The 57,671-nt window shown below is 46.6% G+C and carries 40 protein-coding genes (1 of these 40 running past the window's edge); 12 read left to right on the forward strand and 28 right to left on the reverse strand.

Translation table 11 applies throughout. The features are described 5' to 3' along the window. Positions 1 to 34 precede the first annotated feature (34 nt). Both H5T88_06125 and H5T88_06130 read right to left on the reverse strand, forming a co-directional pair. Complete coding sequence (locus tag H5T88_06125; GenBank protein ID MBC7329921.1) at positions 35 to 754, reverse strand: DUF1559 domain-containing protein; 720 nt, start codon at positions 752 to 754, stop codon at positions 35 to 37. Positions 755 to 838: 84 nt separating this feature from the next. Further along, a complete protein-coding gene (locus H5T88_06130; protein ID MBC7329922.1) occupies positions 839 to 1,597 on the reverse strand; it encodes a DUF1559 domain-containing protein in 759 nt (252 codons plus the stop codon). 315 nt (positions 1,598 to 1,912) lie between these two features. Between H5T88_06130 and H5T88_06135 the strand changes: the two genes are divergently transcribed. Continuing rightward, positions 1,913 to 3,982: a glycosyl hydrolase gene (locus tag H5T88_06135; protein MBC7329923.1), complete on the forward strand. Its 2,070-nt coding sequence runs from the start codon at positions 1,913 to 1,915 to the stop codon at positions 3,980 to 3,982. A gap of 76 nt (positions 3,983 to 4,058) precedes the next feature. Here the strand turns inward: H5T88_06135 and aroA are convergent, their stop codons facing one another. From aroA to H5T88_06165, 6 genes are all read right to left on the reverse strand, one after another. Further along, positions 4,059 to 5,339: a 3-phosphoshikimate 1-carboxyvinyltransferase gene (gene aroA, locus H5T88_06140; protein ID MBC7329924.1), complete on the reverse strand. Its 1,281-nt coding sequence runs from the start codon at positions 5,337 to 5,339 to the stop codon at positions 4,059 to 4,061. Further along, on the reverse strand, positions 5,323 to 6,189 hold the full coding sequence (locus tag H5T88_06145; GenBank protein MBC7329925.1) for a prephenate dehydrogenase/arogenate dehydrogenase family protein: 867 nt from the start codon (positions 6,187 to 6,189) through the stop codon (positions 5,323 to 5,325). The genes aroA and H5T88_06145 overlap by 17 nt, the downstream gene beginning before the upstream one ends. Position 6,190: 1 nt before the next feature. After that, positions 6,191 to 7,213, reverse strand: coding sequence for a 3-deoxy-7-phosphoheptulonate synthase (gene aroF, locus H5T88_06150; GenBank protein ID MBC7329926.1), 1,023 nt, complete (start codon positions 7,211 to 7,213; stop codon positions 6,191 to 6,193). After that, positions 7,213 to 8,301, reverse strand: a complete 1,089-nt coding sequence (locus H5T88_06155; GenBank protein MBC7329927.1) for a histidinol-phosphate transaminase — start codon at positions 8,299 to 8,301, stop codon at positions 7,213 to 7,215. The genes aroF and H5T88_06155 overlap by 1 nt, the downstream gene beginning before the upstream one ends. Positions 8,302 to 8,343: 42 nt before the next feature. Continuing rightward, positions 8,344 to 8,829, reverse strand: a complete 486-nt coding sequence (locus H5T88_06160) for a hypothetical protein (GenBank protein ID MBC7329928.1) — start codon at positions 8,827 to 8,829, stop codon at positions 8,344 to 8,346. Positions 8,830 to 9,190: 361 nt separating this feature from the next. Further along, positions 9,191 to 13,084: a hypothetical protein gene (locus H5T88_06165; protein ID MBC7329929.1), complete on the reverse strand. Its 3,894-nt coding sequence runs from the start codon at positions 13,082 to 13,084 to the stop codon at positions 9,191 to 9,193. Positions 13,085 to 13,290: 206 nt separating this feature from the next. Between H5T88_06165 and H5T88_06170 the strand changes: the two genes are divergently transcribed. Further along, a complete protein-coding gene (locus H5T88_06170; protein MBC7329930.1) occupies positions 13,291 to 14,613 on the forward strand; it encodes an HD domain-containing protein in 1,323 nt (440 codons plus the stop codon). Between the two features lie 133 nt (positions 14,614 to 14,746). Here the strand turns inward: H5T88_06170 and nifU are convergent, their stop codons facing one another. The 4 genes from nifU to H5T88_06190 are packed head-to-tail and all read right to left on the reverse strand — an operon-like array spanning position 14,747 to position 17,618. After that, positions 14,747 to 15,124, reverse strand: a complete 378-nt coding sequence (nifU, locus tag H5T88_06175; protein MBC7329931.1) for a Fe-S cluster assembly scaffold protein NifU — start codon at positions 15,122 to 15,124, stop codon at positions 14,747 to 14,749. 11 nt (positions 15,125 to 15,135) lie between these two features. Continuing rightward, complete coding sequence (nadA, locus tag H5T88_06180) at positions 15,136 to 16,035, reverse strand: quinolinate synthase NadA (GenBank protein ID MBC7329932.1); 900 nt, start codon at positions 16,033 to 16,035, stop codon at positions 15,136 to 15,138. Positions 16,036 to 16,040: 5 nt separating this feature from the next. Next, positions 16,041 to 17,192, reverse strand: coding sequence for a cysteine desulfurase NifS (nifS, locus tag H5T88_06185; GenBank protein ID MBC7329933.1), 1,152 nt, complete (start codon positions 17,190 to 17,192; stop codon positions 16,041 to 16,043). 3 nt (positions 17,193 to 17,195) lie between these two features. Then, positions 17,196 to 17,618 (reverse strand): Rrf2 family transcriptional regulator, encoded by a 423-nt coding sequence (locus tag H5T88_06190; GenBank protein ID MBC7329934.1) that lies wholly within the window; start codon positions 17,616 to 17,618, stop codon positions 17,196 to 17,198. A gap of 156 nt (positions 17,619 to 17,774) precedes the next feature. On the opposite strand from H5T88_06190, the gene H5T88_06195 reads away from it, so the two are divergent. Beyond that, positions 17,775 to 18,887 carry an alanine racemase gene (locus H5T88_06195; protein ID MBC7329935.1) on the forward strand — a complete coding sequence of 371 codons (1,113 nt, stop codon included), beginning with the start codon at positions 17,775 to 17,777 and terminating at the stop codon, positions 18,885 to 18,887. A 603-nt stretch (positions 18,888 to 19,490) separates the two neighbouring features. Here the strand turns inward: H5T88_06195 and H5T88_06200 are convergent. From H5T88_06200 to H5T88_06245, 10 genes are all read right to left on the reverse strand, one after another. Beyond that, on the reverse strand, positions 19,491 to 20,039 hold the full coding sequence (locus H5T88_06200) for a flavin reductase family protein (protein MBC7329936.1): 549 nt from the start codon (positions 20,037 to 20,039) through the stop codon (positions 19,491 to 19,493). Next, positions 20,036 to 22,009, reverse strand: coding sequence for a DNA topoisomerase (ATP-hydrolyzing) subunit B (gene gyrB, locus H5T88_06205; protein ID MBC7329937.1), 1,974 nt, complete (start codon positions 22,007 to 22,009; stop codon positions 20,036 to 20,038). The genes H5T88_06200 and gyrB overlap by 4 nt, the downstream gene beginning before the upstream one ends. A gap of 238 nt (positions 22,010 to 22,247) precedes the next feature. After that, positions 22,248 to 24,317, reverse strand: coding sequence for a hypothetical protein (locus H5T88_06210; GenBank protein ID MBC7329938.1), 2,070 nt, complete (start codon positions 24,315 to 24,317; stop codon positions 22,248 to 22,250). A gap of 19 nt (positions 24,318 to 24,336) precedes the next feature. Further along, positions 24,337 to 26,250, reverse strand: a complete 1,914-nt coding sequence (locus H5T88_06215; GenBank protein MBC7329939.1) for a hypothetical protein — start codon at positions 26,248 to 26,250, stop codon at positions 24,337 to 24,339. Between the two features lie 32 nt (positions 26,251 to 26,282). Then, entirely contained in the window at positions 26,283 to 26,837 is a 555-nt protein-coding gene (locus H5T88_06220) for a prepilin-type N-terminal cleavage/methylation domain-containing protein (protein ID MBC7329940.1), read from the reverse strand. After that, complete coding sequence (locus tag H5T88_06225) at positions 26,834 to 27,847, reverse strand: LacI family DNA-binding transcriptional regulator (protein MBC7329941.1); 1,014 nt, start codon at positions 27,845 to 27,847, stop codon at positions 26,834 to 26,836. Before H5T88_06225 ends, H5T88_06220 begins: the two co-directional genes overlap by 4 nt. 304 nt (positions 27,848 to 28,151) lie before the next feature. Next, positions 28,152 to 31,439 carry a beta-mannosidase gene (locus H5T88_06230; GenBank protein MBC7329942.1) on the reverse strand — a complete coding sequence of 1,096 codons (3,288 nt, stop codon included), beginning with the start codon at positions 31,437 to 31,439 and terminating at the stop codon, positions 28,152 to 28,154. Beyond that, positions 31,436 to 33,097: a hypothetical protein gene (locus H5T88_06235; GenBank protein MBC7329943.1), complete on the reverse strand. Its 1,662-nt coding sequence runs from the start codon at positions 33,095 to 33,097 to the stop codon at positions 31,436 to 31,438. The genes H5T88_06230 and H5T88_06235 overlap by 4 nt, the downstream gene beginning before the upstream one ends. Before the next feature lie 96 nt (positions 33,098 to 33,193). Further along, positions 33,194 to 36,466, reverse strand: coding sequence for a glycoside hydrolase family 92 protein (locus H5T88_06240; protein MBC7329944.1), 3,273 nt, complete (start codon positions 36,464 to 36,466; stop codon positions 33,194 to 33,196). A gap of 20 nt (positions 36,467 to 36,486) precedes the next feature. After that, a complete protein-coding gene (locus H5T88_06245) occupies positions 36,487 to 38,424 on the reverse strand; it encodes a hypothetical protein (protein ID MBC7329945.1) in 1,938 nt (645 codons plus the stop codon). A gap of 577 nt (positions 38,425 to 39,001) precedes the next feature. Between H5T88_06245 and larC the strand changes: the two genes are divergently transcribed. Continuing rightward, positions 39,002 to 40,171, forward strand: a complete 1,170-nt coding sequence (gene larC, locus H5T88_06250; protein MBC7329946.1) for a nickel pincer cofactor biosynthesis protein LarC — start codon at positions 39,002 to 39,004, stop codon at positions 40,169 to 40,171. Positions 40,172 to 40,177: 6 nt separating this feature from the next. On the opposite strand, the gene H5T88_06255 is transcribed toward larC, so the two are convergent. The 3 genes from H5T88_06255 to H5T88_06265 are packed head-to-tail and all read right to left on the reverse strand — an operon-like array spanning position 40,178 to position 42,425. Continuing rightward, positions 40,178 to 40,525, reverse strand: coding sequence for a hypothetical protein (locus tag H5T88_06255; GenBank protein ID MBC7329947.1), 348 nt, complete (start codon positions 40,523 to 40,525; stop codon positions 40,178 to 40,180). Between the two features lie 59 nt (positions 40,526 to 40,584). Continuing rightward, positions 40,585 to 41,547: a tRNA (adenosine(37)-N6)-dimethylallyltransferase MiaA gene (gene miaA / locus H5T88_06260; GenBank protein ID MBC7329948.1), complete on the reverse strand. Its 963-nt coding sequence runs from the start codon at positions 41,545 to 41,547 to the stop codon at positions 40,585 to 40,587. Beyond that, a complete protein-coding gene (locus tag H5T88_06265) occupies positions 41,520 to 42,425 on the reverse strand; it encodes a DUF4349 domain-containing protein (GenBank protein ID MBC7329949.1) in 906 nt (301 codons plus the stop codon). Before H5T88_06265 ends, miaA begins: the two co-directional genes overlap by 28 nt. 147 nt (positions 42,426 to 42,572) lie before the next feature. Here H5T88_06265 and H5T88_06270 point away from each other — a divergent pair, with 147 nt between their 5' ends. From H5T88_06270 to tilS, 3 genes are read left to right on the forward strand one after another with little or no spacing between them, the layout of a single operon-like run. Then, entirely contained in the window at positions 42,573 to 43,451 is an 879-nt protein-coding gene (locus H5T88_06270; GenBank protein MBC7329950.1) for a phosphoribosylaminoimidazolesuccinocarboxamide synthase, read from the forward strand. Then, entirely contained in the window at positions 43,451 to 44,641 is a 1,191-nt protein-coding gene (locus H5T88_06275; GenBank protein MBC7329951.1) for a cofactor-independent phosphoglycerate mutase, read from the forward strand. Before H5T88_06270 ends, H5T88_06275 begins: the two co-directional genes overlap by 1 nt. Before the next feature lie 23 nt (positions 44,642 to 44,664). Then, positions 44,665 to 46,002, forward strand: coding sequence for a tRNA lysidine(34) synthetase TilS (gene tilS, locus H5T88_06280; protein ID MBC7329952.1), 1,338 nt, complete (start codon positions 44,665 to 44,667; stop codon positions 46,000 to 46,002). On the opposite strand, the gene nikR is transcribed toward tilS, so the two are convergent. Further along, the gene (nikR, locus tag H5T88_06285) at positions 45,999 to 46,421 is read right to left on the reverse strand and encodes a nickel-responsive transcriptional regulator NikR (protein ID MBC7329953.1); all 423 of its coding nucleotides are present in this window, start codon (positions 46,419 to 46,421) and stop codon (positions 45,999 to 46,001) included. The genes tilS and nikR overlap by 4 nt on opposite strands. 244 nt (positions 46,422 to 46,665) lie before the next feature. Here nikR and H5T88_06290 point away from each other — a divergent pair, with 244 nt between their 5' ends. From H5T88_06290 to H5T88_06300, 3 genes are all read left to right on the forward strand, one after another. Continuing rightward, entirely contained in the window at positions 46,666 to 49,803 is a 3,138-nt protein-coding gene (locus tag H5T88_06290; protein ID MBC7329954.1) for a hypothetical protein, read from the forward strand. Continuing rightward, positions 49,800 to 51,902: a glycosyl hydrolase gene (locus H5T88_06295; GenBank protein MBC7329955.1), complete on the forward strand. Its 2,103-nt coding sequence runs from the start codon at positions 49,800 to 49,802 to the stop codon at positions 51,900 to 51,902. The genes H5T88_06290 and H5T88_06295 overlap by 4 nt, the downstream gene beginning before the upstream one ends. Positions 51,903 to 52,128: 226 nt before the next feature. Beyond that, positions 52,129 to 54,048, forward strand: a complete 1,920-nt coding sequence (locus H5T88_06300; protein MBC7329956.1) for a hypothetical protein — start codon at positions 52,129 to 52,131, stop codon at positions 54,046 to 54,048. Between the two features lie 323 nt (positions 54,049 to 54,371). Here H5T88_06300 and H5T88_06305 read toward each other — a convergent pair whose 3' ends face one another. Beyond that, positions 54,372 to 54,554, reverse strand: a complete 183-nt coding sequence (locus tag H5T88_06305; GenBank protein MBC7329957.1) for a hypothetical protein — start codon at positions 54,552 to 54,554, stop codon at positions 54,372 to 54,374. An 18-nt stretch (positions 54,555 to 54,572) separates the two neighbouring features. Continuing rightward, the gene (locus H5T88_06310) at positions 54,573 to 55,031 is read right to left on the reverse strand and encodes an NUDIX hydrolase (GenBank protein MBC7329958.1); all 459 of its coding nucleotides are present in this window, start codon (positions 55,029 to 55,031) and stop codon (positions 54,573 to 54,575) included. A 154-nt stretch (positions 55,032 to 55,185) separates the two neighbouring features. Here H5T88_06310 and H5T88_06315 point away from each other — a divergent pair, with 154 nt between their 5' ends. Together H5T88_06315 and H5T88_06320 are read left to right on the forward strand one after the other, a co-directional pair. After that, on the forward strand, positions 55,186 to 56,823 hold the full coding sequence (locus H5T88_06315; GenBank protein MBC7329959.1) for a molybdopterin-dependent oxidoreductase: 1,638 nt from the start codon (positions 55,186 to 55,188) through the stop codon (positions 56,821 to 56,823). 3 nt (positions 56,824 to 56,826) lie between these two features. Beyond that, positions 56,827 to 57,671: the 5' portion of a 4Fe-4S dicluster domain-containing protein gene (locus H5T88_06320; GenBank protein MBC7329960.1), read on the forward strand. Its footprint extends 253 nt past the window's final position; 845 of the gene's 1,098 nt are visible here — the first part of the coding sequence; it begins with the start codon at positions 56,827 to 56,829; its stop codon lies off the right edge, out of view.

A 57,671-nucleotide genomic window follows, 5' to 3' on the forward strand; every position in this document is an offset into this window, starting at 1 on the left:
CGGGAAGGCTACGCCTTCCCGCCCCCCATCTCCTTTACGGCAGCTCGTAGTTGTCGTTGCAGGTCAAATCGTAGGGCGTGCAGGGACCTTGATCCTGATTCCACATATTGATTGGTGATGTCGTCTGCTGAGGCTTCAACCACTTCACATGTCCATCAGCGAAGATGAATACCTTTCCATCGGCGTGCCAACAGCTCTCCTTGCGGAAAACCCAGTTGCACCAAGTGCCAGCGTCAGCGCAAGCGATATGAGGCTCATGAATTATTATAAGGTTAGCTGGAGCTTTAAGGTCTGCCATCTTCTTTGGTGCTCCACAGAAGGAGGAACCATTGTAATTGTAATGGAACTTGACGCCAGGGGGAACGGGTATAGCCGTTGGGACTACGGAACCATAACAGCAATCGTTCGTTTCCTCACCCTGACTTGCATAATCACCAGACGGCTGGGAAGGACAAGTCCATATTTGCCAGTTTTTGAGGTAAGGCTGAATCATCAATCGCCAAGTCATATAAGGTGCTTCTTGAGGTGCCCAGCATGGTCTTCCCTTACCCCATCTATCCATTGGATATGTCTCGTCCCAATCTTGGCAATACATCATCAGCGCTAGCCCTATCTGCTTAGCATTGGACATACAAGCCGCCTTTCTTGCTTGCTCTCTTGCTCGGCTGAAGACGGGGAAGAGGATGGCGGCCAGAATGGCGATGATAGCTATGACGACCAATAGCTCAATGAGCGTGAAGCCCTTCCTTTTCATCTTTTCACCTCCTTTCCTTTCAGATTTTTAGCGGCATACTGTCTTGAAAGGGATGGGAAGGCACTGCCTTCCCATCCCTTTCCTTTACCATTCCCAATCGTAATATCTAAGCTTTCCGCCTCCCGTAATCGTCCTTATCTGGTTCCAATTCAACCACTTAGCGTGTCCATCAGCGAATACGATATGGGAACCTCCCATATGGTAGGTGTGGTTATCAGGGTCAGGTGGAACGGCTGCTGGGTCAGCTGGCGGGCAGCCACAGCCCCACCAATCCTTGAAGGCGATTCTGCGGAGAAACGCCCTGGCGGGGTCCTGTGTCCACACGAAATGGTAATCTCCCAGGTATTGGCAAGGGGAATCGGCGATGACCACAGTATCTGCAGGATGTTGTAGGCGAGACATCCTCAGCGGTCTCTGATAAGACATAGGTTCGCTATAGCCGTAATTTATCTTAACTCTGTTCCAAGCAGGGCAGCCGTTTTCATCCTTGAACTCGGATAGTCTGGTGATAGCGGGGAAGCAGAAGCAGTGAGAACCGCTCTGGCTGGGGCAGGAGAATATGCTCACATTCTTGACATAGGGGAAAATATTACTCAACCAGTAGGAAACATCTCCCCTCCATTGGCAAACTGCTTCGCCCCAACAGGAGACGGGATAGCACTCGTCCCAATCCTGAACATACATCATCAGCCCTGTGCCTATCTGCTTCATATTGGACAGACAAGCGGCTTTTCTTGCTTGCTCTCTTGCTCGGCTGAAGACGGGGAAGAGAATGGCGGCCAGAATGGCGATGATAGCTATGACGACCAATAGCTCAATGAGTGTGAAGCCCTTCCTTTTCATCTTTTCACCTCCTTTCCTTTTAGATTTTTGGCTTCATAAAATAAAGAGCCGAGACAACGATACCACAACACCCTTTCTTTAAGAGAATTTCTTTTCTCTGCTTATTCAACCGTTTAGCTCGTATTTTTAACATATCTAATCCCTATGTTACAGCATTTGCAAATCAAGGTCAATACATTTTTCTTTTAACTCCATTATAAACATAGTCAAAATTATGTCAATAATTTTAAAATTATTATGACATTTAAAAAATTTTTGGGGTGGAAGGAAAATTGCTTTTAAGATAAAATCATCTTAAAGGAGGGTGATTATGAGATGAAATTTCGTCTTTTACTTCTTGTTCTTATCTCTTTTTCCTTGGCGTTCGCTGAGGAAAATCGCCTCTATATCATCTCTCAATATGATTGGGGAAACAAGACCGGCTTTTACCTTGATTTTGAGAACTCCTCTCAGGGCTCCGCTCCCTGCAAGCTTGAAACCCTTCGCCTCATCCTCGGAATAGCGGATGGGAAAAATTGGCGCTTCATAGTCGCCACTCCAAAATGGCAATTCAACAGGACTTATTCAGCGAAAGCCATTATAACCCGCCATAAGGGAGAGCTTTATCTTGATGGAGAGCTTATAGGGGTTAGCGAAGGTGGATTTCTTCCCTTCAAGGGTGAACTATCCCTTTACAATATACCAGGATGGGCAAAAGGCAGGGCGGAGTATCTCATAGTAGTGGAGAGGATAAATCTCTCAAGCGGAGGGAAAAAGAGAGCCCTTTCTTTCCCTCAACCGAAAATCCCCCTTTTCGTCTTTGAGCCCCAATTTCCTCAAGACATCCCTTTTGAAGTTAAAGATGAAATAGAGATGGAGGTGAAATTCTATATAATTCCCTATCCTAATTTAAGGGAGATTTCTCCTTTCATAGACCGTTATGGACAATGCAGGTATGCCGATTGGAAGGGAAAGATAAAGAGCGATGAGGACTTAAGAAGGGCTTGGGAAGAGGAAGAGAGGATGCTTAAAAGTTTGAGCGAGCCCAAGGGTTACGATAAATACGGAGGGTACAAGCTTGCGGGGTGGAAGGAGAAAGGAACAGGATTTTACAGGGTAGTTAAAAGGGGAGGGTTTTGGTGGCTTGTATCCCCTGAGGGGAATCCCTGTTTTTATCTTGGGCTTTGTGGAGTTCCCTCACTTAATTGGGAGATGACGCCTGTGAGCGATAGGGAATATCTCTTTGAGTGGCTCCCACCGAAGGAGGGGATATATTCCGCCTGCTGGGGAAAAGGCGCATGGGGAGATGGCTCAACGGAATATGTTGCCTTTCATACGGCGAATATGATACGCAAATATGGGAAGGATTGGCAGAAGATAGCGCTTGATTTAACAAGGAGACGCCTGAAGCTCTGGGGATTCAGCGGTGTTGGGAAATGGGGAGCTATGGAGGGAATGCCCTATCTTCCCGTCCTTCGTAGGTGGGATGTTCCTAACATCGCCCGTCACCCAGATATATTTGATGAAAAGGTGAGGGAGAAATTCAAGGAGTCGCTTCGTTCTCAGATAGAGCCGAGCAAGAACGACCCATTTGTTGTGGGTTGGTCCCTGGGAAACGAATATGAGGAGATAATAACGAAAGGGGAGATTTCCGATATCTTGGGGAAATCAGCGAATGTTCCCGCTAAAAGAGCGTTGATAGATTATGCCCTGGAGAAGATATATAAGGGTGATTGGCAGGCTATGGCGAAAGCCTGGGGATTGAATGTGAGGAGTAAAGAGGAATTATATCAAGTGAAAGTTAATCCCCCTGGTGAGGATTTGGAGAAGATGCGGCTATTCTACGCTGAAAAATACTATGAATTCATTTACAAGACAGTGAAGGAGATAGACCCTAACCATCTATATTTTGGCTTTTGGATTGTTCCCAGATGGTGGGAGAGCGAGGAGGATTGGAGAGTGGCAGCGAAATATTGTGATGTGATCGGCTACGATTTGTATTCTTTTAATTTTATGAGCGATTGGCTGAGAAAACTGGTTAAGGAAACAGGTAAGCCGATAATTTGCGGTGAGTTTTCCTACCCTGCTTTCTATGATGGAGAGAGGGGATTTGGGCTTTACGGCGTTTGGGCGAAGGATGACGCTCATTCAGGAGAGCTTTATAAGAAGTGGGTAAGGGATGCCTCAAGCAATCCCTATTGTGTTGGGATTGCTTGGTTTTTCTACAGGGACCAGCCATTAACGGGAAGGGGACCGGGCAGAGGAGAGGAGCTGGTTTATGGAGAGCATTACGCTTTCGGGATGGTGGATGTAGGGGATAGACCCAAATGGGATTTGGTGAAGAGGGTGAGGGAGGCAAATCTCTCCGCTGTGAAGTGGAGATTGGAGGCGAGTAAAGTAAAGTAAGAGGGAAGTTGAGTTTCTCCTTTTAGAAAAGTTGGAGCAGCATTTTAGAGTTTGTCTTACTTGGCGGGAGCTTGTATTAGGACGACTGGGAAATCGCCTCGCCGATCAGGGGTTTGATGAGCGAGAAGAACTCGGGGAAAGAGATTGCGACGCATTGAGCGTTCCTAACCACCGTTTCACCTTCGCTCGTCAATCCCAGGATGGCGAATGCCATTGCTATCCTATGGTCTCCAAATGAATTTACAACCGCGCCCTTTGTCTTTCCACCTCTAATCAACAATCCGTCCTTCCTCTCCTCCACCTCCACCCCCATCTTCCTCAAGCCAATCGCTAAAGCCCTTATCCTATCCGTTTCCTTATATCTCAGCTCTTCGGCATTTCTTAACTCCGTAATCCCCTTAGCCCTCGCTCCGAGGATAGCCAATATGGGTAATTCGTCTATCATCAAAGGGATATCCTTGTCAATTTTAGTCCCCATTAATTCCCCTCCCATCACCTCAATATCGCCGACGGGTTCGTTAGCTTCCTCTCTCAAGTTCCTTATATCCACCTTCGCTCCCATATCTCGTAGGACATTCAAAAAGCCCGTCCTCGTTGGGTTAAGTCCTACATCCTTTATAATCAAATGGGAACGGGTGAGAAGGGCAAGGGCTATGAAAAACGCCGAGGAGGAAAAATCGCCGGGGATTCTCATTTTGAGAGGTGAGAGCCTTGAACTCTCCTCAATGCTTATCCCCTCTTTCCACTCTATCTTCGCGCCCATATAGGAGAGCATCCTTTCGGTATGGTCTCGAGAGGGAGATGGCTCAAATACCGTGGTCTTTCCCTCCGCGAAGAGACCGGCGAGGAGTACTGCCGATTTGACCTGTGCCGAGGCTACGGGAAGGCGATACTCTATTCCCTTCAGTTTCCCTCCCCAAATTGCTAAGGGTGGATAACGAGAAGCCCTCGCAAAAATCTTAGCGCCCATCATCTCAAGAGGTTGCTTTATCCTATCCATAGGTCTTCTGCGAAGGGATGAATCGCCCGTGAGGATGGAGAGGAAGGGATGAGCGGAGAGAATGCCGGATAGAAGCCTCATAGTCGTTCCCGAATTGCCTGCATTCAAGATATTTTGCGGTTCCTTCAAGTTCCCACCTCTTATCCTCACCCTCCTTCTCTCAAGCTCCCATTCCACTCCCAAAAGCCTCAAACATCTCAAGGTGCTCATACAATCCTTACAGATATTGAAATTGTCCAAATCGCTTTCTCCCTCAGCGATGCTTCCCAGCATCGCACCCCGATGGGAGATTGACTTATCCCCCGGTATCATTATCTCTCCCTCAAATTCCCTTGCCCTTCTACAAACAAGCTTCATCCAATTTCTCCCTCTCTTCCTTCGCCTTCTCCAATTTATCCCTCAATTTTCCCTCCTCCAATCCCTTTCTCATCTCTTCCATAACCTCCTCCCATTCCTCCCAAACTTTTAGGAGGTTTTCCTTGTTCTCTATAAATATCTCTTCCCACATATCGGCAGGGCTCTTCGCTATCCTCGTCATACTTTTGAATCCACCCGCGACGAGCGACCTCGCTCCTTCTTCTCTTTCGCAGAGTTTGCTAAATAGCAAGGAGAGAGCGAATGCGAGGATGTGGGGGAAGTGGCTTGTGTAGGAGAGCAAAAGGTCGTGTTTTTCCGCATCCATAATCAAAGGCTTTGCCCCTATAGCTCTAACCAATTCGCTGAGCTTTCCCATCCCCTCATCAGTTGAGCGTGGAGAGGGAGTGAGGATATAGATTGAATTTTTAAATAGCTCCGCGTCAGCCCATTCCACTCCCTTTTTCTCCATTCCCGCAAGGGGATGACCGCCCACGAAGACGATATGTTCAGGGAGCTTTTCCGATTCCTCAACGATTCTTCTCTTGACGCTTCCCACATCGGTTACGAGGCAACCTTCCTTTGCGAATTTAGCTATCTGAGGGAAGAAGGAGGGAATAGTCGCGGGAGTTGTGGCGAGAACGATTAAATCGGCTTGGGAGAAGGCTTCCTCCGAGGAGAGGGTTGCGAAATCAATAGCTCCCTTCTGGAGAGCTTTCTCTAAGCTCTCCATTCTCCTTCCCAAGCCGATGATTCTCTTGGCGATTTTGGCTTTCCTGATGGCTAAGGCGAGCGAGCCGCCGATTAAACCAACGCCAACTATTGAGATGGTCTTAAATGATGCCTCGTCCATCTCAGAGGGTTCTCCCCACAGCTTGGGCAACAGCCCTCAGTTCCTCAACGAGGGGGAGGAAGTTCTCAATGCGGAGGGATTGTGGACCATCTTTGAGGGCTTGTTCTGGGTGGGGATGAACTTCAATGAGGAGACCATCAGCGCCCGCTGCTATCGCCGCCTTTGATACCGCTGGCACGAGCTGCCATTTACCCGTCCCATGGCTGGGGTCGGCAATGACAGGCAGGTGAGATAAATCCTTAACTAAGGGGATGGCGTTGATATCCAAAGTGAATCTTGTGGAGGGCTCAAATGTCCTTATTCCTCTCTCGCAAAGGATGATGTTGAGGTTGCCCTCTTTCGCGATGTATTCCGCTGCCAAGAGCCATTCCTCTATAGTAGCGCCGAATCCCCTTTTGAGCACGACGGGCTTACCGCTCTTTCCCACTTCGGAGAGAAGGCGGAAGTTGTGCATATTCCGGGTTCCTATTTGCAGGATATCGGCATGCTCGGATACGAGCTCAACATCACGAGGGTCCATAACCTCGGTGACAACGAGAAGACCGAACTCCTTTTTAACCTGAGAGAGGATTTCCAGTCCCTCTTCTCCCAATCCCTGGAATGAATAGGGGGAGGTTGAGGGTTTGAAGGCGCCTCCCCTCAATATCCTTACTCCTGCCTGCTTCACCGCCTTTGCGGTCTCGTAGACCTGCTCATAGGACTCCACTGAGCAGGGTCCAGCCATCAAAACAACCTTTTGTCCTCCTATCTCCACATCGTCAACCTTTATCACTGAGCCCTGAGGGCGAAACTCCCTCGCGACGAGGTGATAAGGCTTGACGATTATCAACACATCTTCCACAAAGGGAAGAGAGCGGAGGACATCAGCACACTCTAACTCGTTTACCTCAGGAACCCCGACTCCTCCAATGACAAGTTTCTCAACTCCTTTCGATATGTGGATTTTGTATCCCCACGCCTCAAGGCGTGAGGTAACCTCTTTCACTTCCTCGTCGGTTGCCTTAGCATTTAGAATGACGAGCATTAATCAGCACCTCCCAATGCCTTTTTAAGCGCTCTTATGAACCTTTCGTTCTGTTCCATAGTCCCTATGCTCACCCTCAGGAAGGTTGGGCAGCCGAATATATCGCCAGTCCTAACAATCACTCCCTCCCGAAGAAGAGCCTGGAAGACCTCCCTGCTATCCCTTTTGACATCAACGAAGATGAAGTTGGCTTGAGTAGGCAGATAGAATAAGCCCATCTCTTCAAATTGCTCGTAAAGATATCGCTTTCCCTCCCAAATCGTCATCTGTGTCTTCTTCAGATGTTCCTCGTCATCCAAGGCGGAGACAGCGGCAACTTGAGCGAGATAATTGACATTGAAGGGTTCCCGTGTATGCTCTATCGCTTGAACTGTGTCCTCTTTAGCAACCCCATAGCCTATTCTCAATCCGGCTAAGCCGTAAATCTTGCTGAAGGTGCGGAGAACGATGACATCCTTTCCCTCCCGGAGCAAGGAGAGGCTATCGGGGAAGGATGGGTCATCAACGAACTCGTAATAAGCCTCATCCAAAACTACGAGTTTTCCTTCCGCTTCCTTGACGAGTTTTTCCAATTGTTCTTTTGAAAGGAAAGTGCCGGTGGGATTATTGGGGTTGGCGATGAATATTACCTTTGTCTTTTCGTTTATGGCGTCAATGAGGGAATCCACATCATATTGGAAATCCTTGAGAGGAACTTTTCTGCATACGGCTTTATTTAAGAGAATGGCGGCTTCATATCTGACGAAGGAGGGGTCAACCATTATAGCTTCGTCTCCTTCATCCAGGAAGGCGAGCCCGATGAAATGAATTATCTCGTCCACGCCGTTTCCGAAGACGAAGGAGGAAGGAGGGAAACCGAGCTTTTGGGAAAGCTTCTCCCTCAGAATAGCGCAGTTGCCATCGGGATAATAGCTGACATTTTCCAAGCTCTCTCTCATTGCTTCAAGGGCGCGTGGGGAGGGTCCGAGAGGGTTCTCATTAGAGGCCAATTTGATAACATCCGTGAGTCCAAGCTCACGCTTGACTTCCTCAATGGGCTTTCCTGGTTGGTAAGGTTCAATTTTATAAATGTGCTCTTTACCCTTCATTTATCATCAAGCTCCTTGGGGATTAAAGGTTATAGGGAGGTTTTAAAAGGGTGGAGGAGGAGGTGTATCGTCTCCTCCACCGCCACCTCCTGAGCCTCCTCCGTCTGAGCTGCTGGAGGGAGTTGTGTATTGGAAGGTTAAAATGAGGGTTTCCTTCCCAAAGTTATCCGTTGCATAGACTTTAATTTCGTAAGTCCCATCTTGTTGAAGGATGACATCGGCAACCCAAATATTTGTAGCGGAATTCAGGATTGGATTAAATTGTCCTGAAACTGGTCCGGAGAATTCGCCGCGCATAGAACTGATAGATGTGTTTTGGAGAGGGATGCAGGAATAGAGGAAAGTAAGGGTGCGGGAGGTGGGGTTCCAAACTTTATCCAAGACCTCAACCATATATCCGCTGGCTGGGTAGTTTATCCCACTGTCGGAGGAGGGGTTCGTTCCAGTGCCTGTAGTGAGGCTAACAGGTCCGCCACAGCCGGCGAGTATTAGGAATACCGATAAAAGGGCGATTTTTCCGATTTTCATATTGAAAATAATAAAAAGATGCTATGAAAAAGTCAACAATTTGTTTGATTCGCTGATGTATTTGAGCCTTTTAATACTTGGGCAGTTGCCCTTTTGTCATTGAGAGGCTTTCCAAAGGAAAGCTGTGGCAATCTCTTATTTAATGCCACGGGAACTCTCTATAGATTCTTGAACTATCTTGAACACGCAATATCCCTAAGCATCCTCAGTCCAAAAGGTTCTATCTTCTGTACCCCTATGGGAGAGAAGCTTTTAGGCGAAAACCAGTTTCGCTAAGTTTCGCCATCTCTTCATCTATAATGATAATCATTGATAATAATTATATATCACTGCACCGAATATAAATCTCAGAAAACGAGCCCTATTCTCCCCTTATATAATCTATTGAGAATCTGGCATCGGGAGCTCCGCCAGTTGGGTCTATGCGGATGGCGGTTATCCGTTTTCCTTTCCATAGAGGATGATTGCCAACGTCTATCACATATTCGTGATACTTTCCATCCGATATTATGGGGAATTTCACCGTCTTGTCCTCGGCGAAATTGGGGGAATCCGCCGTCGCCCAATAAAGCTCCGCCCCTCCACCAGCCGTCGTCATCATTCTTATCCTAATCCTTGCGCAGCTATTTCCATCAATATCCATCCCAAACCTTACCATATATGGGTCGCCTCCCGTCGCAATACCCTCCAAGCATCCATTTCTAACCTCCAAATCCGCTATATCGTTCTGCGACCACCATCCCTCAAGAGATTCAGCGAATTCAAATTCTAACCTCGTCCTGAGCTCTGGAAGAACGCTCACCTTTTTAACCTCTATCCCCTCCACCTTGACCTCCTGCCAGGAGTCGCTCGCCTTAAGGTTCACCCCCACCAAGCCCATATTGGAATCATATTCAAAGCTCGCTTCTTTCCCATTCACTAGCACCCTCTGGGGCTTGCTGGCTCCCGCAATGACAACCCAGCCCGGCTCCCCACTGGGAAGCTTTATCTCAAAGGAGAGGTTCTTTCCTCTCAAAGATGCATCCCTGACCTTCCCCCTATAATTCACACGAAAATCGCCAATCTTAATCGTCTGAGGTTCGCTATCCCTATTCAATAGCTTGTAAACGCACTTCAAAATCAACATAGGAGAGAAGACCCATCCCGCCTTATCTCCCTTAATCGCCCCTATGCTATCCGGCCAAAGGGCTATGTTCTCTCCCTCCTCGTCCTGCTGATACATAGCGCTGCGTGTTATCCCCTCTGCCACCTTTTTCCAGGGGAAGGATTGGTCGTAATCCCACAATTTAAGAAGGGCATAAGCGTAGCGCAGACCGTTCCATTGAACTGGTCTACCGAACCAGGAGACCTCATATAAGCTCGCTCCGAAAACGGGAATGGAAGCGTATCTCATAAATGGAAACTTGGGCTCATTCCACACATAGATGAAAGGCAATCCCCTCCTCGCCCACTTTTTCGCTTCCTCCAAATATTCCTTATTCCCAGTTGCCCTATAGCCCTCAATATAGGCATCAACAGCATCTGAGGCGGCGAGGACATCAGGAGTATGAACGGGCACTTCCCAAACCTGGGCAGCTCTCGGCACATTGAACCTTTTCATAAACTCCAAAGCCTTCAATCCTGCCTGCAAGAGCTTTTGGTCTCCGCTCATCCTCGCATAACGGAGGATTTGATAGGCATTGTAGGCGCAGGTGCCAACCTCAACCGCATTGTGGGGTCCCAATTGGCGATAATCATAACCCTCAAATACTCCCGTTCCCAAGCGGTTGGCGTAAAATCGCCAGGAGCCATCCTCCCACTGCTGATTGAGAAGGCTTATCGCTTGCATACCCATCCCTAGCACAGACCTTAATGGTTCATTGAAGGTGAAGCCGAGGTCATCCCCAGCTATATCAATGCGATATTTATTTCTCATAAAATCTATCATTTCCCAGCATTTCCTCTTTACATCCGCTGAAGGGGAAAGGAGATAGCCTTGATAGAGGTCATAGAGGAAGGAAGAAGGACGACCTTTCCCAGAGAGGAGGGGACCGGCTCCCTTAGATGTCCACCACTGCTCCTCCTCGGGAATCCAAAGGGATTTCAGATAGGCATTCATAGAAAACTCTATCTCCTTTAGATAATTCCCTCTCGGGATGGTCATAGGCTCGGGCACACCGAAGAGGGAAAACCATTTATCCATCGCTGATAGGGCGTCTTTTGCCTCTCCGCTGGCGTAAATCCAAGCGGTGAGCTTCAGGCTTTTGCCCTTAGCGAGCTTATATGGCTTATCCGCGAGGCGCTCGTTTTCCCTCACCCATTGAGGGACTGAGGGCAGAAACAATCCCATTATATGGGCGTTTCTCCCCTCAAACCAATCAGGAGAGGCGAAGACTGCGCTCGGTCTATCGTTTTCGCCATCCCATTTCTGATAAGCATCCCAGAGAACGGCTACCGAAAGCCCCTTGTTGTATATGCTCATAAGGGGAATTGTTATCTTATTTGGATGAGGAACATATCTAATCCTATCGGGATGATTTTCCGAGATGTCTAGACTGCTGGAGGAGCGTTCGCCGTCAACAAGCCATTCCAAGCCGGGGAAGAGCGCCTCTTCCTTCCCTTCCCCGAAGCTTCCCTCTCCCGCTAAAAGAAGGGGACCCTCAAATAGGAGAAGCTCCCTATCCTTATTGCAAGTGAGTGTGTAATCCGCCTTAAACACATCATTCCCTTTAGCCAAGGTGAGTTTGAGTTCAAATCGCCAGTTACCGCCGTCCTCATCCTTGAATTGTTTGGAGAAGAGAAGCTGGGCTTCGTTCTTTTGGCGCGAAATCTTTGGGGCGTTTGTATAAATCAGCATTTCTGTCTTTTTGCCTTTAAGGGAAAAGATGAGGCGGGCGAGATGAGGGATTCTCGCAAGGGATTTCCACTCATTGCCTTGTTTTACCCTTATCTCGGCTATACCATACCCGAAGGAGGAGCGGGGGAAAAGGATGGCGAGCTTCTCGTTTGAGAGAATTGCGACTCCATCTTTCACAATCGCATTAGCCTGAGGAAAGGAAGGAGTGTAAGCGGGAAAAGAAGCGCCAATCAACAAGCTTCCTTTGAACTCCCTTTTTTCTCCCTGCAGAGATAGCTCTACTTTCGCTTCTTCCTTTATGCTCTCCCTCAAAGCCTTCACCTGCCAGGAGAGCCTCGCCGAGCTTTGGGGTGGGAGGGAATCTATCCTCTTCTGCTGGGCATCGAGGAGGTTAAGGTTTTTGGAAAGGGAGATGCTGGAGGATATGTCCTTGGCGATTGCGGTTCCCGCGTTTCTTAGAATGAGGTAGATACCGCCGTTTTGACCGGGAGAGAGGATTGATCGCCCCAATTGAAGCTCCGCCTTGATGGAGGGCGCGAGCTTTAGCTCGGCATCCGCTTCCCAACCCATCTTGGATTTAGCGGACAGCCTTATCACATCTTCCCTATCCCTTATCCCTGAAACCTTCCAGCTAACCTCGGTGGGAAATTCCTTGATTCCGACCGATTTGACCTCTTGAGTGAGGGAGTCGGTAGTGGAGAGATAGGAGGGAAGCTCAAGGGAGACGGTCAAGTCGCCGATTTCATCACCTATGTTCTGCAGTTCCGCCTTGACGAGGCATTCCCTGCCTTCTTTTCCCTTTATCTCCTCAATATAGAGCTTCTTTATAGCGGGCACAGCCCCCGCCTTCTCCATATATTCCACATCGTCTATCAACCAAGCTCCTCTCCCTCCGTAAATGCGGGGAGCGAGCATGACCCATTTCACTTTCGGCTTGCCGGAGAAATCGTATGTGACAACAGCTTTATGCCATTTACCATCCCCTATATGGCTTTGGGGGACTATGTAGGATTGACGAGGTAGTCCCGTATCTTCCAAGGGCTTAGCGGACATAGGGATGACGAAGAAGGCGAGCTTGGCATCCTTATCGGCTGATAGCGCCTTATACCAGAAGGAGATAGCCCCCTTCAATTCAGAAAGCATGCTGCCCTGTTCCCCGCTGAAGGGCTTCCAGGCGCGATTCAACCCCGTTTCCTCGCTTGGGACTTCCTTAATCCTGTGAAGTAGGAGGGAATATTTGCCCGAGTGAGCGTCAGTGGAAACCCCTATCTCGCTCGTTGGTGGACCGCCCACGGGTTCCCAATGCTGGGGAAAACCCTGAGGATTAAGCTCCTCAAATCCTCCGTTAGTTATCGGGTTCCCCTTGCTAAATCCAGAGAAAAGAATTATGATGAGCAAAACGAGCAAGCTAAATCTCATAGGGCAGACCTCCTTTATCTTTATTATGGAGGAAATAATTCCTTAGAGCAAGGAGTAAAATGTTAGAATAAGCTTGAATATATCGTTTAAGAAGCGGTAATTTAAAGAAATACAGTGGTTGTAGTGAAAAAAAATAGACAAAAGAAACTTAGTTTATTAAATTTTGATTAATTAATAGTTTAAAATATCAGGCAGGAGGTTTCCTAATGGAGCAGCAGAAGATTTCTCCTACCGAAGTGTTTGTTGCTCTCTCAACAGTCCTTGACCTTGCTCACCCAGAGCTCTCAAATCACCACAAGGTCTGCGCCTACATATCCCTTAAAATAGCCGAGGAGATGGAGTTGGAGGAGGAGCTGAGGAGAAACCTGTTTTTCTCCGCCCTCGTTCACGACATCGGTATCCTCTCTCTAAGGGAAAGCATAGAAGTTCATCAAATTGAGGCAACTGACCCCCACCGCCACGCCTATATCGGCTATTGTCTCCTGCGTAATAACTCCTTCTTCACAAAAGTGGTTCCTCAAGCGGGAAACATCTTGCTTTACCATCACGCTCCCTGGCGAGAAATGGAGAATGCTTCTGTTCGCACCAACCTTTTAGAGGCGGTCATAAAAACGACGGAAGAGGAGATATCCATCGCAAGCTATATTTTAAGCCTTGCGGATAAGGTTTCCATCCTCATTAAACCCGACAAGTTCATTCTTCATCAGGCTGGGGATATTCGCCGAACGATAGAGGGATTGGCTTTGAAGCTTTTACCTGAAAATGTCATTGAGGCGTTCATTTCTGTATCAAGCAAGGAAAGCTTCTGGCTTGAGCTTGTCTCTCCCTATTTGGATTCACTCCTTTTTGAAAAAGCTAATTTCCCCTCCATCCCCTTGGATTGGGAGGAAGAGCTTTCAATAGCTTACCTTATCTGTGATATAACCGACTTTAAGAGCCCTTTCACTTCCGTTCATTCTTTCAGCGTGGGTGAGTTAGCTGAGAGGATAGCGAGCTTCTGCGGTTTCTCAAAAGAAGAGCTCAAAATGATTAAAATGGCAGGCTATATGCACGATTTGGGGAAGCTTGCCGTTCCCACTGAGGTTTTAGAGAAGAACGGAAGGCTAACGCCGGAGGAATTTGAGGTCGTGAAGGCGCATCCTTTCTATACCTATATGGTGTTATCTCGTGTAAAGGGATGGGAGAAGATAAGAGATTGGGCTTCCTTCCATCACGAGCATCTTGATGGAACGGGCTATCCCTTCCATTTAAAAGAGGAGGATTTGGATTTAGGTTCCAGAATTATGGCGGTAGCTGATGTTTTTTCCGCATTGAGGGAGTATCGTCCCTATCGGGGCGTTATGGGGAAGGAGGATGTGATTGGGATTTTGAAAAAGCTCGTGGAGGATAGGGCGCTTGATGGAGAACTAGTATCTATCGTGGAGGAGAGATACGATGAATTAGATACTGCCTTCCTCCAAGCCCAATTCTCTATGCTCAATCACTATCAGCGTTTTTGGCAGTCTCTCGCCCATATATCCCTTCCCTGAGAATTTCCTCCGTCCAGTAAAGGGAGACGATGCCAGCACAGGCTCCGCAGAGAGCTATCGTTTCCTCTTCAAATAGGAAGAGGGATTCTCCACAAAGGGGGCAGATAATGAGCTCTCCATTCCCATCTATTCATCACCTTCCTTTCTTTCTCTTGTAATCCTCTATCGCTGCTCTTATTCCTTCTTCAGCCAAAAGGGAGCAGTGATATTTTATCGCGGGTAAGCCGCCCAAGGCTTCCGCCACTGTCCTGTTCGTTATCTTCAAGGCTTCCTCTATATCCTTCCCCTTCACGAGCTCGGTAACCATTGAGGAAGTGGCTATGGCAGCCGCACAACCGAAAGTTTGAAACTTGCAATCTTCTATTTTGTTAGCCTTCACCTTAATATAAATCACCATTATATCGCCGCACATAGGATTGCCAACTTTTCCCACTCCATCAGCATTCTCAATCTTTCCTACATTTTTGGGATTGCGAAAATGCTCCATAACCTTCTCGCTATATTCCAACATATCTAATCACCTCAAACATACTCTAACATCTTCTCAAGGGATTTTCTCGCCCGAGATATTATTTCCTCGGGGAGCTCTATCTTATATCTTTCATAGAGGAGGGAAAAATATACATCCTCTAAAGTCGTCAGCTTCATATTTCTACACATCAATGCCCTGGGGACGAGGAACTCTTTTGTGGGGTTCTCCTTCTTCAATCTATGCAATAAGCCTACTTCAGTGCATATTATAAATCTTTTAGCCCTGCTTTCCCTGGCATATCTAAGCATTCCAGAGGTTGAGAGGACGGCATCAGCGAGGTCCAAGACCTCAGGGTCGCATTCGGGATGGGCGAGAACGAGCGCATCGGGATATTTCTTCTTCGCTTCCCTAACCTCTTCCGCCTTTATCCTCTTATGCACATAACAGAAGCCTTCCCAAGGATGGATTTTCTTGCCATCCGAAAAGCGAGCGCTCCAAAGGGCGAGGTTCTTATCGGGAACGAAGAAGATCTCCTCCCCCTCTATATTCCTCACTACCTGCAAAGCATTCGCCGATGTGCAACAGACATCTGCTTCCGCCTTCACATCAGCATTTGTGTTGACATAAGCAACAACCTTCGCCCTTGGATGAATTCTCCTCCATGCCCTTATATCCTCAGCGCTAACCATCTCCGCCATCGGGCAGATTGCATCGGAACGGGGCAAAAGGACAACCTTTTGAGGTGAGAGAATCTTCGCCGTCTCAGCCATAAATTTCACGCCGCAAAAGACCACAATTTTATTTTCCATCTGAGCAACCTTCCTTGATAGTTCCAAGCTATCACCAACGAAATCAGCTATATCCTGCACCTCTGGCAATTGATAATTGTGCGCTACTATAAGAGCGTTTTTCTCTTCCTTAAGTTTCAATATCTTTTCTCTAAGCTCCATATTCCTCACTCCCAAAAGGGGGATATTTTCCTCAATTCCTCAACTATGGAGGGAAATACCTTGCTCACCCTCTTCACATCTTCTTCTTTATTGAATTTCCCCAAGCTGAAACGAAGGGAGCCATGGGCTACCTCGGGAGGAACGCCCATAGCGAGGAGAACATGGGAAGGCTCTAAAGAACCTGAAGTGCAAGCCGAACCCGAAGAGGCGTAGATTCCCTCCCTATCAAGGTTTATAAGCATTGATTCCCCCTCAACATATTTAACGCAAATGGAGAGGGTGTTGTAGAGCCTATTTTGAGGGTGTCCATTCAATACAACCTCGGGAATCCTTTCCAATAGCCTTCTCTCAAGCTCATCTCTCAAAGCCCTCACCCTTTTTCCCTCCTCCGTCATCTCCTCCTGGGCTATCTCCGCAGCCTTCCCCAAGCCGACTATCCCTGCTACATTCTCCGTTCCCCCTCTTCTTCCCCTCTCCTGCTCGCCTCCCTGAATGATGGGAGATATCTTCACTCCTTTCCTCACATATAAAGCTCCCACTCCCTTCGGTCCGTAAAATTTGTGGGCTGAGAGGGAGAGGAGGTCAATCCCCAACTCTTTAACATCTATGGGAATCTTCCCCACCGCCTGAACGGCATCTGTATGGAAATAAACTCCGTGCCTCTTTGCTATCTCCCCTATCTTTTTTATCGGCTGTATCGTTCCCACCTCATTGTTGGCAAACATAATGGAAATTAAAATCGTTTGGGGAGTGATGCTTTTCTCCAAAGCATCCAAATCTACCACTCCATAACGGTCAACGGGAAGATAAGCTATCTGAAAGCCCTGCTTTTCAAGGAACTTACAAGTGTTTAGGACGGCGTGATGTTCTATCTGCGAGGTTATTATATGTTTCCCTTTATCTTGATACGCGTAAGCTATTCCTTTTATCGCAAAGTTGTCCGATTCTGTTCCACCTGAAGTAAAGATTATCTCGTTTGGGTTGGCGTTGAGGAGCTTTGCGAGCTTTTCCCTTGCCTCCTCAACCGCTTTCCTCGCCCTTTGAGCTAGGGAGTAGATGGAGGAAGGATTGCCGAACTCCTCCTTGAGATAAGGAAGCATAGCGGAAAGAACCCTTTCGTCTATGGGGGTTGTAGCATTGTAATCCATATAAATCATTTTCTAAACACCTCCTAAGGCGAGTTGCCTTTTCACGAGGTCGCTGAGCTTCTTTTTCTCAAAAATCTCCCTCAGGGCAGAGGAAGCCTCATCCCAGAGTTCCCTCGTTGCACAGCAGGCGCTTTTCTCGCAGAAGCGGGGATTATCAAGGCAGGGGACGAGGGAGAGGGAGCCAGCGACGCTTTTTATGATTTCAAAAAGGGATATATCCTCGGGAGGGCGGGGAAGGATATAGCCGCCTCCCGGACCCCTCATGCTGATGAGAAGTCCTCCCGCCTCAAGGGCATAGGCGATTTGTCTCATATACTTGAGGGGGATGGATTGGCGCTCGGCGACTTTTTCCAGCTTCACTGGACCTTTGTTCCAGTGAAGGGCGAGCTCCAGCATCAATCTCATACCATAACGGACTTTCGTTGAAAGTCTCATAATCGCCTCCTATTGTATACTATTTTGATAAACTTTATACACTATTATATCAAGAAGATTTGGAAAGTCAAATTGAGATTGTGAAAACTTACCTTCCCGAATAGAAATACCTTTTCAAGGTTGATTTTCTTTTAGTTCTTATTCATTATTAAATTTATGAGTTACTGCTGGGCTGAGATAGATTTAAACGCTATCATCCATAATCTCAAGCAAATCCAAAGATTTGTAGGCGAAAATGTAAAGGTTATGGCTGTTGTGAAAGCCGATGCCTATGGGCACGGCATAGAGGAAGTAGCGAAAGCCATTTCCTCTCAGGGGAATTTCTACTTCGGGGTTTCCTCCCTTCAAGAGGGAATAAAATTGAGAGAAGCTGGGATAAAATCACCAATAGTCAACCTCCTCCCCACCCTTCCGGAGGACATAAAGGAAACAATTCATTGGAATATAACGCCCATAATCTCCAATGGGAAAATAGCTCATCTCATAAACGAGGAAAGCAAGCGGCAGGGGAGGATATGTCCGGTTCACATAAAGATAGACACCGGAATGGGCAGGTTGGGAATAAGTCCAGATGTAGCCCTTGATTTCGTCTTGAGATTTCGTGAATACGAAAACCTTTCCCTTGAGGGAATTTATACCCATTTCGCCTCCGCCGATAGCGATTTGGATTTCACAAAACATCAGCTCTCCATTTTTCTTGAAGTTTTGAAGGAAATAAGGGAGCGAGGAATAGAAATCCCCCTGAAACATTGCGCCAACAGCGCCGCCATTTTCTCCCTGAAGGATTCCCATCTTGATATGGTGCGTCCGGGCATAGCCCTCTATGGGATAAATCCCACTCAAAACGGTGCCGTTGGACTCCTTCCCGCTATGAGCGTTAAGGCGAAAGTTATAGAGGTGAAGGACCTGCCCGCTGGTCATAGCATAAGCTATGGTAGGACATATATATTGCCTCGGAAAAGCAGGGTGGCGGTGATTGGGATAGGCTACGCTCAAGGATTTTTCCGCTCATTTTCCAATAAAGGAAATGTTTTGATTAAGGGAAAGAGGGCACCTATATTGGGGGTAGTGTGTATGGACCAGATGGTCGTTGATGTAAGCGAAATAGAGGGTGTTGAATTGGGAGAAGAGGTGGTAATAATGGGAAGGCAAGGGGAGGAGGAAATAACTCCGTGGGAATTGGCGAAGTTTAGCGAAACAATTCCCTACGAAATTCTAACCTCTTTGGGACATCAGCTTCCGAGAGCATATAAGCCAACAAGATATTAGACATCTTTTAATTTCCCCGTTCTTTTGGTAGGAAGAAAAGGAAAAGGTGAATTTAAAAGAACGAAGGTAGCGAAATAACTTGTCAAAACTATGCAATGGATGTGAGCGGTAGCGAAGGGGTGTCAATGAAACCAACATCCAAATTTTATGAGAAGGCATATCTGCTCAAACAATATCCAGAGCATTCAATCCCCAGATAAAGTAATGAAAGCCAAAGAAAAGGGTCCTGATATTTAAAGAGACGGAAAGAAATGCTATGATGCTATCTCTTTTGCCGTAGAGGGCAAAAACGAGGGAATAGATAAGTAGGAGAGTTAAATTATAGTCAACCCAACAAAAGAATCTCTGGACGAAAAAGCGAGGAGGGATGGGAGAGCCGATATCAAGGGCGAATAGGGTGGCGATGGCAACGAGCCCAAGGAGAAACCTCGTCGGTATCGGCTTCTCAAATGCCTCCCAGGGCTCAAGGAGAAGTTTGAAATAAAAACTTAATCCTCTGGGTGTTCATCCTTAGGATAAAGGAGGGCAGGAGCAAAACAACCGTTATTACTTCTATTGTTGATATCCTCTTCCTCAGGCTATCCCCTCTCCAATGAAGACAAATCAGCGAGCATAGACTCTTTTTCCTGCTATCGCGTAGACATTTCCTCCGAGATGATGTAGCGTCTGTCCTTCTATTTTCTCCGTTATCAAATGCCCATCGTAAAGGTCATCGTTGACCGAACCCGCTATCACCTGACCGATGAAAATCGTGTGGTCGCCGGCTGTATAATGGGCGTAAAGCTTGCACTCTATATGTCCAATGCATTCCTCAATCAGTGGTGCTTTCACCTTGCTCGCCGGGATGGGAGTTAATCCTGCCTCCTTGAACTTATCTCTATTTCTTCCCGAAATCGTCCCACAGAGATGCACTTGCTTCAAAAGGGAAGCATTTGGGACATTAACCACGAACTCGCCGGAATTGAGTATCAAATCGTGGGAATAGCGGGAGGGAGCAACGCTTATCGCCAATAGAGGCGGACGGATGCTCACTGGCGTTGACCAAGCCAAAGTTATTATATTTGGTCCCTTTTCTCCCATCACCGTCACCAAAATGGTTGGACCGTGATTGATGAGCTGAAGGGCTTGATTGGGGGTGAGTTCCTTTTTCATATATCTAAGTTGCGCACCTCCTTAGCGTGCTTCTCTATGAATTCCCTTCTCGGCTCAACTTTCCCTCCCATGAGAATGGTGAAAATCTCGTCCGCTTTTATCGCATCTTCAATTGTTACTTGAATCAATGTTCTAGTGGAAGGGTCCATAGTCGTTTCCCATAATTGTTGGGGATTCATTTCTCCCAAACCTTTATACCTCTGAATCGTTACATCCTTTTTCTTTATCTTCTTTAAAATCTCCTCCAACTCGCTATCGCTGTAGGCGTAATAGCGTTCCTTGCCATCCCTTCCTACTTTAATCTGATAAAGAGGAGGCTGAGCGATGTAGATGTGCCCCCTCTCTATTAGAGGACGCATATAGCGGAAGAAGAAGGTCAAAAGGAGCGTTCTTATGTGAGCGCCATCAACATCAGCATCAGCCATAATTATTATGCGGTGGTAGCGCAGACGGTCTATATTGAATTTCCCATCTTCCTCTCCGCTCTCCGCTATCCCCGTTCCGAGAGCGGTTATAAGCGATTTTATCTCCTCGTTCTCCAAGGCTTTATCAAGCCTCGCTTTCTCAACATTTAGAACCTTTCCCCGTAGGGGAAGTATCGCCTGATAACGCCTATCCCTTCCCTGCTTAGCTGAACCTCCCGCTGAATCTCCCTCAACTATGTAAAGCTCACACTTTGAGGGGTCCTTCTCCGTGCAGTCGGCTAACTTGCCGGGAAGCGAACCGCTTTCAAGGGCGCTTTGCCGTTTCACTAAATCCGCAGCTTTGCGAGCCGCCTCCCTCGCCCGATAAGCTGTTAGCCCCTTCTCTATGATTTTCCTCGCAACCGAGGGATTTTCCTCAAAGAAACGCGATAGCTCCTCCCCAACGATGGAATTCATCAGCCCTTCCATCTCGCTGTTGCCCAATTTCGTCTTCGTCTGACCTTCAAATTGGGGTTGGAGAAGCTTAACGCTTATAACCGCCGTTAAGCCTTCCCTCGCGTCCTCTCCACCTATATTCGGGTCCTTGTCTTTCAGAAGTCCCAATTTCCTTGCATATTGATTGATAACCCTCGTGAGGGCGGTTTTGAATCCGGAAACATGTGTCCCACCTTCCACTGTATTTATATTATTTGCGAAGGAGAGAATCGTTTCCTGATAGCCATCCGTGTATTGGATAGCTACCTCCACTTCGCAGCCATTGCGCACCTGCTTGAAATAAATTGGCTTGTGGATGGGTTTTTTGTTGCGATTGAGGAATTGAACGAAGGCTTCCAATCCTCCCTTGAACTGGAAGGATTCCTCCGTTCCCGTTCTCTCGTCCTTGAAGATTATCTTGACGCCGGGGTTGAGGTAAGCGAGATAGCGGAAGCGCTCAGCGAGGATTTCATAGGACCAATCAAATTCTCCGAATATCTCCTTATCGGGCAAGAAGCGAACCGCTGTGCCAGTATGGGAGGCATTGCCAATCGCCTTTAGGGGAGCGAGAGGAACGCCTCTCTCATACTTTTGATACCAGACCTTTCCCTCTCTTTTAACCCTCACTTCCAACCATTCAGAGAGGGCGTTGACGACGGAAACGCCCACGCCGTGCAGACCTCCCGCTACCTTATAGCTTCCTCCACCGAACTTAGAACCAGCATGGAGGACGGTCATAACGACCTCCACGCCGGGGATTTGGAGCTCGGGATGGATATCCACTGGGATGCCCCGCCCATTATCAACCACTGATACGCTCTTGTCCTCGTGGATGGTTATCTCAATCCTGTCGCAGAAGCCGGCGAGAACCTCATCAATGGAATTGTCTACGACCTCAAAGACGAGATGGTGAAGACCACGAGGACCTGTAGAGCCTATATACATAGCGGGGCGTCTTCGGACAGCCTCAAGCCCCTTGAGAACCGTTATCTGTTCAGCTGTGTATTCCTTCAATTCTTCCACAATATTAATTTTGGGGGGAAAATATGAAGAAGTCAATATTCCCTGCATAATTCCATACCATTTGAGACTCCTTTGCTTATTAAGCTCAACTATACCCGTTGAAGAGTTCTATGGAGCGCTCCCCATAGCCGTTACACTACCCTCCTCATGACTTGAATTATATCGTCCACCTTTTGGGAATGTTTGGGAAAGAAATAGATTTTAACTTTGACAAGTAAGGTTATGAATCAGCAGAGGGAATCTGGTTTTAACTTTAAAGGTATGATTAAAGAAGTTAGAATAAGCGTTATCTCGCCTTTACAAGCCTCAATTTCAACATCCCCCTTCCTTGAGAGTAAAAGTGAAAGACCCTCCCTTCGGGTAGGGGAGCGGAAATCGTATCAAGATATAGCTTGGCTCTCAAAGACATAATGCAACTGCTCCACTGCCAGTTCTCTTCCCCTCCCGTCTTTATGACCCAATTTGCTCTTAAATCCCGAACTGGTGCCCAAAGGGAAGGGAAATCGGGAGGAAGAAGAGCGCACAAGTCCTCGGGTATACCCGGATAATAAAATATAGTAGGACATTTCTCCCATTTGCCCTGGTAGCTTCTCACCTCAACCCACCAATCCCCCTTTTCGCTTTTCTTGCCCGTCAACCAGAAAACCCCTCCCACGATGTTATAGGGGAAGGAGAGATTAAGGGTCAACCGGCATTCTTCACCCTTTTTCGCTGGCAGATATACCTTGAATTCTTCGTTCCATAGAAGATTTTCCTTCTCAAAAGCCGACCAATCCTCTTCCTTGCTTGCCCTTACATTGGGCAAGAGGAAGTAGCCATTTCCCTCAGCTGATAGCATGATCTTGGAGCTCGGAGGCAATTGAGTTGCTACTGGACAAATCGTGCCTTTTCCTTTTATTCTCGCGTTGCTTATTTTCTCATATGCTTCCAATTCCAAACTTTCCACCTTCCACACTCCGTTTGGGAGACGAATTTCAGCATCACCCTCAACGGGCACCAGCATCTCCATTTTCTCAGAAGAGATTTTTAGGGGAAATTTTTTCAATTTTTTGCTCAGATAGATTCCCCCCACGAATAGAGGTTCCCTGCCGAGCGATTGGATTATTAGCTTTGAAGGTCTGGATATATCAACTCCTTTTTTGGATAATTCCACGATGTCTATAGCTTCTTTCAAATCAATTTTGCATTGATTTCCGTTTTCGTCTGCAATAATTACTTTTCCTTTTCCGATGAACGGTATAAGAAGCCATTTATAATTCTGAAGTGGCAACTTTTCAAGGGATGTGCTCCAGCTACGATGTGTTCCATTTAGATAGAGGGCGCCATTTTGGGAAGATATGAGGAGGATTCCCTCCTCGCTTTCCCCTCCAAGTAGGTTAACAGGTTTACCCCTCTGGTCCGTTCTCATTTCCCTGAAATCCTCAATACATAAGGGGTCATCAGAGGAATGGAAGGCACGGTAAAAGGGGAACCAGCAGGTCATTCTTTTCCCATCGTTCTCTTTGCAGTCCAAAAAGCCGTTTGCCCAGTCGCTCATTTGCCAAAGGACGAGATACTTCACTCTCCACTTCATAAGCTCCCTCACTCGTGGGAGGATAAATTGCCTCACTTCCTCTTCGGGAAAACAATTCTTCCTCTCCAAGCCGAACTCCCCAATCATAATATTTCTGTGCCCTACCTTTTTTGAGATGTAATCAAGGGTCTGGGTAAGATTATCAAGGTGTGCCCAAGAAGAGAGGGAGACCATTTCCGGTTTAACTTTTGGCAGTATCACATTGGTAACACAATCTCTACCTTTCAAATCAACCTTATTAACCTCTATCATTTCTATGAGCGTCATGCCTTTTTCTCCTATCTCCTTTTTTGCCCTTCTTATCCCTTTCTGCCTCGCCTGGAAAAAGGAGATGCCTCTTTCATCAAGGGGTGCCCAATTATCGCTCTCCCATATGCCCATAACAATCGTCTTTCCACTCCCCTTGTATTTTTCCAGGAGATAGCGAGCTGCATCATAATAGACCTTTTCCGTCCAATTTGCGTCGTATTGTTTTCCTGACCAATCCCACATCGTTAGGATTATAATGGAAAACTTAGAGAAGATTTCTTGATATGCTGGAGAGGATAAAACCGTTGGGAAGTCCTCTTCTCCTCCATAGAAGGCATCTACGGGCACCCTTATTATCTTCACGCCAAACTCCTTTGCCTTTTCAACGAGCTCGGGGAGGGAGAAATCATTGAATTTATTGTGTTTTGCCCAGGCATAGATTCCACAATGCTCCCTAAGCCAAAGGGATTCCCTTTCATTGAACCAATCGGTTCCGTATGTGAGCAAGGGAAGCAAAAAAGCCAAGATAAACATAGGGATTCCTCCTCTTGAATTATATGAAAAAGCCATAAACCTCCTTATTAAATACTATTCCTATTATGCTCCATAAGCTCCCGATGGCGTATTCGCCTATAATTAATCCGAGGAAAATCGGCATAGCGTTTCTATATGCCTTCAATCCACCCTGCTTGAGGATTATGCTTTTAGCCAGCCAGCTCAAGAAGACGGAGAACCATAGCCAGGACATCGTCCAAGAGCCAGCGATTGCATAGCCTACTGGATGGAGTGGGAAGAAGGGGAAAAGACTCCTTATGAAGAAGAGAGAAAGTGTTAGCCCGAGACCGAAGCTAAACTGTCTCATAGAGGGAGCATCCATTCCGGAAGGGGAGCTAAGCCATTTATCTAACCTATTAAAAGCTTCGGCGCCCAATCCCACACCGAATCTCTGTAATTTTGCCCCCACACCCCAAGTGTAAAAGATGTGTAGATAAATGAAATAAGCAGATATGAATCCAACAAATGCGGAGATGAGGTAGATAAATCCAAGGCGAGCTTCGTTAATTCCCTTAGCCTGTTCAGCTATTTTCATTCCCTCAAGCTCGTGGGCTATGGGGTGGTTTCGGTAGTCGCGTGTGACCCAATAAAGGAGGGAGAGAACGGAGAGGTTTTGCGCTCCGAAGATTCTCGTGCCGAAAAGCGAAGTCAAGAGCCAATCGGGGCCGGCATAGTAAAGGTCGTGAGTAGGAGGTCCAAGCTCTGCTCTCATCCTTGCCACGGAAATCGCTATTATGAAATAAATTGAGAAGAAAGCAAGGGCAACCCAAAGCGATATACCAGCGATGTGAACGAAGGTTACAAGTCCCAAGAAGCCAGCTAAAAAGCCGATAATATGCTTAATTTCTCCTTGCTTTAATAGGTTTTTTATATGCCTGCGAGCTCCCCAAAGGGCGAGAATTCCTATCCCTATCCAAGCGCCAGATGATTGGGCGCTTTGATAGGGACCGGGCATAGGCTCCATACCGAGGGCTGAGCGAAAGACGAGCTGAAATTTCCAGAAAAGGTAGAAGAACCAAGAGGAGAAGGCGAGGTCAAGGGGAATGAAGTAAGCAAGTCCCACGGCGAAGGGATAAAAGCAGATTGGCGTCCAGCCAATGGCATTCCAGGGAGGAATGTGAATAAGGGGTCCGAGGTCGAACCTTGTATTAAGGTAGAAGAGATAAGGAAAGAAGAAATGGAGTCCATGCCAAATATCAAGACAGCCGGCGAAAGCGAATCCAGCCCAAAATAGCTTGTTTTTGAAGACCAATCCTTCCTCGCTGGTCAGTTCCAGGGGGACTTGGGCTATGGGAAATGTGAGACGTTGAGCCTTTATCCAATGGTCCTTGAATATAGAGCTAAGACAATAGAAACACCAAATTAAAAGGATTGCGAATGTTCCCCAGGCAAAAAGGGGAGGGAGGAAATGCTTTATATAGGGAAGGAATGTGCTCCCACCAAGATATAATCCTGAGAGAGCTTGTTTGTCTTTCACTATCAACCAGGAAGGCAAGTAGGGTAGAATCTTTGTCTCCCATTGGTTTTCTTGAGTAGCGAACCAGCGAGGGTAGCCCAAAAGGCTCATGAGTATCTGCATCATATCGTGGGCGCAGAGGGAGGTGGCGATGCAGAGCATAATGTAAATAATTAGGAGTTCGTAGCGAGATAGGTAAAAACGGGTGAACCTTCGTAGGAGGGAATTAATTAATAGAAGAAAAAGGAGGGTGGCGAGGGCGTTAAAGAAGAGGGAGAGGACGGTGGCGTGAAGGGTGTAATAGACGATTTCCGCCATCGCCACCCAATAACAATTCAAAGGGATGAGCAGGCAACCCAATATTATCGCTCGCCAGGGCATTGTCTTTATTGTGCCCAGCCATACCACATTTTGACACGTGTCTCTAAGGGAGTCATCTCCTGCCAATGAACCCATTTGACATATCCATCAACGAAACCGATGTTATTTCAGCCCATATGCCTTACATTTTCCTCCTTTTGGAGGTCGGGATTGCATTGGGCTTGGCAGACATTCGTCCAGGGAACAGCGGCAAGACAACCGAAAGTGGTTGCCGAATCAAATACTAAAGCTGTCTGGCTGGGACTATCAATGCGAGCAAGGCTGATCGTTCCAGAAACACCCCATTTAGCCCACATACCATGAAGACAGGAATTCATCCCGTAGTTCGTAGCTGGCCATTGATGAAAGGTCGGGCTACAATATCCGCACCAAATATCCTGCATATAACGAGTGGGACATTTATAAATAGAGGTGTTTTTAACATAGGGATAGATGTGAGTTGGCCATGTCATATAATTCCAATCGGTGAGAGGGAAACATTCGTCCCAATCTTGCAGATATTGAAGAGTAGCTTGGGTCAATTGCTTCAAATTAGAGAGACAGTGGGCTTTTCTCGCCTGCTCCCTTGCCCTGCTGAAAACAGGGAAGAGAATCGCAGCGAGGATTGCTATGATAGCTATCACCACTAAAAGCTCTATCAGCGTAAATCCTTTCCTTTTCATTTTTTCACCCCCTTTCTTGGAGTTTTCGTTGACATCCGAACTATTAGTTTCTGCTCCATTACAACCTTCTGCAAAATCCTTTCCTTCTTAGTCAAGATATCCATTAGTATTTTGGCAGCCGTCTCTCCTTGTTCTTTCCTCGGCTGCCAAACAGTCGTGAGAGGGACACTCAGGAGGGAGGCTATCTCTATATCGTCGTAGCCGACTAACGATATGTCTTCGGGTATCCTTATCCCGTTTTCCTGTGCAGCTTTCATCGCTCCTATAGCCACTACATCATTTGCGCAGAATAAGGCAGTGAAATCTATTCCCCTGTTCATCAACTCTTTAAAGCCTTTATAACCATCCTTAGCTGTTGAGTGTCCATAAAGGACAAGTTCCTCTCTGAAGGGGAGCCCGTAGCGTTCAAGCGCTTTTTTATAGCCCTCAACCCTATCCATCGCACCGGGTAGCCTGGTGGGTCCAGCTAAATATGCGATGTCCCTGTGCCCAAGTGAGAGGAGGTGTTCAACTGCTTGTCTTGCTCCCTCTACATTGTTCGTGGTAACGCATGGATTATCTCCGGGAAACCAGTCTATGGGAACGAATGGAGGTCCGTTTTGTAATAGGTCTTGAATATGAGAGAAGGACACATTGAGGCAGGTTATGATTATCCCCTCAACCCTCCTATCTCTTAGAAGGGAGATATATTTTTTCTCTTTTTCCGGGTCATATCCGCTACTGCAAAGTAGTAGGCTATATCCGTAGGAAGAGATAACTTCCTCAACTCCTTCCGCTATCTCAGCGTAGAAGGGATTGCTTATATCCAGAACGACAAGCCCTATCGTATAGCTTCGTCTTGTTGCTAAGCCTCTTGCAAGGATGTTGGGGCGATAACCAAGCCTCTCAGCAGTTTGATGGACGAGCTGTTTGGTTTTCTCGCTTATCGCGGGATGATTCCTCAGCGCCCTGCTGACAGTAGAGGGCGCAACGCCGAGCTCTTTGGCTATCTCTTTAATCGTGACTTTCATTATGCAACCGTTTCCATTAATGATAACGCAGATTGTGGAATAGTCAAATATTTTTTGGTTTTGTTGAAAAACTCCATATCTTGACAATTTTACACTATTTCTTTATCTTCATAGTTGATGATATTTATGGAATTTGCGGCGAGAAAAAGACTTGTTAAAGCTCTCTTTAGCTTTTGTTTCAGAAAGGAGTATTGGGGTTTAGTAAGGGCAAAAAGCATAGCAGAGCAAAGGAGCGAGTCAGAAAGGCTCCAAACCTTAGTTCCTCCAAGCTAAGCTCAGATGTAAAAAAATTTAAAAATTTGGGCTATTTATTAATTACATCAATCATCTCGGCGTTCCAGGCACCTACTCTTAATCCTCTCAAGCTTTTTCTTGTTCCCTCTATGTTGGGCATAAGCTCGAATCCGATTACCTTTTCCTCCCCTGGGTCAAGCCAGAAATAACCATCTTCAAGGCGCAAGCTGTCGGATATATCTGGAGCGGATATATGGACCCCAACGGCGGGCAATTCCCCTATATTCCTCACAACGATTCTATCTCGGTCCATATGAGCGGATAATCTGGTCTTAGGTAGACTGAATAGGCAGCCCGGCTTCTCTCGGAAATTGAACCAATAATAGTTCCTCGTTAATTTCTTGTCGTTCTTGAGCAAATCCAAAACCAATAAGAGAGGTATGTGATTTTCACTTGGAATGGGAAAATCCAATTCGCCAACGAGAAGATTCCCTTCACCCTTACTCACTAATTCAAGCCTTCTCTCAGCCACCATTTGGAGCTTCCCATTGAACAATCTCACCCAAACCTCGCCCTTTCCCTTGGATTCCTTTTTATCATCCAAAAGCCATATCTCGGTTTGGAGAATGTCTCCAGGAGGGTAGGAGAAGGATTTGAAGAGGGCGACAACTTGCAGGGGAGCATAGGCGTCTTGCACGAAATAATGTGCTATTTTGGGGACGCCGTACCAATCAACCGTGGACCAGGAACAGCCGGGGTAGACATCCGTTAGCTTATAGTAAATAACACCGGTTGAGAGGGGAAATCTCGTTCTCATCTTTTCCAGAACTACCCTTACGCCGGTTGCTTGCGCCAATTGGCTGCCTCTGATGAAGCCCTGCAAATCCTCGCAAGGGTCAAATTCCTTTGCATAGTGGAGAAGATGCACCATATTTTGGGGTGTGAATGTCGGAGTATGGTGGATAAAGGCGCTGTCATCGGCAGGAGGCCAGGTATTCCGTTCCTCAGGAGGTAGGTATTTCAGCGTGCTTTCATAGGAGCAGGGGGAGGCCAAGCCGAACTCGCCTATGAAAGGAGCGGTTAGGTCCAGATTCCTCTCCAATGGCTGGAGTCCCCAGTAAACATCGTAGTTATGGATGCTACCCCCGTAGGGGTCGGTTCTATGATAGGGGCGAGTGCCGTCAAGCTCATAGCATTTTCTTCCCAGCAGTTCAATCAACCAACCCTGCCCGCTATGTTCATTTCCTCCGCACCAAAGGGCTAAGGAGGGATGATTTCTCAACCTGCGAATGTTCAGATCGGCTATTTCCTCCGCAACAGCCTGCCGTATAACATCAAATTTCTGCCAAGTGAGGGGAAATTCTTGCCAAACCATTATGCCCAGCTCGTCGCAGATATCGTAAAATGTGTCCGTTTCCAACAACCCTCCTCCCCAAGCCCGAAGAATCTGGATATTTGCGTCCTTTGCTAAAGTGAGGAATCTCCTATATCTTGCTTCATCAAGCCTGAGAAAGGCATCAAGGGTTGCCCAGTTCGTTCCTTTGAGAAAAACAGGTCTTCCATTTATGACGAAGGTCCAATTATAAAGGTGGGGTTTAGGACCGTCTGGCAAGGGGGTCGTCTTTATTGTGCGGATGCCGAAACGAGTGGAGGAAAAATCAAGGATGCGATTTCCCTCTTTATAAGCTATTTGTAGATGGTAAAGATTCTGCTCGCCCAATCCATTAGGATACCAGAGGCGAGGATTGGGAATAGCAAATTGCAAATGCTCTTGCCAAAACATACCTTTCCCTTTCACGGGAAGGGTAAAACGATAGGATTTTCCTTTGAAGTTAGCTGGGGTGAGCACTCCCTCAATTTCGCCCTGAAAAGCCCTCTTGCTTCTCAAAGCGATGTAAAGGCTCATCAAACCTTTCTGAGCGTCTTGAGTGGATATAAATAAATCTGTAATCTCAACATCGGGGACGGTTTCCACCCTCACCGAGCGCCAGATTCCAATGGGTGGGCAGTTCACATAATGCCATCCGTAGACGCAGTTCGTTTTGAAAACGAGCGTCCAATCAGGAGGTATGGGGTCAATGCGGACTATTAGGGTGTTTTGTTTCTGAACGATGCCCGTTATATCAAATGTGGGACCGCCGAAGGGACCTTCGTGCTCCCCTAAGCGGACGCCATTGAGATAGAAGGTGGCGCTATAATCTACTCCCTCAAAGACGAGGCGGGTAGGCTTTCCAGGCTCCCAAGCGAAGTCCTTGCGAAACCACCATTCTTTCTCAGCGACTTCCTTCCGAGCGATTTGGTCGTTGAAACCAACGGTGGGGTCAGGTATTTTCCCCGCCTTGAAAAGGGCTGTTTGCACGCTACAGGGAACCTCCGCTTCCATCGCCTCCTCCCAACCTTCTCCTTTGATGAGCTTACCCTCATTGCCTTTTCCACGAGGAAAGCCAAGCATAAGCCACTTGCCATCAAGCTTGAGAGTTTTGCGAGGATTTCTCAAAATCTTCTTTTCCGTAGGCTGAAGTTGAATCCCCTTGGGAGGAAGAGAGAGCGGGGAGGGGGCAGGAGAGAAGGCTTCGTAATCAATATCATCAAGGGATTTGCCAGCCACTCCCTCCTCTCTAAGGAGTTCCTCGTAAGTTGTAGCCTTGATTTCTCCTTGCTTTATCGCCTCTGCGATTTTGACCACTGCTTCAAGCCAATAGTTCCTCACTCGCTCGCTCATATCCTCTCCACCACCCCAATGGATTAGCCATCCCTTGCCATAGGGGATGGCTCTCAACAAGGGAACGCAATCTAAACTCCATATTAGAACCGCTGCTTTTGAGACCTCAAAGGTGCGAATGGGACGCGCGGGAAGATTTATTGGCTCTAAAAGTCCAATCCTTTTCCCCTGCTTTGTCAACTGGAGCTCGCCCGAGCCGAAACATACGGAGGCACGCCAGCCGAAGAAATCGTCCCAATGATTTGAATCCAACTTTCCAGTTTTTATGTCCTTGCTTATGTAATGGGGAACGCCGATGGGCATCGCATATATACCACCTTGCTCAACATATTTCTTCAATGCCTCCGCAACAACACCTCCCCAAGTGCCAATCTCTGGATAAGTGTGGTCGGTGGAAATGAGTATCACATCGTATTTTGAGAAGCCTTCCAATGATAGTTCCTCGGCGGTTAAGAGCTTGGGTGAGCATTCAAATTTCTTCAAAAAATTGAGTACTTCCTCTCCCTTCCAAAGGGAGGCGAAGGGTTTAGCCCAAGTGGAGTAATCAACGAGTTCATCAGCAATTACTCCGACTTTAAGAGAACAATAAGCTGGCAAAACAGGGATAATGAGAAATAAAAGAGAGAAGTATTTCAAAATAGCAATTCCCTCCCTTCCAAAATCTTTTTCGCTCGGCTTATCGCCCAGACATACCAGCTGCTTTGCTCGCCGTTCCCCGGGTCGTTTAGGTTCATCTTGCCATCCGGTGAAAGCCAAAAGCATTCAGCGAAGAGGGGATTGTTGTTCGCCTTTTCCAAAAAACTCAAAAGCTCACAAGCCCTGTCCCATTCCCCCCTCTCAACAGAATAGAGAAACTCCCAAGCCCATTGTTTGCCTATCACTGCTCTCGCTATCCTATCGGGTGGATTCCACTCCGCTCCCAATAGCTTGAATCCCTCCCAATCGAAGAAAGCCCTTTTTCTATACTCCTCAATAGTCGCTCGTAAAATCTCCTCATCCGCTCCCCTCCAACCCGCCGCTATAGGGGAAAGATTGACCCAAGATAACCCATCATATATCTTTCCAGCACCTCCATCGGGGAGTCTCATCTCGGCATAAATCCTTTTTCCGCCCATCTCCATAGTCAAAAATTCCTTTATCCCCCTCTCAAGACGGGATAGAGCTTCTTTCCATTTGTAGTAATGCTCCCAATCGCCCCTTCTTTTTGCGATGGGGAGCATCTCCCGCCAAGCCTCAGCGGTGAAAACCTGGGTCAAGAGGTCGTAGCAATCCCAAAATCTCACCTCGCGGGAATGTTCAAAACAGGGGTTGCGGATTAGATAAGTCGTGGTCGTGCCCCATCCCATATTCATGTAGGGCATATCGGTTGCCAAATCGCAAAGCCTTGCTATTTGTTCGTAAGTTTTGTTTTCAAAATCCCTATCATTGCTGACCGTGATATATCTCGCCCAAGCCAAGATTATGTGATAATGTCCATCGGGTTGGTCGGCTTTATCCCAGATAGGGATGATTTGTCTCTCTATATGTTTAAGGGAGCCGAAATCAAGGGCAAAGGCGGTGATATGGTCTTTGTGAATCTGCCAGCCGATTGGAGGTTTATCGTGGGAATAGGCGCCGCCGAAGGGATTTTCCCCAACTTCGTTCAATCCCACCCAAGCCATTGTCCCTTTTCCCTCAAAACGAAGGCGGAGGAGGTAGGATTTGCCCACTTCCAAGGAAACGGGTTCTGGGAAAACGGCTCTCAGCCAACGTCCAGATTCTATTTTATCGGAGGGAATGGAAATGGCGGCGATTGGCTTTTCATCATCTGGCTCGCGAACAATCTCAACGAACAAGGTTCCATCAGCGTTATCCTTCGTCAGCCAAGCCTCAATGGCATAGAGCTTTGAGGAAGTGGCTTTAAATTGCTGAGCCCCTCCGTAATCTGGGTAATCAAGGCGATAGAGGTGGATGTAGTGTAATGTCTGTCCGGGATTCTTTTTATCAGGTAGGGGTTCTCTTTCCCTGTATGCTGGTCCGATGACATGAGGGATTCGATTCATTCCGGATAGAGCGGTGGCGGAGAGAACATATTCAAGCGATTTTTTCGCCTCCTCAAACTCTCCATTCTCCAATAATAGGAAGACATAGGGACCAAGTGTGCGAGGGAACTCGCCTCCATAAGCCCCCGTGAGGGATTCGGGAAGGTAGCCGTCGGGTTTAAGCCGTTCAAGTAAGCTTTTATATGTGTTTTGGTAAAGCCTTTGATGAAACTCGCTGTTCAAAAGCTTTAGGACATCTTCCTTCGTATGCATAGCATTCGCTCCTTTAAGAGAGGTGAAGGAAAGAAGGAGGAGAACCAAGGTAAGAAATAAGCGTTGGTTCAATTTTATTTGTTGTTTCATCGTTTCTCAGTCGTAAATCTTCATTTTACCTATCAGCCCATAGAACCAATCGCCTGGAGGGGCATCCCTTCGCTTTGTGCCGATGTAAAGGGGGTCGTTGGTAATGGGAATCGTTCCTTTCACATCGTTTCTCTCGCTTATCTTTTTCCCATCAATCCAAATCTGCATAAATCCCCTTTTTCCGTCGTATTTCGCGAGGATGTGATGCCATTGACCGGGAACGGGCAAATCGCAGGACAAATATCCATTCTGAATGCCAGCGATATGCCAAACCAACTTTCCACCCTCGGCGGTTAGCCTATATTGATTATCGTTTGTCCCTTTCTGGAGTATTCTCCTGTTTCCATTCCAATCTATGGGATAAATCCAAACGCAAACGGTTATGGAGTTAACGGGATTTAGGGATGGGGAATTTGGGACCTCCACATAGTCATTGGCTCCATTGAATCTCAAGGCATATCCTCTATCTCCCTGCTCCCATTGCGCTCCCACTATGCGTCCATCATTCCCACATAATGATGAATCCTTCAGGATGTCACCTCCCTTTCCCTCCATCTTATACCATAGAACAACGAACTCCCCAACAGGGAAAATAACGGGCTTGAAATCCCCTACGCTTAAGCGATGGAGTCCCTCACTTGCTATATTAATGGGGATGCTTAGTTTCTTTTCCTCCCCAGGGGCAAGGCTTACCCTCCTAGTTTCCGCTATTTCATCATCAAGGTAGATTTTCACATCCTCCTCTCCCACTTTGCTTCCTATGTTCTTTAGGGTAACCTCCACCACGGCATCATTTTCCCCTTTCCTAACTACATTGAATCCCAGATATTGAATTGAAGCGGGTCGTTCCAAGACCTTTACTTTCTTGGGAGGCAAATTGCCTACCTGCAGGAGATGCTCTCCAGCGGAGAACAATCTGCAGGGGATTTCCACCCTTGTCTTCTCGCCCGAATTCAGAACAATCTTTTTCGTTAAAAACAATTTTCCGTCTTGGAGAAGCTTTACTTCAACCGTTCCCAAGCCACCGATGTTCTTCACGTCAACGCTTACCTTGAACTCCTCATTTGGCTCAACTACTTCCTTCTCGACTTGAAGATTGGAATATTCCTCTTTGGGTTCCTTAGTGGTGATTGAAGGCGGAGCGGATTTGGGGTCGCTACCCCACTTCTTATTCGGCTCTTTCCCCATCCAGAAGACGAGCTTTCCGCCTTTTTCTATCTCTGAATGCCAGAACCAGGGTCTATTCAAGGGCTTTCCATTGAGCTCAGCTTTTTGAATATACTTGTTCACTTTGGATACATTGTGAGCGATTATCTCCAAATCCTTGCCGTTTCCCAAATGGATAATTGCTCTCTTAACCATCGGGCTGCCAATCTGATAGGTCGGCTGTCCGGGGCAGACGGGATAGAAGCCGAGAGCGCTGAATAGATACCAAGCTGACATCTGCCCGCAATCGTCATTGCCGGGAAGTCCATCAGCTGAAGCTTTAAACAGTCTTTCCATTGTATGCCTTATCCATTCCTGGGTTTTCCAGGGAGCTCCCGCGTAATCAAACATAAAGGGAGCCTGCATACTTGGTTCGTTACCGGGGTCGAAGTGCCCCTCCCGAAAGAATCTATCCAATAGCTCAACGAACTTTTCCCTACCACCTATCAAATTTATCAATCCCTGAACATCGTGAGGGACATAGAAGGTGTAAATCCAGGCGTTGGCTTCAGTAAACCAGGGATACCATTGATTTGGGTCGGATTCCTCAACCCACGAGCCGTCTGACTTCCTTCCCCTCATAAATCCCGTTTCAGGGTCAAAAACATTTCTATAATTAAGGGAGCGTTCAAGGAAATAGCGATATTCATCCATCCTCCCAAGAGCCTTTGCCATCTGAGCCACGCAATAATCATTATAGGCGCCCTCAAGCGTATTTGAAACCGCCTCGCCAACCTTATCTACCGGGCAATAGCCAAGCTTCTTGTAATATTCAATCCCTTCCCTTGCCTCATAATATCCAGCGGGCGTCTCGCCTCCCGGGACCATTGCATCCTTCCACATAGCCTGATAGGCTTTCTTTGCATCAAACCCCCTTATGCCCTTTACATACGCATCTGCGATGACGGAATCGGCATGCGTGCCAATCATTACATTTGTATATTTGGGATTCGGCCACTTTGGCATCCAGCCACCCTCTTCGTAAATCCTGACCAATCCCTCTATCATCTTCGCATTCTCTTCGGGCTCAAGGAGAACGAGGAGGGGGTGTTCTGCCCTATAGGTGTCCCAAAGGGAGTAATCCTCATAGTAATTCCCCTGATGAATCTTGCCGTCAAAAGGGCTAAGGTAATAGCCATCCTCGTTGAAAATGCGAGGTAGAAGATAACAATGGTACAGTGCTGTGTAGAAGATTTTCTTCTCCTCATCTGTCCCCTCTATCTCTATTTTCCTCAATTTCTCATCCCAAATCCTCTTAGCTTGAGAGCTTATTTCCTCAAAGTTCCAGTTGGGAATCTCCTTATCAAGATTTTTCTTTGCTTGCTCAACGCTTATGAAGGAGGAGCCAATCTTCACTAAAATTGGCTCGTTTTGTGTTGTAGAGAACTTCACATAGGCACCTGCGCCGCCTCCCTCCTCTGAAATAGAGCCTTTGTGGACTTCATTCCCTTTGAATGTCCCGAATTCGCTGAATGGCTTGTTGAATTTGGCATAGAAATAACCCCTATACCTGTAATCGTTGTAGCCGAAGATTTCCCCTTTCTCGGGAATAATTTTCACGGAGCCCGAGCCCATAGGGTTATCAATCAGAATGTAGGCTTCATTCGTCTGAGGGAATGTGAAGCGGAAGAAACCACAGCGGATTGTAGCGGTTATCTCCGTTTTGATGGAATAATCTTTCAAGATGACGGAGTAATAGTGAGGGAGGGCTATCTCATCCGAGTGGTTGAAAGAGGAAGCTCTTTCCTGGGGAGAAGTCTTCAGCTCGCCGACGAGGGGAGTTATGCCGATGCATCCGTAATCGCCCATACAGGAGCCGCTCGGGAAATGGGTTCCCCTGAAGCCTTGAATCTTCTTATCGTTATAATGGTATGGCAGGTCCTGCCTTCTCGTTTGGGGTGCCCAAGCGGTCATTCCGAAGGGGAGGGAGGCTCCGGGAAAGCATCTACCATCCGCGCCGCTCCCGATTCTCGTGTCCACATAATCCGAATAAGAGGGGTTCTTCTTAGGGGCATTGAAAGATTGAAGCGAGATTAAAAAGAGGAGAGAAAGGAAAATGAATGTTTTTTTCATAAAAACACCTCCTACTATTTTTATGGCCATGGGAAGAAAGGAGGAGGGACCCTCGTGAGGGAAGATATTAGGGTCCAGATGACAGCCATCGTGAACTCGCCCAATATCATCCCCAAAAACAAGGGGCGACCTTTAGCGAAGAGCTTCATTCCACCGTAGCGAGTGATAAACCATTTGATTATCCAAGCCACGAAAACTGGGAACCAGAAAACAATCATCGTCCAGGAGGCGCAGAGGGCATATCCTAAAGGGTGAAGTGGCCACCAAAAATATCTGAAACGCATAAAGGCAAGGAAGAATGTGAAGATAGCGCCAGCTGCGAAGAATGTGGGCGCTCGCCAATCGTGAGAGATATGAGATTCTATTGCTGGGGCATGGTCCTGAAAAGCCCAAAGGCAGTTCCCCTGATAAACATATTCATAGAGGGTAATCCCTCCATACTTGTAGGGAATCATTAGGTGAAGGATGGTGCCGACGCCTAAAGCAACTAAAATGGCTATGGCGAAAACGGGAAGGAACTGTCTCCTTTTTATTCCCACACCATCGCCGAGTTTCAAGCCGTCTAGGAAAGCCGTGAGGAGCAATCCTCTCTGGTCTCTTGTGAAGACTGCATCCAAAAAGGCAAGAGTTGTGAGATTTTGCGCTCCGAGGGTGCTCTTTGAGGCGAAGACGGCATATAAATCAATGGGGCGGAAGGAGGTCTCCGTCATAAGCATTCCTGCTTCAGCTGTACTTCTCGCCATAACGATTGCCACGATGAAGAAGTAGACGAAGAACTCCATCACAGCCAACCAAATTGATAATCCCGTAACATAAGCCCAGCCGACGATGAGGACGAACGAGATAAGCAATCCCCAGAAAGCGACGCTATAAGGCAGAAGCTCGTTTGAATCGTCAATGACCTTCTTCCCGATGGCATTTTTTAAGACCTTCTTGAAATGTGGGAAGCTAATATAAAGAAGGTAAAAAGAAAGGACGATATACGCTCCTGCGACTTGATAGCCGATGAATAAGTGAGTGGGATAGAGGGGCATATTGTCCATAACCATTCCCAAAGAAGAGGCTATTACATCCTGGAGGCGTGAGAAGGCGAAGAAAAACCAAAGGCTGAAAAGGAGCTCGGTGGGGAGGAAGTAGAAGAAACCGATGGCGGCGAAGGAACAGTAAATGGGTGTGTAGAAGATATCCGACCAGGGACGGGTGGTGAAATGCTGGTTGAGATTATATTGAAGGGGGATTTCTGGAAGGGAAGGGATGAATTTTTGTATGCCGTTATAAATGAAGATGACAGAGGGTATGGCGAAGCCAATCCAGGTGAGGCGGTTGGAGAAAAACGCGCCCGTCTCCTCATCCCTTGCGAGTTCGAGGGGAAGTTGGATGAGGGGGAAGGAGAGCTTCTCGTTATCAACCCATTGGCGGCGGAGGAGGGTTGCGAGGCAGAGGAGAGCAAAATAGACGAGGAGAACTAAAATTATCCAGGAGATGAGGGGAATTTCCCATTTCCCTATCCAATGTTGCCATCTGCTCCAAGAAAGGGTGCCTTCGTAGAATTCCTTAGCCACCTCTTGCTGTGCTTCGCCTGCGGGATTCCAAGGGACGAGCCATCTTTTAATATGGGGGAAGAAGAGCTCCTCCCATTTATTCGGCACATTGGCATAGTAATTCTCGGAAACTAAAAGGGGAATGAGTTTCTCAAGGAGCCCGCGGGAGGCAATCATAGTTCCCACGAGCATCATTGAATAAATAATGAGCATTTCCTGTGGGGTAAGATGGAATTTCTTTGAGATTTTCCCGGCGAGTCTATTTATTATGAGGACGAATGTGAACATACCAATGACAACGGGAGGAAATTGAAGGATGCCGATTTGGATGTATTTGGTAACCAGCTCGGCGAAGCAGACGGTGATGACGCAGAGAATAACGCAGATTATGCCGATAATTAAGCTTCTTAGAGTCATATATTAAAATTTAAGAGATAAACTCGTTTTATGCAAGAAAATGTAGTGGGGCGTCCGAGAAAAGGGATTAAGCCCAGGCATTGGATTTTGTGGGACTGAAAATTTGTCTCTTTAAATGGTATGAAAACCGAAATGAAAGATAGGAATGGAATTAAATAGCGATTTAAAATTTAATGTAGTGCGAGGCTTTCCGTAAGGGAAACCTGAGCAATCTATATATTTCTTGAAAGAAACAAGGGGTTGCTTCGCTCCTCGCAATGACAGAAAAGGACACCGCTCAAAATGGAGCAGTCTCTCATTGCTGGTTAGAGATTGCCGCGCCTTCTGCGAAGCAGAAGGCGCGCAATGACAATGGGGCTCTTATCCCGCTACGGAAGGAATTGTCGCTAAAACCTACACCCATAGATGCGAGGCTTTACAAAGGGAAGCCGTGGCAATCTCTCTTTTATGGGTCCAGAAAACAGGATTGCTTCGTCGCTCCCCAATGACAATTGGGAATTAAAAAGTCCAATAATGTTAAATACTGGGACCTTTCATTGCAACAACCCTTCCTTTTCATGTTATAATTAACTCTACTATGAAAATCCTGTATTTTGACTGTTTTTTAGGTGCAAGTGGAGATATGATTCTCTCCGCTCTTTTTGACCTCGGCGTGCCTTTGGAACTTGTTCAAAAGACGATTGAACGAGTTTCCTCTCGCGATGTGAAGCTTTCCCTCAAGAGGGTGGAGAAAAATCATTTGTCAGCTCTTTCCCTTGAAATCTCTGCCTCTACCTCCGATAAAAGCCTCTCCTATAAGGAAATGAAGGAGATGATTGAAAGGGCGGATTTGAAGCAGAAGATAAAGGATGACTCGCTCGCCATCCTTGAGAAATTGGCGTCTGCAGAGGCTTTCGTCCATGGCGTAAATATAGATGATGTCCATTTCCATGAATTGGGAGGGATTGATACAATCGTTGACATCGTTGGTACATCAACCGCCATAGATTTCCTCTCCATTGAGGAGATATACTCCTCTCCGCTACCTATCTCCTATGGCTTCATTGAGGTAGAGCATGGCATCCTTCCTCTTCCCGCCCCAGCGACTATGAAGCTATTGGAAGGAGTTCCTATCCGCCAAGTAAATGTTGAGGGCGAGACCCTAACTCCCACTGGTGCAGCGATAATAACTTATTACGCGAAGGGATATTCCCTCCCTCCTATGAGATTATCCAAAATAGGCTTGGGGGCAGGGCAGAAGGATTTCCCTATTCCCAACATATTAAGGGTTTTGCTTGGGGAATCTATTGGGGAATTTAAAATTGAGGACGTAGTCCTTTTAGAGACGAACATAGACGATATGGCGCCCAATCTATATGAATTCGTCATTGATGAGCTCTTTAAAGCGGGAGCGCTTGATGTTTTCCTTCAGCCGATAATCATGAAGCGTTCAAGACCAGGAGTGATTCTCTCTGTCCTCTGCAAGCCAGAGGATGTAGGGAGATTATCTGAGTTGATGTTTCGGGAGACGACTACATTGGGGATAAGAGTTAATAGGCTGGAGAGGATGGTTTTGGAGAGGGAGATTGTTAAAGTGGAAACGAAATGGGGAGAGGTTGAGGTGAAGGTTGCGAGGGTGGGTGATAAAATTTTAGGATTTTCACCCGAACTCCGCTCTTGCGAGGAGATAGCTAGAAAGCAGAACATTCCATTGAAAACGGTTATAGAGGAGGTTAGGAAATCATATATGGAAGGGGGATGGGAATAATTTCTATTAAAATCTTTCAAAAAATCTATCAATATCAGCCCTTAATTCAATCCCTACCTCCTCAAAGCAATCCAAAACCGTCTCATAAGCACCTTCGCTGTCTAAGAAATTTCGGAACTCTTTTCCTATTAAGCTGACGGTGAGCACATTCCTAACATCGGCATCGCTCATCTTTTGTATTTCCTGTTTAAAATAAACTTCTTTTTTGAATTTATCGGTGTAGGTATCAAGAAAATATTCAACCAGTTGCGGAATAAATTCCCCTTTATAAGGATGTAGCCGATGAACATGTTTGGTTCCTTTTGCTTCTTTATATTCTGCGAAGGCGAACCCACAATAATTTTCCCCAAGCAACTTCTCCCATTACTTTTTCCATTGACTTCCGTAACTACGCCTTTAGATTTTTACGAAAATCAAGTCATTCCCCACAATCTTTCCAATTCCTCATAAATCTCAACTGCTGCATCCTTTGGTTCTCGTCCCTCCCACATCCTCACTTCCCTGAATCCTTCTCCCCTTATCCATATCATCTGCCTGCGGGCGTAGTGCCTTGTGTTCCTCTTCATAAGATATAAAGCCTCCTCTAAGCTCATTTTCCCCTGCAAATACCACATTATCTCCCTATATCCGTGCCCTTGCATAGAGATGAAATCATCTTTACAGCCCATCTCCATCAACCTCTTTACCTCATCCAACAAACCCTCTCTTACCATCCTTTCCGCCCTCTCGTTTATCCTCCTATATAAAACATTTCTATCCCATATTAGGGCGAATTTGAAAGGTAGAAAGGGAGGTGCCTTCGTCTCCTTCATAAGCTGGGACATAGGCTTGCCAGTGGCATAATAAATCTCCAATGCCCTGATTATCCTCTTCAAATCGTTGGGATGAAGCTCTCTTGCACGCTCTGCGTCCACTTCCATCAGTTTCCTATATAAGCTTCCCTTTTCTCTCATTTCCTCTTCCATCAACCTCTTCCGAAGCTCGGGATTTGCTGGAGGAGCTTGGAAGAGTCCCTTTAATAACGAATCTATATAAAGACGGGTGCCTCCCACAAGAAGGGGAACCTTCTTCTCCTCAAAATATAGCTTCTCAATCAAGGGAATTGCTAAGGAGAGATAATCCGCAACTGTGAAGACCTGGTTCGGCTCGGCGATATCTATGAGATGATGTCTCACTCTCGCTCTTTGTTCTGCTGTCGGTTTTGCCGTCCCGATATCCATATACTTGTATACTGCCCTCGCGTCCGCTGAAATCACATCGGTATTCAATAGAAGGGCGAGCTCAATCCCCACCTCCGTTTTTCCCGAGGCGGTGGGACCGGTTAGGACAACTATTGGAATCTTCTTTTCTATTTCCCTTTGTTTTTCCTCATCCACCACACTATACCAACTATGGGAACCCAGAGGACGCCGAGGACTGCTATCCAGATGATTAGATAAGATATGCCACGGAGAATGAGGACAACGCTACGCCAAGCTCTCTTGGCCACATACATAGGACGCCATTTCTGGGCAGGTGGAATCGGCAAGAGCTCCTCTGAGAGGGCGAGTTTGACATTTATCGTGGACATGGCGGAGCTCTGCTCCAAATACTGTATCTTTCCCTTTATTCTCTCTATTTCCTCCCTCACGTTCTTCAATTCATTGAAAACCTCCATTACATCGGAGATTCTACCCGCTCTTTCCATAATTTTCAATAGCTGGCTCTCCGCAGCTTGTAGGTTCCTCAGCTGGGCTTGAAGGTCAACATATTCTTCTGTTACATCTTGTCCCTTAACTTCCTCAAAGATAACTCGCTCGCCCAACTTGCGGATGAAGCTCAAGGATTCCTCAAAATCCCTTGCGGGAACTCGCACGCTTATCTCGCCAACGGGAACGCCGTCCTTTTCCTCTACATTGCTTTTAACCACCCATCCTCCTTTCTCCTCCGCATAGCGACTGATACCCCTTATCGTATTCTCTATGTTTTTCACTACTAAGTGAAGGGTGGCGGATTTAATCACTAAACGAGATGAGAGCTGGGGAGGCGTTCCGAAGGAAATGCTTTTAGCTTCAACTGGTTTACCGACCGGGCTTTTCCTTGGCATCATCATACCAGGAGCTCCAGCTGGTTTGCTGACGATTGCTCGCTTTGTTCCCGTTGACCTCAGCGCCAAGATGGTTATCCCAGCGATGACCAGGATGAGGAAAACTCCTAAAGCTAATATCTCTTTCACCCTATCCTGCATTTCTCTTACGCACGAGTGATTTCTCAAATTTTACGAAATAATTATGCTACCTGTCAAATTTTTGTATAATTTTAACACGCTTTCAAAAGGGAATCGCCTAAAAACTTCTTCATTAAATCATAGACTTTTCTTGCCCTTTTCCCTCTTTTGAGGTTAAAATTCTATTGATGCAGAATGGAAAAAGCAATCTTTTCGGTTGAGCTTCCCCTTCCCCTTTTCAAAAGGGGAAAAGTGCGTGATATCTATGAATTGGATGGACATCTCTTGTTCATCGCAACAGACCGCATCTCCGCTTTTGATGCCGTCCTTCCCACGCCCATCCCCTATAAAGGGAAAGTTCTTACCGCCCTCTCCCTCTTCTGGTTTGAATTCCTAAAGGATATCATCCCCAATCACACCCGTTCCATTCCCCTGCCTCCTCAATTGGACCTCTACAAACCCATTCTTGAGGGGCGCTATATGATAGGGGTTAAAACGAAGCCCATACCCATTGAATGCGTTGTGCGTGGCTATCTCTTCGGCTCCGCTTGGAGGGAGTATCAGGAGAAGGGAGAGGTCTGTGGGATGAAACTCCCTGCCAACTTGAAGCTTGCGGATAAGCTTCCTTCTCCCATCTTTACACCCTCAACGAAGGCGGAAACGGGACACGATATCAACATAACAATTGAGGAAATGGAAAAAATAGTGGGGAAGGAGACGGCGGATTTCCTCATTGATAGGAGCTTAGCTATTTATGAGAAAGCATCTACATATGCTGAAGAGAGGGGAATCATCATAGCGGACACTAAATTTGAGTTCGGTTGGCACGAGGGCGAGATAATCCTGATAGATGAGGTATTGACGCCGGATTCCTCTCGCTTTTGGGATGCCGAACTATACGAGCCGGGGAAAAATCAACCCTCTTTTGATAAGCAATTCGTCAGGGATTATCTGGAGAGCATAAACTGGGATAAGACACCACCCGCCCCTCCCTTGCCAAAGGAGGTTGTTGAAGGAACAGCTCAGAGATATCTCGCTGCCTATCGCAGATTAACGGGGAAGGATGACCTCTGATGAAATATATCATCATAGTTGGAGATGGTATGGCTGACCTGCCTCATGAGGATTTGGGCGGACAAACACCCCTTGAATACGCCTACAAGCCCAACATCAATCGCTTAGCTGGCTCTGCCCTCCTTGGTGGAATGGTGAGAACCGTTCCCGAGGGGATGGAGCCTGGCTCGGATGTTGCCAATATGAACATATTGGGCTATGACCCCAGGAAGTATTACACGGGAAGGGGTCCCCTTGAGGCAATTGCTATGGGCGTGCCGATGAACAAAGAAGATGTGGCTTTCCGCTGTAATTTGGTCTCAACCGATGGGGAGAGAATCGTAGATTATAGCGCTGGGCATATATCAAGCGAGGAGGCAAGGGAGATTATAGAAATTCTCAATAGAAAGCTCGGTTCATCAAAGGTGCAATTCTATCCCGGCGTCTCCTATAGACATCTTATGGTATGGAGAAATGGAAAGGATGAACAACTCCTCACCCCTCCCTACAACATAGTTGGCAAGCCCTTTAAGCCTTATTTACCGCAGGGAGAAGGGGAGGAATTTCTTCGTTCCCTTATTTACAATTCCTATGAAATTCTTGACAATTTAGAGATGAACAAGCGAAGAAGAGATGAGGGTAAGCCGCCAGCAAATCTCATTTGGCTTTGGGGGCAGGGACGCCTTCCCCAACTTCCCCTCTTTTTCCTGAAATGGGGGCTTGTGGGAGGGGTAATCTCCGCAGTTGACCTCATCAAGGGTTTGGGGAAAGCGGCAGGGTTGCAGGTCATAAATGTCCCAGGTGCCACTGGCTACATAGACACAAATTATGAGGGAAAGGCGGAATATGCCCTTGAGGCTTTGGAGAAGATGGATTTCGTCTTCATCCACATTGAGGCTCCAGATGAATGTGGACACACAGCAGATTTGGAGAATAAGATAGCCTCAATTGAGGCTATAGATGAGAAAATCGTGGGGAAAATCATAAGAGAGCTTCCAAGCATTGATGAGGATTTCAAAATCCTCATCCTTCCCGACCATCCCACGCCTGTATCAGTCCGCACCCATACGGCAGACCCCGTTCCTTTCCTCATCTACTCTTCAGAAAAGCCTCTGAGAGGGGAGGAGAACTTCTCGGAGAGATGGGGTAAGGAAAGGGAATATTTCCTTGAGGAGGGAAATAAATTAATAGAGATATTCTTGAAAGGCTGAAGGAAACGATAGAGGAACACGGGATGCTTTCTCGTGGGGATAGGGTGGTGGTTGCTGTTTCTGGTGGACCTGATTCGGTTTTCCTTCTCCATCTCCTCCTTCAAATCTCGCAAGAACTCTTTCTTCAGCTCTTTGTCGCTCATTTAAATCATATGTTGAGGGAGGAGGCGGTTAAGGAGGAGGAGTTCGTTAGGGGGTTAGCGGAAAAATACTCTCTTCCCTTTTACAGTGAACGGTTAGAAGTAGCTAAATTGCTGAGGAAGGGGGAGACATTGGAGGAGGGGGCAAGGAGGATAAGATACGATTTTCTCAGGCGGGCGGGGGAGAAGTTCTCAGCGAATAAGATAGCCTTGGGGCATAATGCAGATGACCTTGTGGAAACTGTTCTGCTAAATCTCATAAGGGGAACGGGAATTCGTGGGTTGAGGGGAATTCCTCCTGTGCGGGAAGAGGGGTCAATCACCTTCATCCGCCCCCTTATCGCTATATGGCGGGAGGAGATAACGCAATATCTCAAAGATAGAAATATATCCTACATGATAGACAGGAGCAATTTATCGTTGGAATTTACAAGAAACAAGATACGCCATCAAGTGATTCCCCTCTTGGAGGAGATAAATCCAAAAGTGAAGTTAGCGATACACAGGCTGGGGGAAATCGCTAGAGAGATAAATTCCTACATAGAGGATGAGGTTAGGAAGGCGAGGAAGGAACTCGTAGAAGGAAAGAGTGAATCCTTTCTTCGTATCAACATTTCCGGGCTTTTCGCTTTTCATCCCGCTTTACAAAAAGAAATCCTTCGCTCAATTCTCGCTGAATTCATAACTTATGAAATATCAAGGGAGGAAATAGAAAGGATTTTGGAAGTGGGGAGGAGCGGAGGGGCGGTAACCCTCCCGGGTGGGATTGATGTAAGGCGGGTAGGAGATGTGCTTCAATTCAAAAAAGGGAAGGAGGGCAAGATAGAGTACGAAATAGAGTTGAAGATTCCCGGTAGCACTTCAATTCCCGGGGCAGGGGTGAGGATAGAGGCGAAGATAATAGAGGGGAAATATCTGGTAAGGGATGCAGTTTGCAGGGAAGTGACATTGGATATGGATGGAATAAAGGGTAGGTTGATCGCGAGGAATTGGAGGAGGGGAGATAGGTTCGTTCCGCTCGGGATGAGGAAAGAGAAGAAGCTGCAGGACATCTTCGTTGATAGGAAGATTCCCAGAGAGGAACGGAGGCTGATACCGATAGTTTGCGATGAAGAAGGCATTATTTGGATAGTAGGAGTGGCGATAAGTGAGCGGGTGAAGGTGGGGGAGGAGACAAGGAGGGTTCTGCATTTAAAAGCTATTTCTGAAGAACAGCTCTAAGGAATCTCCTTGCCCGTCGTTGCGAGGGCGAGATTCTCAAACTTTATTCCCTTGATGGAAGTTATCGCCTTTTCTACCTCCTTTATCTCCTTTACTTTTCCCCTGATGAAGATAGCTTCAACGCAGTTATCCTCGTCCAAGTGGATGTGGAGCGTAGTGATTATGCGAGGGTGGAAGTGGTGTTGGGCATCAACGAGTTTATCAACGATATCGCTTTTGTGGTGATCGTAAACGATAGTCAAGACGCCGACGGTTTCCCTTTCATCTATCCGCCATTCCTCCTCAATGAGCTCCCTTTTCAAAAGGGCTCGGAAAGCCTCAGACCTATTTGGGAAGCCCTTCTCCTTCACGAAGGCGTCAAACTTCTTAAGGAGTTCCGGATAAACCGAAACGCTGAACCTTACGACCTTTTCTTTCATATTTATTATTTTATACTAATTCTCATTCTATTTCTATGTTCATATCTTAAATGTGGAGGAACCTATATATTTTTGAGTTTAATTTAGTTAATTCTCGGGGCTGCATGGCGAGATTGCTTTCTTTCAATGCCTTTCTTATACTCATGTTAAATTTATGCCTCATAATCTATCACCCTCCCATCGGTTTGACATAAGAGAATTTTTATATTGACTTTCTCGGTTTGAGAATGATACAATTTCATAAATGGTTAAAGGGAGGTTGAAGGAATTGAGAATTTTCAATATCCTTTTATCCGTTCTTTTTGCTCTTCCTCTTTTGGGGGCGAATTTTGAGTTCACGAAGGAGAATTACGCCGGTCGTTCGGGGATTGTCCTCGGAGGGCTGGGAACGGGCACGATTGAGATTCGTCCAAATGGAGCGCTTGAGGAATGGCAGATTTTCAACAACACAGCTAACCCCTATCCTAGTCCTCGCAGTTTCTTTGCCATAAGAGTCAAACAGGAAGGAAAGGTTCCCATTGCGAAGGTGCTTCAGCTGACTCACGAAACCCTTCCCACGATTGAAAAGATATACTATAAAGGGGAATTTCCTTTCGCCCATCTTCTTTATAAAGATAGGGAATTGCCAATCCAAGTAGAGATGTCTGCCTTTTCATCCTTCATTCCTCACGATTATAAGAACTCCGCTCTTCCCCTCGCTTTCTTCCGCTTCAAATTGAAGAACACTTCTACCAAAAAATGCGAGGCATCCCTCCTTTTCGCCTGTCAGAATATGGTGGGGATAAGCGAAGGCTACAGTGGGAAGGTTGCGAACAGGTTAATTGTCCAGAAGGGATTTTATGGAGTCGATTTGAGCGTTCCCGTAGGAGAACCAGCTTCTTATTCCCGCCCAATTAGGGTGCTCATGATCTCGCGCCCGGATGTTTCCGATTTCCGAGACCAGCTTGTTCGCACAATTGAGGCGAGAGATCTGACGATAAGATGGGTCAAAGTTGAGGGAGGGAAGGTCGTTTTGCCCACAAAAGACGCCGCGCAATTGAAGAGAGAATACGACATACTTTGGCTTGCTGAGACCACGAGGATGGCGGAAAGCCTTGGCGAGGAGAATATGAGGGTTATTCAGGAGGCAGTGCGGATAGGGATGCCCTTCATCTTAACCGGCGGCTGGGATTCCTTCTACGGCTACAATGAGGAACGCTGGGGGAAGTTAGCGGGAACAATCATTGAAGAGATAGTGCCAATTAAGTTCAAAACGTCCTTTGATGCGGTTAATCAGCCGATAGATATGATTATTAAAGATGCATCTCATCCTATATTTCAAAACTTCCCACGAGAATCCATCCATCTGGGTGGATACAACGAGATTGCCGAGCTTAAGCCTGAAGCGAAAGTGCTTATGGCTTCCCCAGATGGCAAACCCCTTCTCATAGAGGGAAGGTATGGGGATGGGAAGGTGCTAGTGCTGGCAACTGCGATTTGGGGAGGCTGGCCGGCTAATAGCACATCTTGGTCTTCATTATTGAGGAGCATCGTAGCCTACCTCGGTGACGCTCAGTATGGTTCACCCACCGGTCTCCCTAAGGATTCACCAACGATGGGCGATATATTCATCGCAACTAATTCTCCTGCCCAGCCATCTGTCTGGGAAGATTACACCTCCCTTTGGAAAGATTTCACCCAAAGGGGGATTGTATCTCAGAAGGAGGGAAGGGATGGATGCCTGAGCGTACAGGTAACCCTTGCCCCGAGGGAGGAGAGGGAGGTCTTATTCCTCCTCTCTTGGTATTTCCCCAATCTCTACGATTCACAGAGGCGACTTTTAGGGCATAAATACGAGGAATGGTTCAAGAACGCTGAAGATGTAGCGAAATATGGCTTGAATAATTATCAGCGTCTTTATACTGAATCCCTTGCCTTCCACGACGCCTTCTATTCCACCCTTCCTCACTGGCTTGCCGATGCCATTAACTCCCAGTTCACCACTCTTTACAAGAGCTCCTGGTGGACTAAGGATGGAACATTTGGGATTTGGGAAGGTATGAATGCCTGTTGTGGTCTGCAGACAACAGATGTGAGCTATTACGGTTCCTTCCCCGTCCTTCTCTTCTTCCCCGAGTTGGAGAAGGTTGAAATAGGATTGACCGCTCGCGCTCAAAGCGAAAAGGGAGAAATCCCGCATTTCTTCCCCGCCCGCTTTGATGTTCCCGATGGCTACTGGCGAATAGATATGGAGCCACAGTTCATCCTGATGGTCTATCGTGATTATCTTTGGACGGGAGACAAGGCGTTCCTCGTGAAGATGTGGTCTCATGTAAAAAGAGCGATAGATTACGAGCTCTCAATAGATAGTGACGATGATGGCATTCCCAATATAGAGGGTTCCGCCTTGACCTATGATGGGTGGCCTATGCATGGAACGAGCGTTTATGTTGCGAGCGTTTGGCTTGCTGGTTTGCGAGCGGCGAGCGAGATGGGCTATATAGTGGGCGATAGGGAGATGGCACAACGCTACGCAGCCCTTTATCGCAAGGCGAGGGATAGCTTCATCAAGGAGCTTTGGAATGGCGAGTATTTCATTCTATATCACGATGTCGCAACGGGTCGCAAGGATAATTGCTGTATGCTCGACCAGATGAACGGTCAATGGTACGCCCATATGCTGGATTTGGGATATATCCTTCCCAAAGACATGGTTAAGTCGGCGATTACTGCTTGCTATAAATACAATAGAAAGCCCGTTCAAAAGGGAATGGCGTATATAGATTGGCAAAAAGGAGAATGCTGGGTGAACGGCGCCTGGCCAAGAGGAGGAGCAACCGTGCCAGAGATAGGAGGACAATGGGGTTCCCCCTGGACGGGAACGGAGTATATGTTCGCTTCACTTTTAATCTACGAAGGAATGGTCAAGGAGGGTCTGGATGTAGTGAAGGCTGTATACGACCGCTACAATTATGCCGGCTTGACCTGGAACCATATAGAATGCGGATGGCACTACTTCCGCCCAATGGACTCTCTAACAATCCTGCTCGCTTTGCAGGGCTTCAACTACGACGCGCCCAAAGCTTCCCTTTCCCTTAAACCGAGATTCAATCCCCAAAATCATACCTCTCCCTTCGTAATTCCCACAGGTTGGGGCATATTCACTCAGGAAAGAAAGGAAGGAAAACAGATTAACTCACTTACTCTAAAGAGAGGTAAACTCGTCCTCTCCTCGCTTCGCCTTCAAACGGATAAAAGGCCGAGCTCGGTATTAGTTGAGAAGCGAGCTAAGAGGGCAACTAAAATAGCTGCGGAGTTCAGCTGGAAAGATGGAGAACTCATCCTCAACTTTAAGGAACCCTTAACCCTCCAAATGGGAGATAGGCTGTACATAGAGATGTGAATAGCAGAGGCATTCTCATCCTAGGGTTTTCAATTTTAGCGGGGCTATGCTTAGCGAAGCAAAGCCGCCTCTATATAGCCTCTCAGCATAACTGGGAGGAGAAGAGAGGATTCTATATAGACTTTGAGAATACATCAGAGGGAGAGGTTTGCCATATGGCAAACCTCTCCCTTGTTCTTGCCATCGCCGATGGTGAAAAGTGGCGCTTCCTATCTTTCAAACCACAGTGGCAAACGGGAAAGGAATATTTTTTAAAGGCAGAGATAAACAAAGAAACAGCGAGAATTTGGCTTGATGATGAACTAATAGGAGAAAGCGAAGGAGGCTTTCTCCCTGCAGATGATTTTCTTTGGCTCAACTACATTCCCCTTTGGGGTAGAGTAAGACAGGATTATATCGTCTTCTTAAAAGACATTAATTTGGAATCTGGCAATCAAAAAATCAGTTTCTCCTTCCAGCCCTCCATTCCTCTTTTCCTCTTTGAACCCCAATGTCCGAAGAGAATGAAATGGAAAACAGAAGGGGCAATAAAATTAAATGCTCACTTTATAATAATCTCCTATCCCGACCTCAGAAGCTTATCTCCCTTCATAGACAGCTATGGTCAATGCAGATATGCTGATTGGGAGGGGAAGATTAAAAGCGATGAGGATTTGAAAAGGGCTTGGGAAAAGGAAATGGAGATTCTAAAGGAATGGGGAGAGCCGAGGGGATATGACCGCTTCGGAGGATATGAGCTATTAGGATGGAAGGAAAAGGGAACAGGATTTTATAGAGTCGTAAAGAGAGAAGGTTATTGGTGGTTGATAACGCCTGAGGGAAATCCTTGTTTTTATCTGGGGCTCTGTGCTGTCCCACCCGCTCCCTGGGAAATTATGACGCCTGTTTCTGGCAGAGAATTCCTATTTGAGTGGCTTCCTCCCAAGGAGGGTCTTTATTCCGAGGCTTGGGGTAGGGGATACTGGGGTGAAAGCGAGAAGGATTTCTTCTGTTTCCATTATTCAAATATGATAAGCAAATACGGAAAGGATTGGAGAAAATTGGGGGAGGAAATCACGAGAAGAAGGTTGAAATCTTGGGGATTTTCCGGGGTGGGAAAATGGGGAAGGTTGGAAGGGATGCCCTATTTTCCCGTTTTGGGGAGATGGGATGTCCCAAACCTCGTTAGCCATCCAGATATCTTTGATGAGAAAGTAAGGGGAAAATTCAGGGAAGCGCTTCGCAATCAAATTGAGCCGAAAAGGGATGACCCTTACATCGTTGGCTGGTCATTGGGCAATGAGTATGACGAGATAATATCAAGGGAGGAGATAAAGGAGATTCTGGGAAAGGGGGCTGATGTGCCAGCTAAAAGGGCGCTGATAGATTTCGCTTTGGAGAAGATATATAAAGGGGATTTTAAAGCGATGGTTGAAGCTTGGGGAAGTAAGGCTGAGGAGAAAGAAGGGCTTTATGAGGAAAAGCTCAACCCGCCAAGCAGTGATTTGGAGGAATTGAGGCGATTTTATTCCGAGAAATATTACGAATTCGTCTATAAAACAGTGAAAGAGCTCGACCCCAACCATTTATTCTTAGGCTTTTGGATTATTCCCTCTTGGTGGGAGGATGAAGATTATTGGGAGCTATTTAAAATCTCCGCTAAATATTGTGATGTAATAGGCTATAATTTGGGCGCCTATGAATTTATGAGCGAGAGATTTAAGAGATTAGTTGAGGAAGTTGGCAAGCCTATAATCTGCGGAGATTTTTCCTTTCCCGCTTTTTATAATGGGGGAAGAGGATTTGGGATATGGGGGGAAATTTTCGTTAAGGATGAGGCTGAGGCGGGAGAATATTATCAGGAATGGATAAGGGAAGGAGCTGAGAATCCATACTGTGTGGGCTTTCTCTGGTTCCTTTATCGGGACCAACCGATAACCGGTAGAGGACCCTGTGGGATTGACATCGTTACAAGAGGTCCTAATCCACCAGACCTTGTCTGCGGTGAGCATTATGCTTTTGGGCTGGTGGATATAACCGATACTCCGAAATGGGAATTGGTAAGGCGAGTAAGGGAAGCGAACCTCTCGGCGATAAAATTAAGGGCGGGAAAGAGATAGTCCAAAAAAGAGTTATGGCTTTTTCCAGCGCACGCTTGGCGAAGGGCATGGAGCAAAACGGGTAAATCTATTTGTCTGAAGCGGAGAAAAATAAGATTCTCTCAACAAAAGGGGAGCTTGCATTCCTTAAGGATTGTCAAAATATATTTATCAAATGGAAACTACCTATCATAAAATTAAATTTTTTCTTCTCTAAGTATTGCGAAATTCAATATAATTACTAAAAATGGAAAGAAAAGGCATAAGCTGGCGAGCTTTTTTAATTGGTTTCCTTCTCATTCCTCCCAATGTGTATTGGGTTATGATGGTGGAGGGAATTTGGCACACTGGTCATCCCAGCGTTATGTCTTTGCCCTGGAATGTCGTCTTTAACATCCTTATTTTGTTGCTCATAAATCTTTTAATAAAAAGGACTTTCCCCCACCTTGCCCTCACGCAGGGGGAATTTATCGTCATATATATTATGCTCGCTCTGGCGAGCGTAATAGCTGGGCACGATTCCCTCCAGCTCGGCATCCCTGAAATGGCTATTCCCTACTGGCTTGCCACTCCCGAGAACAAATGGCAAGAGCTCTTCTTCAAATATCTTCCCAAATGGTTAATAGTTCCCAAGAAAGATATGGTCGCTCCCTTTTTCATCGGCGGAGAGAACTTCTTCCAGAAGGAATATTTAAGGGCTTGGCTTCCTCCCATCCTTTGGTGGTGTCTCTTCATCTTTTTCTTAGGTCTTATGATGATTGCCATAAACAGCATAATAAGGAAGCAGTGGGTTGAGAACGAGAAGTTGAGCTATCCAATAATTCAACTCCCCTTGGCGATGACGGAGCGCGGTGGTGAAGCCACTTTCTTCAAAAACAGGACTCTCTGGGTTGGCTTCGGAATTGCTGCGCTCATTGATATCATCAATGGTCTCCGTGTTCTCTATCCTACTTTCCCCCTCTACATACGTGTTCGTCACGATGAGGTAAATTTAGGTCAATACATAACGACCTTTCCCTGGAACGCGATAGGCTGGCTTCCATTGCCTTTATATCCCTTCATAATCGCCATGGGTTACTTTATGCCCCTAGACCTATCATTTTCTCTCTGGTTTTTCTATCTATTCAAGAAAATGCTCTTGGTAATCACCGCTGCGTTAGGCTATCAGGAAAGGACGGGAGCTTTCCCCTATATAAATGAACAATCCTATGGAGCTTGGTTCGCTCTTTTCTTTTACGCTGTTTGGGGGGCGAGGCGCCATCTTTGGCTGACAATTAAGAAGGCATTAGGCAAGGCGGATATAGATGATAGCGACGAACCCCTCAGCTATCGCAGTGCCTATTTGCTTCTAATTGTTTCCTTTTCTTTCCTCGTTTGGTTCTGCGTGAGAGCAGGAATGTCTTTAGGGATAACCCTTGCTTTTTTCTTCATAGTATTTGTTATTTTATTCGCCATAGCCCGGGTTCGGGCGGAAGTGGGTCCGCCAACTCACGAGATGGCTGGTTCAATGAATGCATACAACATCTTGACGGAAATCTTGGGAACGAAGGGGGTTGGCGGGAACAACCTGACTGTTTTTTGCCTTTTCTGGTGGCTAACGGGCAGAGGGTATAGGACGACACCTATGCCTTTCTATCTTGAAGGCTACAAGATGGCTGAGGAAGCGAAGACGAGTGCAAGAGGGTTGATTTATGCGATGGCTGTTGCTCTTCCTTGGGGAGCTTTCTGCGCCTATATAGCGGCATGCTATGAACAGTTCAAAGTCGGTCCAAGCCCCCTTTTGGACCACAATTACTACATATATAATCAATTGGCAACGGACCTTTCCTCTCCAAGAGCGGTAAATCCAGGGGCGATGATAGCGATGGGGGTCGGGATAGCCTTTACCGTTTTGATGATGAATATGCGTGCCCGTTTCGTTTGGTGGCCTCTTCACCCTGTAGGCTATGCTATTTCAATGAATTTCGGAGCGGAATATTACTGGTCCTGTCTCGTTATAAGCACGCTCATAAAATTCATCGTTATAAAAGTGGGAGGCTATAAATGGCATAGAAGGGTCATTCCATTTATGTTCGGCATCATATTGGGGGAGTATTCGGTGGGCGCCTTCTGGAGTGTTTTGAGCGTTATTCTGCGTCAGAGGATGTACGATTTCTGTCCGGGTTAATTAACCCTTTGGATAATTCCATAACATTTGGGACTCCTTAGGAGATTTCCCATATTGCTTGCCAATTAACTCCAAAGGAATAACATCGTTTGCTTATTAAATTCTTCTATATCCGTTGAAGAGTTTCATGGAATCGCTCCAGATAGCGGTTCTCTTGCCCTCTCCTTGGATGAAGGAGATACTATCAAGAATTTCTCCATAACTTCCCTTGCGCTCCTGCTTGATAATCTCGGAAAAGCCTAAGAGGAACCAAATCTTGAGACAACATCTATCTATAGCGCTAATGGTTAAAAAATTGTCTCTTCTTAGTTTTTCTTGGATTTTTAGGACTTCTTGAAAATTGTGCTTATTGAAACGCCAAAAACTTTCTTTGCTGCTTCTACTCCATACTTATCTGAAAACTCCATTACTTCTAACCTAAACTTAACTATATCTTCTCCTTTCAAATCTCTCCTCAAATAAAAATTGCCTCTCTTCATATCTACTAAGTTAACTTTATATTCCAATATATTTTTTGAAATTATTCACCCCTTCCACAAGTCCCCAAGATAGGGGACGCCAGGGCGGTTTAAGGATTTTTCTATCTCCTCTCCAAGAGGAGGGATGAGCTCTATTTCCTTGATTTTCCCCAAGGGGATGAAATTCATTCCCACGAGCCTGGGTCCAATTGGCACATTTTTAGGCTTGAATTCTCCACCGATTTTCCTTGCTCTGAAAACTATTGTCACAACATGTCTTTCCGGCTCTATCACATCAAAGACGAACAGAATTTCTCCCACTTCTATCTTCAATCCGCTTTCCTCCCAAAGCTCCCTTTTAAGACAATCCACAATCCTTTCTCCTTTCTCCAATCCACCACCTGGCAATGTCCAATACTCTTTCTCTCCCCTTTTATGTCTCGCTAAAAGGATTTTGCCATCATCAATTAGGACACAAGCAGCTCTCAGCTTGAGCTCTTGGGGTTTGAATTCGTAGCCCGACATAAAAAGCACTTCCTTTCGCTATTTTTCTTTTTTTATTATATGGAGTGCCTAAAAAGAATCAAAATTTTATAAAATTTATAAGAATTTTTCTTGACATAGATGTTTTGCCGTCTATTAATTATTTTGATATTTATCTCAAAAGAGGTAGATTGATATGAAAGCTCAAACGGATATCGGCGATGTAGAGAAGCTAAAGAAGCAACCGACCATATGCACCTTCTGCGGTTGCGGATGTGCCTTCTACCTTTTCCCTGAGGGTTTCCTCGTCCCAGCCCAAAATCATCCTGTATCTCGGGGAAAGCTTTGCCTTAGGGGTTGGAGCTATGCCGACCTCCTCTTCACACCCAATCGCCTTAAAACTCCCCTCGTGCGTAGAAACGACAAGCTTGAGGCAACATCTTGGGACGAAGCCCTACAGATTGCGAGCGAGAAATTGAAGGCGATAAAGGATAAATATGGAGGAGATGCTATAGGGGTTTTGGGCTCGGCTCGCGCAAGCGTTGAGGATAATTTCACTCTCTACCAATTCGCAAGCAAAGTTTTGGGAACGAAAAACATTGACTCCTTCTACCGTCTCGGCTTCTTGCGCTCGGAGAATTTCTCTTTCCCGGATTTGGAGAAAGCCGACCAGATAATCCTCCTATCCTGCGATATAGCGGAGAGGCATCCCCAAGCAGCCTCCTTTGTTATCGGAGCGCTTTCCCAAGGGGCTTTCTTATATGTTATAGATTCTCGCCTTCCCCAGATGGGAAGGCTTGCCTCAATCCACATTCAGCCTTCCCCTATGGAGTTGCTTAAGGAGGCGGAAAACTTCATAGATAATTTGGAAGTAAAAGGGAATGCCTATCTCCTCTATTCCTCGGAGATAACCCTCTATGGGTGGGCTTATGAAGTGCAGAATGTGTTGAATAAGGCCGCTGCAAAGGGAATAAAGCCAATCTTTCTCTGCGATTACGCCAATCAAAGGGGAATGATTGAGGCTGGAATCCATCCCCAAGGTGGGCTCTCCTTCTACGAGATGCTAGAGGAGGCGAAAAAGGGAAATCTCAAGGCTCTCGTGATTATGGCTGATAATCCCTCCGCCCGCTTCCCTCAACTCTTCAGGGAAGCGAGGGAGAAACTTGATTTCCTTCTTGTCATTGACCCACTCCGCACGGATGCGGTCGAGATGGCGGATGTCGCCTTTCCGGGCACCTTTTTCTTTGAAAAAGAGGGAACTACCGTTAACGCTGAGGGGAGGCGCCAAGCCCTCCATCCAACCGTCCCACCTGCTTGGGAGCAAACGGAAATAGATATTCTCCTCATTCTTTCTGAGAAGTTGGGTTCTCGTCTTCCTTTTCCTTCTGCCGAATTAATTGAAATGGAGAAGAAGGAGTGGCAACCAGAGTTCAAAGCTATTTCGCCCAATCCTACCAATCCCGATTATCCTTTCACCCTTCTTTTAGACCCCTCCTACATCTGGAGCGGGACCGCCATGGCTAATGCGACCTTTATATTCAAGAGGGAGTCAAGTATAGTCCTATCAGATTTCCCAAATGGTTTCTTAAATATGAATTCCGAGGATGCGAAGGAAATGAGGATAAGGGATAGAATGATTGTAAATGTGGAAACACCCAAAGGCTCAATAAGCCTGCCTGTTTTGACATCTTTACGAGCAGGTAGAGGAATTCTGCTCTTTCCCCTTTATCTTTGGGAGAAAGTAGCTCGTGAGTTGGGAGGGGTTGAGCTCGACGAAGCCCTTGGGATGCCAATTTTCAAACCTCTACCAGCGAGGATAGCAAAGGAGGAATAGCTGATGCCGATTTTGTCCTACAAAAAAATAAGTAAGGAAAATCTTCTCAAGATGTTGGAGGAAATCGCTAAGGAAGAGGAGCTCATTGCTCCCGTTGAGATGTATGGGGGTGAGGCGCTATTTCAGCCTGTCAAGGATATCAGTGATATAACCTTCAATTATGTCAATACGCTCTTTCCTCCGAAACAGTTTCTCCTTCCACGCTTTGAGAAGATATTGACTTACAAGAAAGAGGATGGAGAACTCAAAGTGGAGGAAACCATAGAGGCACCAAAGCGAACGATTTTCGGCATTCGCCCCTGCGATGTTGAGGGCATTCGTTATTCGGAATACTTCTATTCTGGGAAGATGTTTGGGCGAGAGGACCTCGCCGACCCCCATTTTATGGCGAGGAGAAATAACTTGACTCTTATAAGCGTTTCCTGTCAAAATCCTGCCCCAACCTGCTTCTGCGTATGTTGCGATGGTGGTCCTTTCTCTGAGGAGGGATTTGACCTCCAGCTCACCGACCTTGGGGAGAATTGGTTATGTGAGGTGGGCTCCGAAAAGGGGATGGTATTAGTTGAGAGATTTTCCTCTCTCTTTGAGGATGCGAAAGAGGAGGAAATCAAGAGGAGAAAGGAACTTGAGGATGAGGTTCTGGAAAGATTTGGTCCCTATCCCGCCTTCTCCGGCGCAACTTTAAGGAGGGTGACGGAGGGGAATATCCCACGCCAGGTATGGGAGAGCTTGGGTGAAAGATGTGTGGTTTGCGGTGGCTGGCAATTCCTCTGCCCCTGCTGTTTCTGCTACACCGTTGTTGACATAGGAGATGATAACGAAGGTTATAGGGCGAGGATTTGGGATTC

It is taken from the genome of bacterium (genome assembly GCA_014360495.1).
In the GTDB taxonomy this organism is placed as follows: domain Bacteria; phylum Armatimonadota; class JACIXR01; order JACIXR01; family JACIXR01; genus JACIXR01.

What these genes read in the sequence shown, in the direction of transcription:
- H5T88_06125 (MBC7329921.1), bottom strand. Translation starts at nt 754, where the DNA reads ATGAAAAGGAAGGGCTTCACGCTCATTGAGCTATTGGTCGTCATAGCT.
- H5T88_06130 (MBC7329922.1), bottom strand. Translation starts at nt 1,597, where the DNA reads ATGAAAAGGAAGGGCTTCACACTCATTGAGCTATTGGTCGTCATAGCT.
- H5T88_06135 (MBC7329923.1), top strand. Translation starts at nt 1,913, where the DNA reads ATGAAATTTCGTCTTTTACTTCTTGTTCTTATCTCTTTTTCCTTGGCG.
- aroA (MBC7329924.1), bottom strand. Translation starts at nt 5,339, where the DNA reads ATGAAGCTTGTTTGTAGAAGGGCAAGGGAATTTGAGGGAGAGATAATG.
- H5T88_06145 (MBC7329925.1), bottom strand. Translation starts at nt 6,189, where the DNA reads ATGGACGAGGCATCATTTAAGACCATCTCAATAGTTGGCGTTGGTTTA.
- aroF (MBC7329926.1), bottom strand. Translation starts at nt 7,213, where the DNA reads ATGCTCGTCATTCTAAATGCTAAGGCAACCGACGAGGAAGTGAAAGAG.
- H5T88_06155 (MBC7329927.1), bottom strand. Translation starts at nt 8,301, where the DNA reads ATGAAGGGTAAAGAGCACATTTATAAAATTGAACCTTACCAACCAGGA.
- H5T88_06160 (MBC7329928.1), bottom strand. Translation starts at nt 8,829, where the DNA reads ATGAAAATCGGAAAAATCGCCCTTTTATCGGTATTCCTAATACTCGCC.
- H5T88_06165 (MBC7329929.1), bottom strand. Translation starts at nt 13,084, where the DNA reads ATGAGATTTAGCTTGCTCGTTTTGCTCATCATAATTCTTTTCTCTGGA.
- H5T88_06170 (MBC7329930.1), top strand. Translation starts at nt 13,291, where the DNA reads ATGGAGCAGCAGAAGATTTCTCCTACCGAAGTGTTTGTTGCTCTCTCA.
- nifU (MBC7329931.1), bottom strand. Translation starts at nt 15,124, where the DNA reads ATGTTGGAATATAGCGAGAAGGTTATGGAGCATTTTCGCAATCCCAAA.
- nadA (MBC7329932.1), bottom strand. Translation starts at nt 16,035, where the DNA reads ATGGAGCTTAGAGAAAAGATATTGAAACTTAAGGAAGAGAAAAACGCT.
- nifS (MBC7329933.1), bottom strand. Translation starts at nt 17,192, where the DNA reads ATGATTTATATGGATTACAATGCTACAACCCCCATAGACGAAAGGGTT.
- H5T88_06190 (MBC7329934.1), bottom strand. Translation starts at nt 17,618, where the DNA reads ATGAGACTTTCAACGAAAGTCCGTTATGGTATGAGATTGATGCTGGAG.
- H5T88_06195 (MBC7329935.1), top strand. Translation starts at nt 17,775, where the DNA reads ATGAGTTACTGCTGGGCTGAGATAGATTTAAACGCTATCATCCATAAT.
- H5T88_06200 (MBC7329936.1), bottom strand. Translation starts at nt 20,039, where the DNA reads ATGAAAAAGGAACTCACCCCCAATCAAGCCCTTCAGCTCATCAATCAC.
- gyrB (MBC7329937.1), bottom strand. Translation starts at nt 22,009, where the DNA reads ATGCAGGGAATATTGACTTCTTCATATTTTCCCCCCAAAATTAATATT.
- H5T88_06210 (MBC7329938.1), bottom strand. Translation starts at nt 24,317, where the DNA reads ATGTTTATCTTGGCTTTTTTGCTTCCCTTGCTCACATACGGAACCGAT.
- H5T88_06215 (MBC7329939.1), bottom strand. Translation starts at nt 26,250, where the DNA reads ATGGGTTCATTGGCAGGAGATGACTCCCTTAGAGACACGTGTCAAAAT.
- H5T88_06220 (MBC7329940.1), bottom strand. Translation starts at nt 26,837, where the DNA reads ATGAAAAGGAAAGGATTTACGCTGATAGAGCTTTTAGTGGTGATAGCT.
- H5T88_06225 (MBC7329941.1), bottom strand. Translation starts at nt 27,847, where the DNA reads ATGAAAGTCACGATTAAAGAGATAGCCAAAGAGCTCGGCGTTGCGCCC.
- H5T88_06235 (MBC7329943.1), bottom strand. Translation starts at nt 33,097, where the DNA reads ATGCATACGAAGGAAGATGTCCTAAAGCTTTTGAACAGCGAGTTTCAT.
- H5T88_06240 (MBC7329944.1), bottom strand. Translation starts at nt 36,466, where the DNA reads ATGAAAAAAACATTCATTTTCCTTTCTCTCCTCTTTTTAATCTCGCTT.
- H5T88_06245 (MBC7329945.1), bottom strand. Translation starts at nt 38,424, where the DNA reads ATGACTCTAAGAAGCTTAATTATCGGCATAATCTGCGTTATTCTCTGC.
- larC (MBC7329946.1), top strand. Translation starts at nt 39,002, where the DNA reads ATGAAAATCCTGTATTTTGACTGTTTTTTAGGTGCAAGTGGAGATATG.
- H5T88_06270 (MBC7329950.1), top strand. Translation starts at nt 42,573, where the DNA reads ATGGAAAAAGCAATCTTTTCGGTTGAGCTTCCCCTTCCCCTTTTCAAA.
- H5T88_06275 (MBC7329951.1), top strand. Translation starts at nt 43,451, where the DNA reads ATGAAATATATCATCATAGTTGGAGATGGTATGGCTGACCTGCCTCAT.
- tilS (MBC7329952.1), top strand. Translation starts at nt 44,665, where the DNA reads ATGCTTTCTCGTGGGGATAGGGTGGTGGTTGCTGTTTCTGGTGGACCT.
- nikR (MBC7329953.1), bottom strand. Translation starts at nt 46,421, where the DNA reads ATGAAAGAAAAGGTCGTAAGGTTCAGCGTTTCGGTTTATCCGGAACTC.
- H5T88_06290 (MBC7329954.1), top strand. Translation starts at nt 46,666, where the DNA reads ATGGTTAAAGGGAGGTTGAAGGAATTGAGAATTTTCAATATCCTTTTA.
- H5T88_06300 (MBC7329956.1), top strand. Translation starts at nt 52,129, where the DNA reads ATGGAAAGAAAAGGCATAAGCTGGCGAGCTTTTTTAATTGGTTTCCTT.
- H5T88_06310 (MBC7329958.1), bottom strand. Translation starts at nt 55,031, where the DNA reads ATGTCGGGCTACGAATTCAAACCCCAAGAGCTCAAGCTGAGAGCTGCT.
- H5T88_06315 (MBC7329959.1), top strand. Translation starts at nt 55,186, where the DNA reads ATGAAAGCTCAAACGGATATCGGCGATGTAGAGAAGCTAAAGAAGCAA.